This window comes from Saccharothrix sp. BKS2 (assembly GCF_047689505.1).
GTDB lineage: Bacteria > Actinomycetota > Actinomycetes > Mycobacteriales > Pseudonocardiaceae > Actinosynnema > Actinosynnema lopnurensis.
On sequence record NZ_JAUQOL010000021.1, the window covers coordinates 57,672 to 113,288 of the forward strand.

The following is a 55,617-nucleotide window of genomic DNA, read 5'->3' on the forward strand; positions in this document are numbered from 1 at the left end:
GGGCATGGGCATCGCCGCGCCCCAGATCGGCATCGACCGCGCCGCCGCCCTCGTCCGCCCACCCGGCACCGACCAGCCGATCACCCTGCTCAACCCCACGATCATCGAAAACGGCACCGAGACCGACGAGCAATACGAGGGCTGCCTGAGCTTCTTCGACGTCCGCTGCCTGATTCCCCGGCCAATGCAGATCCACGTCGAGCACACCGACATCACCGGCAAGAAGAAGATCACCGTCTTCGACCGCGGCATGGCCCGCCTCGTCGCCCACGAAGTCGACCATCTCCACGGCACCCTCTGCCACGATCACCTTCCCGAAGGTCGCTATCCCATCCCGATCGAGCAGTACCGAGGCACCGGCCAAACCTGGAACTACAGCGGACCCTCGTAATATCTACTCCGCACCTCGACCTACACCGAAGGCCACATACGACAGGAACCGTTAGCGCATTACGGCCAACGATAAAGCCGTAGGACAGACGAAAATGTTCGAAGAAGTGGCGGACAGCGACCACAGCCAGCTGTCCACCCGTCACGTCGCCCTCTTCCGCAAGTTCACTGGCCGCTCTGACTCAAGGCATCTCGCCGAACTCAAGCTTGCTACCAGTTGGCACCCATCCACGCACGCACTGCCAAAAGATTAGAATGCGACTGTAAGGCCAGCCGGTTATCCACACCTCGACCTAACTGCTTCATGAGCGTCCCGAACGCCCGCAACACGCCCGGACGCCATCGACCCTCAACACAGTATGCGAGCCGCGCCGCCCGCCATGTCCACGGCCGATCACCCGGCCCACTTATGCCGCCGTCACAATCACCATTGACCCTCGCGGTGAGCGGCACAGGTCGCAGTAGCGCCTTGATCGACGACCACCGTGACCTCAGGCACCATGCTACCTCCAATTGAAGGTCCTCACGAACAGCACCGCATTCGCACAAGCCAAGCCAGGTGACGCTTCATCGACGCCTCACTGGCACCCCTGAATGCACTTGATGGCGAGACCATCCGTAGTTGACCGAAAAACGTTATCGCCGCTTGAGTACCATCCGAGGAGCACAGTAATTATGGGCAAACCGACCAGGCGTTAATTACCGTGCACCGAATCCCTTCATCTGATTCCAGTCAAGTCCGGCATCGTTGACGTCATCTTCGGTGAGGAGGATGTAGTGCCACTTGCTGTTAACCTTACCGCTGTTGTTGACCGTGTTGGCCCAGGTCTTGGCAGCCTTTGCCTTAGCCCGGACATCTTCGGCGTGGGCTTCCTTGTTCATTTTGGTCTCGATCAGCCAGGACGTTCGCTGCCCGTCGACCTCCTCGATTGCAACGAGGTCAGGGTTGTACTCGCGCCCCTCCTGTGTCCACGTGATCGGCAGGTCATTGATGTGGAGACGTGCCCACACGATGACATCGGGGGCCTCGTCCAGCGCCTGCGCAGTCTTGTACTCAGGCGAAGTGTCGAACCAAGCGTACTCGTAGAGACACTTCTTCCAACCGTTGTAGGCAACAGACTTCGAGTGCGGCTCGGAGTGTCCCCCAAGGTGCTCCTTGGTGGTCTGACGTTCCTTCTGCAACTTCAGGAACTTCACCTCATCGGAGAACACAACGTCCTGGTTGGCTACTTTTTTAAGTTGGTCCGTAACGAGGCTGGTAAGCCTGCGCGCGGCACGCTCCCAGAATGCGGACAGATGCTTTTGCGCATCGGTTCCCATACCATCAATAAGAAGATCGGCGAGGCGTTGTGCTGCGCGCACCTCTCCTGCTTCCGGTCGGACACTGGGGGCGCGCATAATAGCTTTTACGAGGCCAGCGCGAGAAGTTTCGAGTGGGATGTCAAGGGCAAGAGATTCCACCCTCGCCTCGGCTTGTACGCCGCGGACGGTGCCGCCTTCGTCTGGCCGCAACAGCGTCCGGCGCAATTCGGTGTCAGCCTCGGTCGTGAGGGCATTACCGAGCGCGGTGAACGGAGCGTCGTCGTGGATCTGGTTGAGGGAGATCACCGCCTTGGAGGCGACCTTCTGCGTGTACGGAATCGTGATGTCGGCGCGGTCCAGAAGCGGGTAATGCTTCCGGACGCTGGACTCGGTCTCCTCTGCCGCGTCCTTGGCCCTCCCCAGCAGGTCCTGCAAGTCGACAATTCCACCAGCAGGCGAAAGCTCCGCAGGAATCGAGTCAGAGGTCATCGTACCGGTCTGCTGGGCGGCAGACGTCGTATTACCAGCGGTGACACCGCTTGGCCTCGCCCCTACGGGAATAATGTCGGCCGTTTCATCGACGATCTTTCGACGGGCAACCAGTTCGTCCTCTGCAGTGCGGCGGATTTCGGCAAGAACGGCATGGTCAATAAACTTCTCGTTGAGCGCTTGCCGCTTGGCCAGCAGGGCCTCATAGCGCTCGTGGGCGAGCACCTCGACAGTGTCGAGCATCTCGACTCCGGTGTACTCCCCGAACGGGAGCCGCATTCCTCGTCCTAGGGTCTGCTCGGTAAGCACCGATGACACGCTGGCACGCATGGAGGCAATGACGTAGACGTTCTTGACGTCCCAGCCTTCCTTCAACATGCCCACGCTGACGATGACGCGGATGGGTGACAGCGGGTCCTCCACATCCTCCAGCGCGGCCAGTGCCGCTTCCTTTTCGTCGCCCCTCAGGTTCGAGTGGACGACTAGCGTGCGGCCCATCCAGGCGCCGTTGTCGAACGCTTCACTGTCGAACAACTTCTGGTAACGATCCGCTTCGGTCGTGTCCTGAGCGATGACGAGCATGACCGGGTTGACACGCGGGATGCCTTCTTCGTCGCACCGTGCGTGGGCGAGACGCTCCTTATAGCGGAGCAGCGTGACCCCGTCGAGGAGTTTAGTGTGATCGTCGTTCCGGTCGTCCTTGCGCGCGACGAGAACGGGCGTCTTGACGAGTTGGTCCTTGATCGCGCGAGCCAGAGGGTAGCGGTAGACGACAAGATTTTCGTCCGCCTTCGCAGGTGTTGCCGTCAGGCCGACGACGAGCTTTGGCAGCAGATCCGTGATGGTCTTCGCGAACGACGGGCCGCGGTAGCAATGGTGCTCGTCGGCGAGGATGACCAGGTCATCAAGATTGCTGAGCCAGTCGAACAGGGATCCGCCGAGCCACTCCTGGTACTCGTGTGTGGCACGCCCTTCACCGGTCTTTGAGGTAAGGGCCTGGACTGTGAAGATGAACAGTTTTGTCCGGCTACCGTCCTCCATCACCTTGCGCGTTGCCGGGCTCTTGAAATTGTCAGCCGTGATCACGAACGGCTCAGACTCCATCGCGCCAGTCAGTGACTTGCGATGGCCTGGACTGAAATTCTTGATACTCTTGTCCCGGATCGTGCGGCCGGGGGCGAGGAGCAGGAAATTGCGGGCGGGGTTCCCCAGGCCGGCGAAGTACTCGATGAGTCCGGCCATGACATAGGTCTTACCGACCCCGGTGGCAGAATCAACGACGCACTCGAACGGAGCCTTATTCGCATCGACGTCAAAGTGCATCGAGGTCATGGCTGCGACGCTCTCGACCGCTGCACGGTTGGGCGCGCGCAACTCGAGTCGATGAGCGATTCCGGAGACGAGGTCGTCGTTGATGTGGATGCCGCTCATAAGTCGGCTCCCTCCGATTCCTGAGTACCGCGCTTGAACGGAGACGTCTTGGCCGCACGTCGTCGGTAGGTGTCGAGCACGGCCTCGGGGATCTTCGTCAGCCGTGATCCCTTCCGGGCCTTGCGAAGCGCCTCTTCGGCATCCGGGTCGATCTGAGTCGCCCAGACTTCGACGATCTGCTCCTCCGGGAGTTGGTCGAGGATCGCCGCCACAGTGGTCTGGCCGACGAGGCCGTCCAGGACTACGTAACGCACCTGACCGCGCTTGGCAGCGAAGATCCCATCAGGCTGGTAACGAACGCCGAGTTGGGCGCACATCGCTCGCGCAAGATCGCCTTGGGCAGCCCACTCAGCGAGTACGACGATGTCACCGATGCTCTCGAACATCGACGGACCGACTTCGAGGTGCGAAAAGCCTCCACCACCGTGCCATAGCGTCGTCGTCTGGCTCCTCGTCTTCGTGGCGCTCCGGAGCGCCTTTACCACGCTCTTGTCAACTTCGACACCCTTCAAAATCTTGGACAGAAGCCGGTTGAACTCCTGAGCCTCTTCGGGAGACACATCGTCCGGGAGGTCTGTGTCCGCGACGCGCTCCGTCGACGTCGTGACCCCACCCAAGTCATCGCCATTCACTACCCGCGCCAGTCGCGGCTTCGTGTAGGTGGACACAGTGGCTGGAAGCAGTTCAGCAGTCACCCAGCGGCGTCCCATCTTGTGAGCAACCGCTGCAGTTGTTCCAGAACCACCGTAACAGTCGAGCACGATGTCGCCGGGATTAGAGCCGATGTGGATGACCCGCTGGAGCAGTTCCTCTGGCTTCGGCGTGGCGAAGGCGTGGAGGTCTGGGAACAGGTCGCGCACCTGGTTCTTGCCTCGCAAAGATCCGCCAACGTCTGCCGCGAACCACAGTGTCTCCGGCACACGCCCTTCATCTGCCAGATGCTTCTTGCGCTGGATACGTTCCTTGTCAAGGTCCAGGAAAACCAGCTCTGGCCAGCGTCCCGCCTCGTGCCTGGCACGCGCCGCCCTCGCCGCGTCTTCTAGCGGCTCAGCGAGCATGATCGCCGGGACACCCGACATCACCAGATCCGAGGTAGTCCCGCAGACCGTGGCGCGACGAGCGGCGTCACCGATGTCGCGCAGTTCGTACTTGGCGTACTCGTTCATCTGGTCCAAGAACCACGACTGCGACATCCCCCAGCATCGTCCGGGAGTCGGGTACATCAGCCCACCCGTAACCGGATGTTGGATCGCGTAGACCATGCCTTGGTGCGTCTTCGCGCTTGGGGCAGTCGGGTCGCCGTCGCGCCACGGCACCGGGTCACCGTCTCGAGATCGATAACGGGATGTATTCGAGGAGGCGAGCCGCTTCAGCCGGTTGGGTGCCCAGCGATCGGTCCTGCGATATACCAGGATGCTGTCATGCGAGGCAGAGAAACCAGCGGAGTCGTTTCGCGGCGATGTAACTCGCTGCCACACGACCTCTGCGAGGAAATTCTCGGCACCAAGTTCCTCATCGAGCACTGAACGGCAACGGTGCACCTCCGCGTCGTCGAGGTGCACCCATACCGATCCATCGTCAGACAGGAGCGGTTTGATTTGCCTCAAGCGGTCACGAAGCATCGTGAGCCAGATCGAGTGCTCAATGTTGTCGTCGTAGTTGGTGAACGTCTGCCCCGTGTTGAATGGAGGGTCGATATACACCAACTTCACTTTGCCGAGGTAGCGCTCGGCATACTCAGGCACCTTCGTGAGGACGTCCAAAACATGCATGGCGTCGCCCGTGATGAGGAGGTTTTCGGTTGTGGGCTTGGGTAGCCCGCCCGGGCGACCGTTGGAGGCCAGCGCGTCGACACGCTCGACCTCATGCAGAAGACGAACCTCAGAGACGCGGTAGTCGGCTCGATCGACGAACGTGTAGTCGTACTTGCCGTCCCCCGTGGACAGGAGCGCTTTGTCCTTGTTCGTCCAGGTGAGTTCAAGCCCTCCGCTGTACCCCGCCGCCATGCAACATCCCGTCTGCTACGTCCTCTGCCTGCTGACACCAAACTTGTCCGGACAGCCGAGCGCCCGTCTGAAAGACAGCCCGATTGACCCGGGATCACCCGGAGTAATCTTGCACTGTCACCCGCCCTGGTGGCCATCAGCACCGACGAACGGTCGAACCGCTGCTCGGCGAGGGACTTGTGGATCCTGCGGATCGTCGCGACCTGAGCCTTGCTCGTGGGCCGCTCGTCCAGCACCAGCAGCGCCCGCAATGTCGCGCGCCTCGGCCGGATCACGCTCAGCCGCCAGCAGAATTGGCGCCGAGGTTTCCGGCTTCGGGACGTTGGACAGGCGTCGAGTCTGCGACAGGGGCGTAACCGTCCGTGAAGTGCGATTCCCGAACGACTGGCCTCGAACACGAGACAATCGACCGTCCACCACCATCACCTTCAGCCTCACCTCGGGCGACACCCCGTCGACGTACATCGCCGACTGCAACTCCACCCCGGATAGCGCCACACCGGCCGGCTTCACCTCGATGACTCCGGCGACCCGCTGGTCCACATCGAGCGAGTCGTCCGCCCGACCATGCCCCTTGGCGATGATCATCTCACGCATCGAGACGCCCCAACCAGCGAACAAGTTGATGTTCTTCCGGCCCTGAACCAACCACCCGGCCTCGGTCAACTGCTGGTCAACCAGCACGCGCGCCCGCTGTTCCGCTGCCAACCGAGCGTCGTCCGTCACCTCGCAGTCGCCCCCCTCCACCGGTGTTGACCGCCAGAAACATCTTCTACCAGCATGCGTTCGCCAGCACCAAACAGTCCAGCGGCCGAGTCGAGAGAAGACCGCCTCGGCCAACGTTGAGGAAGATCGCCCGTCGTCCACTGTGCGTTACTCGACCAGGCCACTGGCCAGCTGGTGTCCGGTGATCTCCGAGACCACACCGAATACCCGCCCCTACGGGCGACGGGTTCCTGGAGCAGACCCGTGACCCCATTTCGCAGGATTCCGGCCTCTGCTCCAGTTTTGCTCCAGTTAGCCGTACCACAGTCCACAGTGGACTGCAAAGCAAGATCGCCCGTCGGACCTGTTTTCACAGGTCCGACGAGCGATTCGTATGCCGTATTCGATTGTGGAGCTGAGGGGACTCGAACCCCTGACCCTCACACTGCCAGTGTGATGCGCTACCAGCTGCGCCACAGCCCCGTACTCCCCACGTTCCCGGCCGGTTCCCCCGCCGTTCGCGTGTGGCAATACCGTACAACACCGACCCCGTCCCGACGAAATCGGGGGTACCCCTCCGGCATCCGGCCTGCTAGACCGGGGTGCATGGGTCCCGTACCGCTCGTCGAACCAGAGGCCGAGGGGATGTCCCCCGCCGCGAGGCGCGCCCTCCAAGAGCGCCGGTTGCGCCGGATGCTCACCCGGCTGCTCGACGCCGACGGCGTGCAGGCGGCCCGGCTGCTCGATGCCGGGGTGGGGCACGCCGAGGAGATCGGGCTGGACGACCTGCCGGCGCTGCCGTTCGTGACCAAACAGGACCTGTGGGACCACTACCCGTTCGGGTTCCGGGTCGATGACCGCATCGTGTGCGTCCACGGGTCGTCCGGGACGGGTGGGCGGCCGACGCTCGTTCCTTATACGGCGCACGACGTCGGGGTGTGGGCCGGGGTGATGGCGCGGGCGCTCGGTGGGGCCGGGGTCACGCGGAGCAGCGTGATCCACAACGCCTACGGGTACGGGCTGTTCACCGGCGGTCTGGGGGTGCACCACGGCGGGATGCGGTTGGGGGCCACCGTGGTTCCCCTGTCGGGCGGCATGACGGAGCGGCAGGTTCGGCTCATCGCCGACCTGGGGCCCGATGTGCTGTGCTGCACGCCGTCCTACGCGATCCACCTCGGGGAGGCCCTGCGGGACTCCGGGACGACGTCGCCGTTCCGGGTGGGGGTCTTCGGGGCCGAGCCGTGGACCGGGGGGATGCGCCGGCAGATCGAGGAGCTGCTCGGCATCAGGGCGCTGGACGTCTACGGGTTGTCCGAGGTCATCGGGCCCGGGGTGGCGTGCGAGTCGCTGGACTCCGACGGGATGCTGAACGTCGCCGAGGACCACTTCTTCGTGGAGGCGGTCGACGGGGACGGGCGGCCGGTGCCGGACGGCACGCCGGGTGAGCTGGTGTTCACCACGTTGACCAAGACGGGGATGCCGCTGCTGCGCTACCGCACCGGCGACGTCGCCGCCCTCGCCCCGCCCGTGCCCGGCGGTCCGCGCACCCTCAGGCGCATGAGCAAGCTGCTGGGCCGGCGGGACGACATGCTGGTGGTGCGCGGCGTCAACGTGTTCCCCACCGAGGTCGAGGCGGTGGTCCTCGGGGACGCCCGGGTCGGGCCGCACTACCTGGTGGTCGAGGACCGCCGGGACGCCGGGCGGCCCGAGCTGCACGTGGTGGTCGAGAGCGCGCACGACGTGGCCGCCGACCTCACCGCCGCGCTCCGGGAACGCCTGGGGATCACGTGCCGCGTCGCCGTCGTCCCCGCGGGCGCGGTGCCGCGCGCGGAGACCGGCAAGGCCCGGCGGCTGGTCCGGTGGGACGGGGGACCGCCGCCGGTCGCCGGGCTCACTTCACCAGGTCGGTGAGCCAGTTCTCGTTGCCGAAGTCGATGACCTGGCCGTCCTTCATCACCGTCGGCGTGCCCTTGAACTGCCCGCCCGCGCGCAGCTCGTCGAGCCCGGCCTGGGCCTCGGCCTCGTGGGCGCCGCTCTCCACGCACTGCTTGAACCCGTCACCGGTGATGCCGAGGTCCGTGCCGAGCTTCACCAGTTCCTCCTTGGTGTAGCCGGGCCCGCCCTCCTCGGGCTGCTGGGCGAACAGCGTCTCGTGGTACTCCCAGAACTCGCCCTGGTCGGCCGCGCACAGCGCCGCGTTCGACGAGTCGCGCGAGTAGCCCTCGGGGTCGGAGTAGCGGATCAGGAACGGCAGCGCGTGGTAGCGGACGCGGAGGTTGCCCGCCTCGATCTCGCTCTTCATCCGCTCGCCGTAGATCTCCTTGAAGTTGCGGCACGCCGGGCAGAGGAAGTCCTCGTACAGGTCGATCGTGGCCTTGGCGCCGGGCTCGCCGACGACCACCACGGCGCCCTCGCGCGCGACCGGGGCGGAGATGTCCGCGATGCCGGCGGGCGGGGTCAGGGCCTGGTCGTCCTTGCTCCGGGCGGTCCAGACGACGCCGCCGATGACGACCAGCGCCAGCACGACCACGACGACCACGCCGAGGACGACCTTGTTGCGGTCGCCGCCGGAGCGCGCCGCCGTCACGGCCCGCGTCGCCTGCTGCGCCTGCTGCTTCTTCTTCCGAGCGTTGCGCTCCGCGCCACCCACCTGAATTCGCCCGTCCTTCCCCCGGTCGGCTGCGTCCGCAGGTTACCGAGGGATGCTGAGCGGAACCTGAGCGATCACGCCTCCGGCTGACGCGGGCGCCCGGCGAGGCGCTCGCCGGTGGGCACCTCGGGCCCCTCGTCGAGGCACCCGGACTCGCCGGCCACCGTCGCCGCGACGTGCGTCTGCGCCTTCTTCGGCAGGGTCTCGGGCGCGACGAACCAGAACCCCAGCGACAGGGCGAGCATCGCACCCGTCAGGGTGAACGCGGCCTGGTAGGAGAAGGCGTCGACGAGCACGCCGGCGAGCAGCGGGCCGACGATCGCGCCGAGGTCGGCGGCCATCTGGAACCCGGCCAGCACCGGTCCGCCCTTGGCCTTCTCGCCGATGACGTCGGCCACCACGGCGTTCTGCGGCGGGTTGAGCAGCCCGGCGCCCGCGCCCGCGACCAGCGAGGCGACCATGAACATCGGCACGGTGGAGCTCAGGCCCAGCGCGGTGGTGCCGAGCGCGGACACCACGAGCCCGGCGATGGCCACCGGTTTGCGCCCGACGCCGTCGGCCAGCCGGCCGGACACCATGAGCGTGGCGGCGTTGCCCGCGGCGAACACCGACAGGGAGATGCCGGCCACGGCGGGCGTGCTGCGCAGCGCCTCCACCACGAACAGCGGCACCAGCGACATCCGCACGCCGAACACCGCCCAGCCGTTGGTGAAGCCGGAGGCCAGCGTGGCCCGGTAGGCGGGCAGCCGCACGGCCGCGCGCACGGTCAGCGTCTCCTGCTTGACCGAGTTGTCCAGCGCGGCGAGCGTGGAGCGGCGCAGGAACCACCACACCACGAAGGCCGCGACCACCAGCGCGAACGAGTAGGCGACGAACGGGGCCTCGATCGAGATCTCGACCAGGGCCGCGCCGAGGATGGGTCCGCCGATGTTGCCGAGCAGGAAGCCGGTGGCCCACAGCCCGGACGCCCGGCCGCGCATGGGCGGCGGCGTGATCCGGATCAGCAGGCCGACCGCGGCGACGGTGAACATGGTGGAGCCGATGCCCGCGAGGGAGCGGAACGCCAGCAGCTGCCAGTACGAGCCGACGAAGCCGCAGGCGCCGGTGCCGAAGGCCACGATGAGGATGCCGGTGATGTAGACGCGGGGCTCGCCGAAGCGGTCGACCAACCGGCCGCTCAGCGGCGCGAAGACGAGCCTGACCAGGGCGAACGCGCTGATGACGGCGGACACGGCGAACGTGCCGACGTCGAAGCTCTTGGCGAAGGCGGGCAGGACCGGGGCCACGATGCCGAACCCGAGGGCGATGATGAAGCTCGCCGCCACGAGCACCCACACCTCGCTCGGCAGCCGGAGCTCCACCTCGTTGCCGTTGCCCCGCACAGCGCCCCCTCCGGTTGCCTCGGCCCGCCCGAGGACATCATCCTTTAGCCCTGCTAAGGATATGCGCTGCATCAACTAAATACTCAATCGAGGAGTTCGTCCACCCTGCGTGCATAGGCGGTCACCGGGTAGCCGACCTCGAACCCGCACGCCTCCGCGAACCGCTCCCCCGCGCCGCCCTCGGCCACGTGGGCGGCCACCAGCAGCGCGCCCGCGTCCCGCAGCGCCGCCACCGCGGTCGCGACCAGCGCGCCGCCGAGCCCGCGCCGCCGCCGGGCCGGCCGCACCACCACGTGCTCGACCAGGCCGACGCCGCGCTCGCCGAACCCGGAGGCGAACCCGCCGAGCCGGTCGCCGTCGTCGACCACCGCGAACGCGCACCGCGGGTCGTCCAGCCGCTGCCCGAGGTGGCGCAGCAGCCGCGGCCCGTCCACGCCCAGGTCGTCGGCCAGCAGCTCGGCGATGCCGGGCAGGTCCGCGTCCCGCGCGGGCCGCACCGAGGGCGACCGGACCGCCGGACCCCGGTGCACCACGGCCAGCGCCTCCTCCACCGCGTGCCACCCGGTGTCGTCGGCGATGCCCTCGATCTCGGCGACCGTGGTCGGGGACGCGTAGAGCACCGCCTCGGCCCGGCCCACGTCGGCGAAGGTCTGCTCCAACCGCATCAGCGTGCCCGCGACCTCGGCCGACGAGCCGTAGACCGCGCACGCGTGGTTGCCGCCGGGCAGCGGGTCGTCCCGGTTCACCACGACCTGGGCCGCGCCCACGCGGCCGACCCCGCCGTACCGGACCGCGCCGGAGGCGAGCCGGGCCGCCTCCACCAGCCCGGCCAGCTCGCGGGCCCGGTACGGGTCCAGCAGCTCCGGGTCGTCGGGGTCGCGCAGCGGGTCAACCACGCATCCCCCGCCCCTTCCACCGGGCGGTGCCGCGCAGCGCGTGCCACGCGGCCTCCAGCGACAGCGCGCCGAACACCACCGGGGCCACCGGCCCGAGCACCGCCGCGGCCCGCGGTTGCCGGGTGCGGCGCAGGAAGACCCACAGCGCCGCCGACTGCGCCAGGCACGCCACCAGTCCCGGTCGGGACCCGCGCAGCGCCGCGACCAGCGGCACCGCCCCGTACGCGATGTGCGCGACGCCGGCGGTGACCAGCCCGAGGAACGCGCCGGCCGGGCCCTTCGAGTACAGGTCGGTGCCCGCGACCATGCTCTTGCGCATCGACGCCCACGCGTCGCCGAACGCGTCCAGGCCCGAGGTGGTCAGCGAGTCCGACCCGTCCGCGTACCGGGTGCGGCCGCCGGTGTCGCGGACCAGGGTGGCGAAGCCCACGTCGTCCGCGCGGGACCCGGCGATCGCGGCCCAGCCGCCCGCCCGCTCGCAGGTCTCGCGCCGCACCAGGATGCAGTGACCGACGGCCAGGGCCATGCCGCGCCGCCCGTCGACCGTGGTCGTCTCGAACAGCAGCTGGTTGGTGGGCGGCAGCAGCAGCCACCAGCCGGGGCCGGGCCGGGTGCCGCGGCCGGAGGTGGACACCAGGTCGACGTCCCAGCGGCGGGCGCCCGCGAGCAGCCGGCCGACCAGGTCGGGGGCCGCCTCGGTGTCGGCGTCCACGTACAGCAGCCAGTCCGAGTCCACGCCGGCGCTGCCCACATGCAGCGCGTGCACCTTGCCCGCCCAGCCGGACGGCGGGCCGGAGCCGGTGACCAGCCGCACCCGCGGGTCCTCGGCCGCGTGCCGCCGCACGACCTCGGCGGTGCGGTCGGTCGAGGCGTCGTCGACCACCACGATCCGCAGGTCCGGGTGGTCCTGCGCGCGCAGCCCGGTGAGGCAGCGGTCGATGGTCCGCTCCTCGTCCCGGGCGGGCACGACGACCGTCACCGAACCGTCGTGGACCCCCTGCCCCGGCAGGCGCTCGACCTCCCGCCACACCTTCACCGTGATCGCCGTGCGCGCCACGACCAGCGCGGCGCCGAGGACGCCCCATTTCCCCATGGGTCCACAATGGCACAGCCGCCGGGGCGATACTCGTCGCCGTGGAACTGCCCGACCTGCCCATCCGCCCGCTGCTCGGCGACATCGCCGGCGCGCTGGCCGCGCACGGCTCGCTGGTGCTGGTCGCGCCGCCCGGCACGGGCAAGACGACGCTGGTGCCGCTCGCGCTGGAGGGCCGCGTCGTGGTCGCCGAACCCCGCCGGCTGGCCGCCCGCGCCGCCGCCGCGCGGATGGCGAGCCTGCTGGGCGAGCCGGTCGGGCGGACCGTGGGCTACTCGGTGCGCGGCGACCGCCGGACCTCCCGGGACACCCGCGTCGAGGTGGTGACCTCGGGCCTGCTGGTGCGGCGGCTCCAGCACGACCCGGAGCTGGCGGGCGTGGGCACCGTGCTGCTGGACGAGTGCCACGAGCGGCACCTGGACGCGGACCTGCTGCTGGCGCTGCTGCTCGACGCGCGGGCCGGGCTGCGACCGGACCTGAGGCTGCTGGCCACCTCCGCCACGGTCGCCGCCGACCGGCTCGCGCAGCTGCTGGGCGACGCGCCCGTGCTGCGGGTGGAGGCGCGCGCGTTCCCGGTGGAGGTGAGCCACGAGCCGCCCGCGCGCGGTGAGCGGGTCGAGGCGGCCGTGGCCCGCGCGACCCGCCGGGCCCTGTCCGAAGTGGACGGTGACGTGCTGGCGTTCCTGCCCGGCGTGGCGGAGATCCGGCGGTGCTCGGCGCTGCTGGGCGACGACGTGGACGTGCTCCCGCTGCACGGCAGGCTGGCCGCGTCCGCCCAGGACGCGGCGCTGCGCCCCGGCGGTCGCCGCCGCGTGGTGCTGGCCACCGCGATCGCCGAGTCGAGCCTGACCGTGCCGGGGGTGCGCGCGGTGGTGGACTCGGGGCTGGCGCGGGTGCCGCGGGTGGACCACCGGCGCGGGCTGGCGGGTCTGGCCACGGTGCGGGTCAGCGCGGCGGTGGCCGACCAGCGCGCGGGCCGGGCGGGGCGCGAGGCGCCGGGCCGGGTCTACCGCTGCTGGCCCGCGCACGAGCACGGCACCCTGCCGCGCTACCCGGAGCCCGAGATCCGCACCGCCGACCTGACCCGGTTGGCGCTGGAGCTGGCGTGCTGGGGCGTGCCGGACGGCGAGGGCCTGGGCTGGTGGGACGCGCCGCCGCCGGGCGCGCTGGACGCGGGCCGGTCGGTGCTGCGGGCGCTGGGCGCGCTGGCCGGCCGGGGCGCGACGGACCGGGGCAGGCGGATGGCCGACCTGGGCCTGCACCCGCGGCTGGCGCGGGCGCTGCTCGACGGCGCGGACGCCGTGGGCGCGCGCACGGCGGCGCGGGTGGTGGCCCTGCTGGACGACGACCGCGCGTCGGCCGGGATCGAGCTGGACGTGCGCGACGCCGACCCGCGCGAGGCGCGCAGGCTGGCCGCGCTGGTGCGGGAGGAGGACGGCGACCCGGGACGCGCCGACGGCGGCGACCCGGCGCTGGTGGTGGCCCTGGCGCACCCCGAGCGGTTGGCGCGGCGGCGCGCCCCCGGCTCCCCGGTCTACCTGATGGCGGGCGGCACCGCCGTGGAGCTGCCGCCGGGCAGCCGCCTGGCCGACGCCGAGTGGCTGGCCGTGGCGGTCGCCGACCGGGAGCCCGGCCGCGCGCACGGGCGGGTCCGGCTCGCCGCCCGCGCCGACGAGGAGCTGGCCCTGGCCGCCGCGCCCGCGCTGGTCGTCGAGGAGGACGACGTGCGGTGGGACGGCGACGTGGTGGCCAACCGGGTGCGCAGGCTGGGCGCGATCCCGCTGTCGAGCAGGCCGTTGCGCGACCCGGACGCGGTGCGGCGGGCGTTGCGCGAGGGCCTGCGCGCCGAGGGCGTCGGCCTGCTGCGCTGGGACGCGGACGGCGTGCGCACGCGCGAGCGGATGGAGTTCCTGCACCGGGTGCTGGGCGACCCGTGGCCGGGGGTGGACGACGAGGCGCTGCTGGAGGTCGTGGACCTCGGCGACGCGCGCCGGAAGGCGGACCTCCAGCGGATCAGCGGCGAGCAGGTGGTGCGGCGGCTGCTGCCGTGGCCCGCGGCGGCGCGCTTCGACGAGCTGGCGCCCGACCGGCTGGAGGTGCCGTCCGGCTCGCGGGTCCGGGTCGACTACTCGGGACCCGAGCCGGTGCTGCCGGTGAAGGTGCAGGAGGTGTTCGGCTGGACCGACACGCCGCGCCTGGCCGGCGGCCGGGTGCCGGTGGTGCTGCACCTGCTGTCCCCCGCCGGGCGGCCGGCCGCGGTGACCGGCGACCTGGCGTCGTTCTGGCGGACCGGGTACCCGCGGGTCCGGGCCGAGCTGCGCGGCCGGTACCCGAAGCACCGGTGGCCGGAGGACCCGATGACCGCCGCGCCCGCCCGCCGCTGACCACCCGTCGCCAACTACCCCTTGACGCCGGCCGTCAAGTACTTGACGATAGCCGTCAAGGAGGTGGGCCGTGCTCGCGGAGCAGATCGCCACGATCATTCGAATCCGGCTGCTCGACCCGCTGGAGATCCTCTTCGACGACGTCGGCGACCTGCCCGACCGCGTCGGGGCGCTGGCCGAGCGGACGGCCGAGACCCTGCTGGGCGACGACGAGGCGGCCGCCCGGCACGCCATCGCGCGGCTCGTCGGCGCGCTCTACCCCGGTGACGCGCCGTTCGCCCCGCCCGCCGACTGGTGGCGGACCCCGCTCGGGCAGGTCGTCGCCCGGCGGATGGGTCACCCGGCGGTGCGGGCGGTCTCCTACTCGGTGGCCGGCGCGATGCTCGGCGTCACCAAGCAGGGCGTCCACGACCTGGTGCGGCGCGGCAAGTTGGCCCGGGACCCGGAGGGCGGCGGCGTGACCGTCGACTCGGTGAGGGCGAGGTTGAACGGATGAGGCCCAACGGATGAGGGTGGCCCGATGAGGGTGTTGGCACTGCACGGCGCGGGCGGATCGCCCGCGGACTGGGCGCCGGTCGTCGAGGCGATGGCGGGCGGGCACGAGGTCGTGCCCCTGGAGCTGCGCGGCCCGTGGGACTGGGAGTCGGTGCTCGACCGGATCGAACCGCACGCCGGCGACAACCCGGCCGTGGTCGGCATGTCGATGGGCGGCATGGTCGCCGCGCTGTGGGGGCGGCGGCACCCCGGGTGCCCGGCGGTGGTCGACATCGACGGGCACGGCGTGCCGACGCAGGCCCGGCGGTACCTCGACCCGGCGCCGCTGGCGGAGATCGACGCGCTGCGCGAGGCGTTCCGCGCCCACGGGGAGCCGGAACTCCAGGAGGCGCTGGAGGAGCTGGACTGCTTCGAGGTGTTGCGCGAGGTCCGCTGCCCCGTGCTGCTGGCCGTGGCGACGCGGCCGATGGCCGGTCAGGCGCTGTTCGAGCCCTACCGGCGGGGGCTGGAGCGCGATCTCGCCACGCTGCCGGACAACGTCGAGGTGGTGCGCCTGGACGCCACGCACGCGGTCGCGTTCGAGCATCCGCGGCTGGTGGCCGACCTGATCGAGAGGTACCTCGACGATCGCCGGGCCGGCCTCCCCCTGCCGTGAGGAACCTCCGCCGTCGCGGCGCACCGGCCCCCATCACCGGCCGCGGGTGACCGACGGCGGCCGTGGTCGGCGGCACGAGCCCCGACCACGGCCCCCGGGGTCAGAGCACCGAGCGCACCACACCGCCCTCGGCCCGCACCGCCGCGCCGTTGGTGATGGCGGCCAGCGGGCTGGCCAGGTAGAGCACCAGGTTGGCGACCTCGTCGGGCGTGGCGAACCGCTGGATCAGCGAGGTCGGCCGGTTCTCCTGGAAGAACCGGGCTTCGAGCTGGTCGCGGCCCAGCCCGGTCTGCGCGGAGGCGCCGTCCAGCATCCCCGCGACCCCCTCGGTGAGGGTGGGGCCGGGGAGCACCGTGTTGACCGTGACCGCGGTGCCCTTGGTCAGCTCCGCCAGCCCGCGCGCCAGCGCCAGCGTCGCGGTCTTGGTCACCGAGTAGTGCAGCATCTGCACGGCCATGTCCACGGCGGCGTCGCTGCTGATGAAGACGATCCGGCCCCGGTTGCGGGAGATCATCCGGTCCAGGTGGTGCCGCGACAGCCGCACCCCGCTCAGGACGTTGGTCTGGAAGTACCGCAGCCACTCCTCGTCGGAGATCTCCGGGAACGGCCGCAGCTCGAACGAGGACACGTTGTTGACCAGCACGTCGACGTCGGGCGCGGCCGCGATGACGGCGTCGGAGCCCTCGGCCGTGCCGACGTCCGCGACGACCTCGACCACGTCGGCCCCCGGCACGGCGGCGGCCAGCCGCTTGCCTGCCTGGGCGAGCCGCTCGCCGTCACGGCCGTTGAGGACGACCTTGGCGCCCTCCCTGGCGAAGCCCTCGGCGATCGCGTACCCGATGCCCGCCGAGGATCCCGTGACCAACGCGGTCCTGCCCCGCAACTGAAGGTCCACTGCACCTCTCCCGGTGAATCCGCTGGAACCCCGGACCCTAGGGCGGTCGCGACCGGAGCCGGGGCGGGTGCGGGAAAAGACCCGGCAGGCGGGTTCGGGGCCGCGCAACGCCCGTCCTCACCCGGCCTGCTCCGGCCTCGTCCGGAGCCTCCGCGCCACGCGGAGCGCGTTGCGCAGCGTGTTCTGCTGGGCGGGGTGCACGGCGGCGAACACCGCCACCGCCTTGCGCCGGCCCAGCCACGTCGACTCGGGGGCGAGCAGGTTCGCCAGCACCAGCAGGCGGTCGGCGGACGCCGGTTTCAGCCACGCCTCGTCGGCCAGGGTCTCCAGGCAGGCCAGTGCCGGGTCGCGGGTCTCCGGGTCCATCAACGCCCGGCCCGCCAGCACCGCCAACCGGTCCGCGTGGGTCACGACCAGCTCCTCCGCCAGGTCGTGGGGGTAGTAGCCGGTGGCCCACATCGCGACCGCCAGGCCCACCTTGGCGACGCGGCGGTTCGTCGTCCACGCGGTCACCACGTCCAGCACCCGCGTGCGGTGCTCCTCGACCCTGAGCAGTTGGAGGACCGCCGCCACCACCGCGTTGCGCGGGGTCCACTTGTCGGACCGGGCGATGATCTCCAGGCGGCGCAGGCAGTCGTCCAACGGCCGGGTCGACGCCTGCCCGAGGCTGAACCACACCACCGTCGCCTGCTGGTAGGCGGTGCCCCGCGACCACGACTCGACGGTGTTCTCGGCGAGTTCGCCGTACCGCTCCTCCAGGCGCGCCACGACCGCCGCCGCGAGCTGCTGGTGGTCGGCGGCCTGCTTGCGGGCCAGGTCTTCGACCAGCCTCAGCGGGTCGTGGGCGGGGATCTCGGTGACGATCGTGACCACTGCCCGCAGCACCGGCTCGTGGAAGCGCCGGATCATCGCGCGGGCGCGCATCCACCCCCACAGCACCTCCTGCGCCAAGGGGTACTCGCGCCACAGCCTGCGCAGCACCGCGCCGGCCCACCCCTGGCGGGTGAAGTGGACCGTCTCCTCCCGCAGCCGCGGGTGCACCGGGTGGGCGCGGACCGTGGTGGCCGCGCCCACCGCGTCCAGCAACTGCCCCTTCGAGGTCGCGAAGCAGGGGTTGCGCCGGAACTCGTCCTCCCCGACCTGCGCCCGGCGCAGGGCGTCGTCCAGCAGCAGCGCCTGGGCCATCACCTCGTCGTAGGGCTGGTTCTCCAGCAGCGCGACCGCGAACGACAGCGCGAGCTGGAGGTCCGACTGCTTCGCCAGGTGGCGCTCCACGGCGTGCTCGACGTCCTCGCGCAGTTCGCGCAGCGCCTCCTCGCACCCGAGCTGCCCCCGGGCGACCCGGACCGCGAGCCTCGCCGCGCGGACCGCCTTCTCCGGGGCGGCGTCGCCCTCCAGCGCGAACTCGCCTTCGAGCGTGGTCACCGCGCGGTCGAGGTCCTCCCGGCACAGCCGGTCGAGCTCGGCCCTCGCCACGCCCGCGGCCGGCGGCGCGGTCAACCGCACGACGTGCTCCCGCGCGGCCCCCGGCACCTGGTCGGGTGTGTCGAGGACGATCACCAGGTGGCAGGCCGCGGCCCGCACCAGCCGGGACACCCGCTCGAACTCGGCGCGGTCGAACCGGTCCCCCGCAGCTCCGCGCACGTCCCAGACGTACCCGGTGCCGGTCTCCAGGCCGGCGAAAGTGCCCAGCGCGCGCACCGGGTTGGCCTCCACGACCTCGTCCGCGCCGATGTCGACCAGGAGCCGGCGCGCCGTGTAGGACCGACCGGTGCCCGGACCCGTCAGCACGACGACACCGTGCTCGCGGAGGACGCGCCGCGCCGAGGCGTAGCGGTCGGTCGGTTCGAAGTGGCGCCGGACGTCGTCGAGCTCCGCCTCCGTCGCCCGCAGCACGACCAGCTCCTGCTCCGCGGTGACGCCGAAGTGGACGCCCCCGGTGACGACGCCGGCCTGCACCCCCTGGAAGGCGCCGCCCGAGGCGTGGTTGTGGGTGGGGATCAGCCGCAGGTCGTCAGGGACCTCGTCCTCGTCGCTCACCGGCCCCATCCTGGCCGGCCCCGGCCCCGCCTTCTCCCGCGAACTGCGGACAGGAGGGCGGAACGCCGGCGGAAAAGCAGAGCGGCCCCTCCCCGGTGGGGAGGGGCCGCGGTGGTGGAGGTGCCGGGAATCGAACCCGGGTCCTCTGCCGGCTCATCAAGGCTTCTCCGTGCGCAGTCCGCTATGCCTCTACTCGACCCCGACGATCACGCGGACAAGTCGTCGTGACGGGCCCAGCCACTGTGGGTGTCCCAACCGTCCCCCGTGGCCGGGGACGGCGGTGAGCCTCCTGGCTGATGCCGGCGACCGGAGCGGAGGCACCTCCGGGCCGACAGCGTCGCTCCTAGCCTCAGGCGGCGAGGGCGAACGCGCGCTTGTCGTTAGACTCGGCGCTTATTGGTTTGCGATGACGCTTGCGGTGGTCTCTCGCCTGCACCGGCACGCTTCCCTTGAATCAACGTACAAAGTCGAAACCGTTCACCCCCTGGTCGTGGATCCTGCTCCACACATCATAACGCCCCGCCACCCCCCGTTCATCCCGAATAACGCCCACGAGGGGGTAGGGCTGTCCCCACCTGCTGTTCTCCGGCGCACCTGATGGCCCGACGTCACCCGGACCGGCGATGCTGGTCGGGTACATCGGCGGTGTGAGGTGGGGATCATGACGACGCGGACCGGCCCTGACGTGTTCCGGGCCAGCGGGTACCTCCTGCTCAACCTGGTGACCGGCCTCTTCTGGTTCTGCCTGCTGGTCCCGCTGGCCGCGGTGAGCATCGGCACGGCGTTCGTCTGGGTCGGCCTGCCGCTGGGCGTGCTGACCCTGCTCCTGGCGCGCGGGGCGGCCGCCGGCGAGCGGGCGCTGGTCCGCGCGGCGCTGGGCGTCGACATCCCCGACCCGCACCGCCGGCTGCCCGCCACCGGCCTCACCGACCGCGCCAAGACCGTCGTCAAGGACCCGGCGACCTGGCGCGACCTCGGCTACTGGCTGCTCATGCTGCCGCTGGGCGTGATCGAGTTCTCGCTCGTGCTGGCCCTGTGGGCGACGGTCGCGGCCACCGCGCTCCTGCCCTTCTACCAGCACTGGCTGAGCGCCACGTGGGAGGTGCTGCTGCCCTGGGGCGACGTCTGGGCGATCGACACCTTCGCCAAGGCCATCCCGGTGAGCGTGCTCGGCGTGCTGCTCGCCCTGGTCACCGCCCGGCTGGTCAAGGGCCTGGCCAGGGGGCACGCGGCGCTGGCGAAGGCGCTGCTCGGCCCCTCGCGCACGAGCCTGCTGTCCGCCGAGACCGAGCGGCTGTCGGCCAGCCGCGCGCGGGGCGTGGAGGCGGCCGAGGCCGAGCGCCGGCGCATCGAGCGCGACCTGCACGACGGCGCGCAGCAGCGCCTGGTGGCGGTGGCCATGGGCCTGGGCCGGGCGCGCGGCAAGCTCGACACCGACCCCGAGTCGGCCCGCGCGCTGATCGCCGAGGCGCACGCCGACGCCAAGCTGGCCATCTCGGAGCTGCGCGACCTGGCCCGCGGCATCTACCCGTCGGTGCTGGGCGACCGGGGCCTGGACGCGGCGCTGTCGTCGCTGGCCGCCCGGTGCCCCGTCCCGGTGACGGTGGTGGTGGACGTCGACCCGCGCCCGCCGACGGCGGTGGAGAGCACCGCCTACTTCACCGTCGCCGAGGCGCTGACCAACCTCGCCAAGCACTCCGGGGCGACCGCCGCGCACGTCGGCGTGACCCGCACGGAGGACTCCGTGGTCGTGGAGGTCGTCGACGACGGGCGCGGCGGCGCGCAGGCCCGCCCGGGGGGTGGGCTCGCGGGCCTGGCGGACCGGGCTGCGACGATCGACGGCGTGGTGGTCGTGCTGAGCCCCGTCGGTGGGCCGACCGTGATCAGGGCGGAGTTGCCGTGCGCGTGGTGATCGCCGAGGACTCGGTGCTGCTCAGGGTGGGTGTGCAGCGCCTGCTGGCCGACGAGGGCATCGAGACCGTCGCGGCCGTGGAGGACGGCGACGCGCTGCTGGCCGCGGTCGAGGAGCACCGGCCCGACCTGGCCCTGGTGGACGTGCGGATGCCGCCGACGTTCACCGACGAGGGCCTGCGGGCGGCGATCGAGGCGCGCAAGCGGGTGCCGGACCTGCCGGTGCTCGTGCTCTCGCAGTACGTGGAGGAGCGGTACGCCGTCGAGCTGCTGGCCGGCGGCTCGACCGGCATCGGCTACCTGCTCAAGGAGCGGGTGGCGGACGTGGCCGAGTTCGTGGCCGCGGTGCGCCGGGTCGCCGAGGGCGGCACCAGCATCGACCACGAGGTCATGATGCAGCTGATGGTGCGGGCCAGGCGCAACCCTGTCGACGCGCTCACCCAGCGCGAGCGCGAGGTGCTGGGCCTGATGGCGCAGGGCCTGTCCAACGGCGCCATCGCGGCGTCGCTGGTCGTGTCGGACGGCGCGGTCGAGAAGCACGTGGGCAACATCTTCGCCAAGCTCGGCCTGGAGCCGAGCACCTCCGAGCACCGCCGCGTCCGGGCCGTGCTCGCCTTCCTCAACCTGGCGTAGCCGGCGGACGTCCCCGCCCGCCGGCCGCCGTGGTCAGTACCGGCCCTTCAACGCCCGCCCGTGCGCCCGCTGGATCTCCCGCTGGGCGTCCCGCTTGGCCAGGTCCTGGCGCTTGTCGTAGGACTTCTTGCCGCGCGCGAGCGCCAGCTCGACCTTGACGTACCCGTCCTTGAAGTACATCTGGAGCGGGATCAGCGACAGCCCGCCCTCCTTGGTCTTGCCGATCAGCCGCTCGATCTCGTTGCGGTGCATCAGCAGCTTGCGCTTGCGGCGCACCTCGTGGTTGGTCCAGGTGCCCGCCACGTACTCGGGGATGTGCAGCGCGTGCAGCCAGATCTCGCCGTCGTCGACCTGGGCGAAGGCGTCCACGAGGGACGCCCGTCCCATGCGGAGGCTCTTCACCTCGGTGCCCACCAGCACGAGGCCCGCTTCGTAGGTGTCGAGGATGGTGTAGTCGTGCCGAGCCTTGCGGTTCGACGCGATCACCTTCTGACCGCGCTCCTTGACCATGACCGCAACCTTACGTGACCGCGCCGGCGATTAAAGGCGCACGTAGAGACGCAGCGTGACGTAGCCGGTGAGCGCCGAGATCAGGATCGCCACCCCCACCAGGACGGGTGCCAGGACCAGGATCTCGACCATGCTCACCTCCGGGATGATGTTGGACGAGAACAGCTCGCCCAGCACCCGGTTGAGCAGGAACACCTTGGTCACCACCAGCAGGCCGATCGCGGCTATCGCGCCGATCACGCCGGCGACCACCGCCTCGATGAGGAACGGCAGCTGCGTGTACCAGCGGGTCGCGCCCACCAGCCGCATGATGCCGACCTCCGTGCGCCGGGTGAACGCCGAGACCTGGATGGTGTTCGAGATCAGCAGCAGCGCCGCGGCGGCCTGGAGCAGCGCCAGCGCCAGCGCCGCGTCGCGCACGCCGTTGAGGAAGCCGAACAGCCGGTCGAGGTCCTGGCTCTGGTCGTCGACGTTCTTCACGCCGGCCTTGCCGTTGAACTCCTGCACGATCACGTCCGACCGCTCGGGGTCCTCCAGCTTGACCCTGAACATGGCCGGGATGGCCTCCGGGCGGGCCAGCTTCACCAGCTCCGGCTGGGCCTCGAAGATCTTCTGGAACCGCTCGTAGCCCTTCTCGCGGTTCTCGAAGACGACGGTGTCGACCCCCGACATGGTCTCCAGGTCCGTGCGCAGGCCCCGGCACGGCTCCTGGGTGCAGTCCTTGTCGTTCGCGCTGATGTCGTTGGTCAGCATGACGGCCACTTCGAGCTGGCCCAGGTAGTCGTCCTGCATCTTGCCGACCATGTTGACGACCAGCAGGCCGACGCCGAACAGGAAGAGCGAGATCGCGGTCGTCAGCACCATCGCGATCGTCATCGTGACGTTCCGGCGAAGGCCGGTCACGACCTCGCTGAACACGAAGCTGGTACGCATCGGGGGAGCGTTCCTCAGGGTCGGGGGTCAGAGGGGGTGTTCAGCGGCCCACGCCGTACACGCCCCGCGCGTCGTCGCGGATGATGCGGCCGTTGTCGAGCTCGACCACGCGGCGGCGCATGGAGTCGACGATCGAGTGGTCGTGGGTGGCCATCATGACCGTGGTGCCGGTGCGGTTGATCCGCTCCAGCAGCAGCATGATGTCCTGGCTGGTGTCGGGGTCCAGGTTCCCGGTGGGCTCGTCGGCGAGCAGCACCAGGGGCCGGTTGACGAACGCGCGGGCGATGGCGACCCGCTGCTGCTCGCCGCCGGAGAGCTCGTGCGGCATCCGGTCGGCCTTGCCGTCCAGGCCGACCAGCTGGAGCACCTCGGGCACCACCTTCACGATGGTGTTGCGCGGCTTGCCGATGACCTCCAGCGCGAACGCGACGTTCTCCGCGACGGTCTTGGCGGTCAGCAGCCGGAAGTCCTGGAAGACGCACCCGATCGACTGGCGCAGGCGGGGGACCCGGCGCCGGGACATCTTGGCGACGTCGAAGTTCGACACGTACACGCGGCCCTTGCTGGGCACCTCTTCGCGCAGCAGCAGGCGCAGGAACGTGGACTTGCCGGACCCGGACGGCCCGATGAGGAACACGAACTCACCCTTGGCGATCTCGACGGAGACGTTGTCGAGCGCGGGGCGCGAGGAGGTCTTGTAGACCTTGGACACGTGTTCGAGGCGAATCACGAGGCGCGAGTCTACTCACCACGGCCGTAAAGCCCCCGTCTCGCCCATTTGCAGCACAGCCGGACGGGGGCTTGACCGATCAGGACTGCTGCTGCTTGCGCCAGCGGATGCCGGCCTCCAGGAACTGGTCGATCTCGCCGTCGAGCACGGCGGAGGGGTTGCCCACCTCGTGCTCGGTGCGCAGGTCCTTCACCATCTGGTACGGGTGCAGCACGTAGGAGCGCATCTGGTTGCCCCAGCTGGACCCGGTGTCCTTGAGCGCGTCCATCTTCGCCTGCGCCTCCTGGCGCTGCCGCTCCAGCAGCTTCGCCTGGAGCACGGCCATGGCGGTGGCCTTGTTCTGGAGCTGCGACCGCTCGTTCTGGCAGGAGACGACGATGCCGGTCGGCAGGTGGGTGATGCGGACCGCCGAGTCGGTGGTGTTCACGCCCTGGCCGCCGGGGCCGGACGACCGGTAGACGTCGACCCGCAGCTCCTTCTCGTCGATGTCGACGTGGTCGGACTGCTCGACCACGGGCACCACCTCGACGCCCGCGAACGAGGTCTGCCGGCGGCCCTGGTTGTCGAACGGCGAAATGCGCACGAGGCGGTGGGTGCCCTGCTCGACGCTCAGCGTGCCGTAGGCGTAGGGGGCGGTGACCCGGAACGTGGCGGACTTGATGCCCGCCTCCTCCGCGTAGGAGGTGTCGAACACGTCCACGCCGTAGCCGTGGCGCTCGGCCCACCGCGAGTACATCCGCAGCAGCATCTCGGCGAAGTCCGCCGCGTCCACGCCGCCCGCCTCGGCGCGGATGGTGACCAGCGCGTTGCGCTCGTCGTACTCGCCGGACAGCAGGGTGCGGACCTCCAGCGACGAGATCTCGTCGCGGAGCTTCGCGCGCTCGGTGTCGGCCTCGGCGAGGCTGCCCGCGTCGCCCTCGTCCTCGGCCAGCTCGTAGAGCACGCCGACGTCGTCCAGGCGGTCGCGCAGCCCGGTGATCCGCCGCAGCTCGCCCTGCTTGTGCGAGAGCTGGCTGGTGACGCGCTGGGCCGCCTCCTGGTCGTCCCACAGGTCGGGGCGGGCCGCGGCCTCCTCCAGCCCGGCGACCTGCGCGCGCAGCGAATCGAGGTCCATCACCGCCTCGATGCTCGCGAGCGTGGCGGAGAGGTCCTTGATGTCTGCTTCGACGTCGGGGTTCACGGCAGAAGATTACGCCAGTACCGGTCGCGGAGCGCGACCGGTTGGCGCGCCTCAGCCGTGCGGGATGGCGTCGAGCAGCTTGAGCACGGCCTTGGCGTGGGCCAGGCCGAACTCGGCCACCGCCTTGGCGTAGGCGTCCTCGGCGGTCTTGACGGCGGTCCGGGCGGCGTCCTGCTCGGCGCCGTAGGTGGCGCGCGCCGAGTCGATCAGGCCCTGCCGCTGCTTGGGCGTCAGCGAGCCCGCGTGCACCAGCCGCAGGATCAGGGGGCTGCGAAGGTGGTCCGGGCCCGGCTCGGAGAGCAGCCAGTTCTTGAACGCCTTCTTGCCCGCCGCCGTGAGGACGTACTGCTGGCTGGAGCGCGGTCCCTGCTTGCCGAGGCGCAGCAGGCCGGCGTCCGCCAGCGCGGGCAACTCGCGGTAGACCTGGCTGCGGGTGACGCTGAAGAACGCTCCGAAGCGCTCCCCGGCCTCAGCCACCAGCTGGCCACCGGTCTTGGGTCCGTCGTGCAGCAGCCCGAGCAGGGCGGCCGCGGTCGCATTCAGGTCCGACACACCACCAACCGTGCCACGCCGTGCGGCCGGTGTCCACAATGGTCAGCCGTTCCGTCCACTGTGGCTGATCACGGGCTAGCGGAGTTGGGCCAAGCGGAGCAACGGGAAGCTCCGCTCCGTAACCGGCGCCCCGTCCCCCACCACGCGTTCAGCCCCTTGACCAAAAATATCCACCCGAGCCGGAATCCCTTGCCCCCCAGTGGAACCGCACTATTGCGTTCACCCTAACGGCTGCGCCGGTGACGCCGCGCAGCCACAACCCGCCACCTCCCGAGGTCCCCGATAGCACAACTCGGTGATGTCGGCCGCCTGATCTGGCAAACACGGCCGGTGGTGAGACCATTACCACGGGTGTTCGTATTCCTGGGAGGTCAGCTGTGGGCATCAAATGGACGACGGGGACCAAGGTCGTGCGCAACGCCCGTGCGTGGGCGAGCGGCACCATCCCGGAGCAGGCGGCCAAGGACGAGTGCATGGTGTGCGGGAAGCAGATCCGCCGGCACCGCACGGTCAGCGGCGAGGGCCGGGTCTGCTCGCTGACCTGCGCGCAGTACTGGGCCGAGAACATGACCTGACAAAGCAAAAGGCCCCCTCGAAAGAGGGGGCCTTCCACACAGTAGCGGGGACAGGATTTGAACCTGCGACCTCTGGGTTATGAGCCCAGCGAGCTACCGAGCTGCTCCACCCCGCGTTGACAAGTACAACTATACACACCCGAAAACCCCCATTTTCAGGGGGGTCCCAAACCGCCATTCCCGCAGCTCAACCCACATCCAGCCCCCCAAGCCCGCACCCACCACCCACCCCACAGTCCGGGGGCGCAGGGGGGCGAAGCCCACCCTGCCCGGGGTCCGGAGGTTGGACCCCCGGTGTAAATGCGGAAAAGTCCCGTCTGCGCACTCCGCAGACGGGACTCATCCAACTTTGTAGCGGGGACAGGATTTGAACCTGCGACCTCTGGGTTATGAGCCCAGCGAGCTACCGAGCTGCTCCACCCCGCGTTGGTAATCATTACTCTACGCGGGAGTTGCCGCAGAAGGCAAATCGGGTGGCCCCGATGTGTCCGGGACCACCCGATCCAGTTGCTCGTTCAGCGGTTACCGCAGGTCAAGCGCTCAGCCGGTCGGTGTGGGCGACGGCTGCACCGCCGACGACGGCGCCTGCGTCGCGGCGGCGCTGGCCGACTCGAACCGCCTGGTGGCGTCGTCCAGGGCCTTGTAGGCGTTGCCCAGCGCGGCGAAGTCGCCGCTGGACTGCGCCGCCCTGATCTGCCCCAGCGCCGCCTGGATGTCCCGGACCGCCTGCTGGACGGTCGGGGACTGCCCGTCGCCGGTGTTCGGCGGCGCGGTCGGCGTCGTCGACGGCGTGTTCGACGGCGGCTGGTTGCCGTTGTTCTGGTCGGGGACCTGGGTGGAGGCGCCGGTGAGCACCTTCTCCAGGGCCTCGCTCAGCGTCGGGGCGTAGCCGACCTTGTCGCCGAAGCTGACCAGCACCTTGTAAAGCTGCGGGAACTGGGTGTTCTGGCTGGCCCGCTCGATGTAGATCGGTTCGACGTAGAGCAGGCCGCCGCCCACCGGGAGGGTGAGCAGGTTGCCGTACACGACGTTGGTCTGCCGCTGGGTGAGCAGGTTCAGCTCGCTGCTGACCTCACCGGAGGTCAGGAACTGCGTCTGGATCTGCTGCGGGCCCTTGGCCTCGTTGTTCAACGTGAGCACGCTGAACTTGCCGTAGTTGTCCGGGTCGGACCTGACCGTCACGTACGAGGCCATGAACTCGCGGTTCTCGCGCACCAGGGCGCTGGTCAGCTGGAAGCTGACCTTGCTCTGGTCGCCGGTCGGGTCGCCCGCCAGCACGTAGAACGGCGGCTGCTGGTCGCGCTGCTGGCTGCTCTGCTGCTGCTGGGCCTCGACCGTGGTGGCGTTGTCGATGGTCGGGTCGGACGGCACGGCCCAGAAGGAGACACCCGAGTAGAAGTCGCGCGGGTTGTCCACGTGGTACCGGGCCAGGATCTCCCGCTGGACCTTGAACAGGTCCTCCGGGTAGCGCAGGTGCTCGCGCAGCGACGGCGACATGTCGCCGGCCGGCTTCACCGTGCCCGGGAACACGCCCTGCCACGCCTTGAGCACCGGGTCGCGCTCGTCCATCGCGTACAGGCTCACCGTGCCGTCGTAGGCGTCCACAGTGGCCTTGACCGAGTTCCGGATGTAGCTGATCTCCCGGTTCGGCTGCTGCGCGACGCCCGGCAGCGAGTCCCTGGTGGCGTCGCTCAGGGCGGTGCGGCGCGCGTAGGGGTAGTTGTCGAGCGTGGTGTAGCCGTCGACGATCCAGGTGATGCGGCCGTCGACCACGGCCGGGTACGGGTCGCCGTCCACGGTCAGCCACGGCGCCACGTCCTCGACGCGGTCGCGCGGGTTGCGGTTGAAGATGATCCGCGACTCGTCGCCGATGGCCGAGTTGAACAGGATGTTCCGCTCGCCGTAGGCCGCGGCGAAGACCAGCTTGTTGAACAGCCCGCCGATGCGGACGCCGCCCTCGCCGTCGTAGGTGTAGGACGAGCCGTCGGTGTCGTACTCGCCGGGCGCGCCCTCGCCCCGGCCGCCGACGATGGCGTAGTCGCCGGGCTGGCCCATCTCGCCGAAGTAGGTCCGCGGCTGCTCCACGCCGAACGGACCGGGCTTGACCTGCCCGTCCTGGCCGACCTCGGCCGCCTCGAAGATCGGGTAGCCGCCGTTGCCGCCCTCGTCGACCGCCGAGTTGACCCTGCTGGCCTCGGCGAACACCATGCCGTTGCCGTGCGTGTAGATCAGGTGCTGGTTGATCCAGTCGCGCTGGGCCTGCGGGATGCCCGCGGTGTTCAGCTCGCGGACCGCCACGATGTAGTCCTGGAGCTGGTCGTCCACTTTGTACCGGTCGACGTCGAGCTTCGCCGGGAACGTGTAGAACGGCCGCAGCTGCTGGAACTGGGTGAACGTCTTGGAGATGACCGCCGGGTCGAGCAGCCGGACGTTGCCGACCGTCGCCTGGTCGTTGCGCAGCTCGTCCAGCGAGACGTTCTGCTTGCCGGCGTACGACTCGGTCTCGACCTTGTCGTCGGTCAACCCGTACGCCTGCCTGGTCGCCTCGATGTTGCGGCCGATCGACTCCGCTTCCTTCTCGATGGCGTTCGGCCGGACCGAGAACTGCTCCAGCACGGCCGGCCAGGCCGCGCCGACCAGGACGCTGGACAGCACCAGCAGCACGGTCGCGATCGCGGGGAGCTGGAGGTTGCGCAGCACCGCGCCCGCGAAGAAGGCCACCGCGCAGAACACGGCGATGAACAGCAGGATCAGCTTGGCGGGCAGCACCGCGTTGAGGTCGGTGTAGCTCGCGCCCTGGAACCGGGTGTTCCGGTCGGAGAACAGCAGCTGGTAGCGGTCGAGGAAGTACGCGGCCGCCTTGAGCAGCACGAACACGCCCGCGACGATGGCCAGGTGGGTGCGCGCGGGGCCGGACAGCTGCCCGCCGCGACCGGCCAGCCGGATGCCGCCGAACAGGTAGTGGGAGACCACCGCGCCGACGAACGACACGGCGGTGGCGATGAACAGCCACGACAGCAGCCAGGTGAAGAACGGCAGCTCGAAGGCGTAGAAGCCGATGTCGTGCCCGAACTCGGGGTCGGTCACCCCGAACTCGGTGCTGTTGAGGAACAGCTGGACCTGCTGCCAGTCACCCTGCGCCGAGGCGCCGGCGATCAGGCCGACCAGCGCGGGCAGGCCGATGGTGAACAGCCGCATCCGGCGGGTGACGACCGCGCGGTAGCGGGCCACCGGGTCGTCCGGCCCGGAGATCGGCACGAAGACCGGGCGGGCCCGGTAGGCGAGGATGAGGTTGAGCGCGACGAGGCCACCCACCAGCAGACCGACGGCGAGGAACAACCCGAACCGGGTCGCGAGCACCGTGCCGTAGACGCTGCGGAAGCCGACCTCGCCGAACCAGAGCCAGTTGACGTAGGTGCCGAGCAGCCTGGAACCGGTGATGAGACCGACCAGGACCACCGCACCGACGATGAGCAGAATCCGGCTGCGACGGGACAGCCTGGGCAGTCCGACCGGGGGCCGTGTGGCCACGGGGCACGCTCCTGGATCGCGGTAGTGGCGTTCGTACGATCTGTCCAACTCTACGGAGGGTCCCCGGGGTTCCCCGTTCGGTCCGCCGTTTCGGGTGGATGCGACCATGGCGGGCGTGTCAGCCGATGAGAAGCCCGTCGTGGTGCTGCCCGCGGTCGCCCGCGAGGTCGAGGAGTTCGTGTCCACCGGCGGGTGGAACCAGCCGACCCAGCTGTTCGCGCTGGTGCCGACCGCGGAGCTGCTGGCCCAGCAGCCCGAGCTGGCGGGCCAGCTCGATCCCGGGACGTCACCGCTGACCCCGATCGCGCAGGACTCGCTGCCCGACGCCGAGCTGGACCGGGCGCTGGCCGGCATCGTGTGGCCCGACGTCGTGCGCGGGTGCGCGCTGGCCCAGGAGATCGTGGTGCTGCCGCCCGAGGCCGAGGCGTGGCTGGCGGAGGAGGGCCTGGACGACGAGGCGGCGCGCCGGTTCGCCGCCGAGCACCCCGAGCGGCGCGAGGCGCGGCTGGTGGCGGCGGTGCTGCGGGACGGCTCGGCGGCGTGCGTGCTGCGGCTGCGCGGCACCGCGGAGGTGCCCGAGGAGGTCGTGGCGCACCCCGAGCTGGCGCCCAACCTGACGCACGCGCTGCTGGAGACGCTCAAGCCCTGATCGGGCCCGGTTCCCCGACCTCGCGCGCCCGGCCGGTCACCGCGGTGACCGGCCGGGCGGCCTCTAGCAGGCGGGGGCGTCCCCACCCCGGTTCAGGCTCTCCAGGGAGCTCACGGCGTCGTCGAGGGTCTCGACCCTGACCAGCCTGAGGCCCTCGGGCGCCTGCTGCCTGGCCTCGGCGCAGTTGCCGGCGGGCACCAGGAAGACGGTGGCGCCGCCCTCGCGCGCGGCGACCATCTTGAAGGCGATGCCGCCGATGCGGCCGACCTCGCCCTTCTCGTTGATCTCGCCGGTGCCCGCGACGGACTGGCCGCCGTTGAGCTCGCCGGGGGTGAGCTTGTCGACGATGGCCAGCGCGAACAGCAGGCCGGCCGACGGGCCGCCGACGTCGCTCAGGCTGATCTTGATGTCGAACGGCACGTCGGCGCGGTCGAGCGGCAGCACGCCCAGGAAGCCGGTGTCGCGGCCCTCGGCCGTGCCCAGGGTCACCGCGGCGGTCTTGCGCTCCCCCTCGTGCTCGAAGGTCAGCTCCACCCGGTCGCCGGGCTTGGTGCCCTCCAGCGCGGGCCGCACGTCCTCGGCGGTGGCCACCGGCCGGCCGTTGACCGCCAGCAGCCGGTCGTTGGGCTCCAGCACCTGGTCGGCGGCGCTGTTCTCGGTGATCTCGGCGGCGACGACCTTCACCGGGTGGTCCAGGTAGCGCAGGGCGGCGACCTCGGCGCTGCTCTGCGAGTCCTCGAACGCCTTGACGTTCTGGTTGCGCACGTCCTCCTGCGACTCGCCGGGCCGGAAGAACTCCTCGCGCGGCGCGAGCGCGTGCCGGCCGCTGACCCACAGGCCGAGCGCGCCGAACAGCGAGACGTCGTCCATGAGCGAGACCGTGGTCATGGTCAGCCGACCGCCGGTCGGGAACGTCCCCTGACCCTCGATCGACACCACGTCACCGCCGTTGACCTGGCCCAGCGTGTCGTAGGTCGGGCCGGGGCCCAGGGCCACGTAGGGCACCCTGGCGAACCCGCCGAGCAGGCCGAGGGCCAGCACGAGCAGGAGGCTGACCACGAGGGTCCACGTCCGCCTGGTCAGGCCGCGGCGCGGCGCGGCGGGGAGGGGGGCCGGTGCCTGGTCCACGGCGGTGCCTTCGCTCACGCCCCCAGCCTACGACCACCGCGTCACGCCCCTGGCGAACCGGTCCCGCGCGCGACCCCCGTCCCGCGTACCGTGGTGGCATGAGTGACCTGCCCTTCGGGTTCAGCTCCCAGGACCCCGACGACCGCGGCCGCAAGCCGGAGGACCAGGGGGGCGCGAACCCCTTCGACTTCAACCAGCTCGGCGCGATGTTGAGCCAGCTCGGCGCGATGTTCAGCAACGCGGGCACGTCGGCCGGGCCGGTCAACTACGACCTCGCCAAGCAGATCGCCCTCCAGCAGCTGGCCGCGCAGGGCGGCTCGTCCACCGGGTTCGGGCCGGACCAGAACAGCGCCGTGGCCGACGCGGTGCACCTGGCGGAGATGTGGCTCGACCCGGTGACCACGCTGCCCGCCGGCGCGCGCAAGGCCGAGGGCTGGACCGCGCGGGAGTGGGTGGAGCGGACGCTGCCGACCTGGCAGCGGCTGTGCGACCCGGTGGCGCGGCGGGTGTCGGGCGCCTGGGTGGACGCGATGCCCGCCGAGGCCAAGGAGGCCGCAGGTCCTCTGCTGTCGATGCTCGGGCAGATGGGCGGCATGGCGTTCGGCTCGCAGCTCGGCGGCGCGCTGGCGCAGCTGGGCGCGGAGGTGCTGACCTCGTCCGAGGTGGGGCTGCCGCTGGGTCCGGAGGGCACGGCCGCGCTGCTGCCCGCCAACATCGAGAAGTTCACCGAGGGCCTGGAGCGGCCGGCGAGCGAGGTGCTGGTGTTCCTGGCCGCCCGCGAGGCGGCGCACCAGCGGCTGTTCAGCCACGTGCCGTGGCTGCGGCAGCGGCTGCTGGACACCGTGGAGGAGTTCGCGCGCGGCATCACGGTCGACACCTCGGCGCTGGAGCAGCTGGCCGGCCAGGTCGACCCGAGCAACCCGGCGAGCATCGAGGAAGCGATGAAGTCGGGGATGCTCGAACCCCAGACCACGCCCGAGCAGAAGGCCGCGCTGACCCGCCTGGAAACCCTGTTGGCCCTGGTCGAGGGCTGGGTGGACGTGGTGGTGAACGAGGCCGTGGGCGAGCGGCTGCCGGGTGCGGAGGCGCTGCGCGAGACCCTGCGCCGCCGGCGCGCGTCGGGCGGCCCGGCCGAGCAGACCTTCGCCACCCTGGTGGGCCTGGAGCTGCGCCCCCGCCGCCACCGCTCGGCCGCGGCCCTGTGGAAGCTGCTGGGCGACCAGTACGGCGCCGAGCAGCGCGAGAGCGTGTGGGAGCACCCGGACCTGGTGCCCACCTCCGAGGACCTGGACGACCCGCTGGAGTTCGCCGAGCGGTTCGGCCGGACCCGCAAGGCCCTGGAGGACCCGATCGCCGAGCTCCAGCGCACCCTGGACGAGAAGGACCCCGACGACTGACCGCGAGTCGTACGCCCAGACCTCGCGAGTCGTACGTCCAGACCCCCCGAACTACACGTTCAGACCGCGCGAGTCGAACACTCGCGACCACCGTGTCGAACGCTCAGGACGGGTGAGTTCCACGTTCAGGACCCCCTGTGGGTCCCGATGTTCTCCGCGCGGACTGCCCGCGCACGGCGAAGGGCCCCGGGTGCGCCACCCGGGGCCCTTCGCCGTGCGCTCGTGTTCAGTCCTCCTCGGTGATCCCCAGACCGGCCGCGGCCGAGAGCCCCTCCAGGTACCCGACGGCCCGCTCGGCCTTCGGGTACCTGTGCACGAGCTGCCAGAAGTCCTTGCCGTGGCCGGGCACCCTCAGGTGCGCCAGCTCGTGCACCAGCACGTAGTCGAGCACCCACGCGGGCACGTCGCGCAGGCGTTCGCTGATCCGGATCGTGCCCTCGCTGGGCGTGCAGGACGCCCACCTGGTGCGCATCGGCGGCACCCACCGCACGCTGCTCGGCCGCACGCCGTCCAGGTAGCGGTCGGACAGCTCCTCGCACCGCTGGAGCAGCGCCGCGTCGGAGGTGCGCGTGGGCGACCGCCGACGGGTCTCGCTGCGCTGGAGGCGGCTGAGCATCTCCGCCACCCAGTGCTTCTCCTCGCTCTTCGTCATGCGGGCCGGCAGCAGGACGACGACGGTGTCCCCCTCGCGGTACGCGCTCACCATGCGACGGCGCCGAGCGCTGCGCCGCACCTCCACCTGCGGTTCGGGCATGGCGTTCACGGTAAGGCCAGGGGCCGACAATCCGCGGCGGCCAAGCGGCGGCCTGTGGATACCCGGACCGGCAGGTTCCCCCGAAAGGCGGCTGGACACGTTCGACGCGGCGTGCAGCGGGTCGGCGTTCCCGGAGGTAGCGTGCTGCGCAGCCCCGAGTGTGGCCCCCGCACTCTTGCGAACAAGGGAGGAAGCCGTGGCCGAGACCTACAACGGCTACTGCGTCAAGTGCCGTGAGAAGCGCGACTTCACGGGCGAGGTGCACGAGAGCAACAACCGCAGGATGGCCAAGGGCAAGTGCCCGGTCTGCGGGACCACGGTGACCCGGATCCTCGGCAAGGCGAAGGTCTGACCAACCGCGGGCGGCCGGGCCCCGCCGGTCCCGGCCGCCCGTCAAGCCCCGGCGTGCCGCCTGTGGACAACCCTCGGGCCTGTGGACAGGCGTTTTGCGGTTCCCGGGTTCGGCGGCACGCTGCCGGTGTGGAGCTACCCAACCGGCCCAGGGTCCTGCCCGGCCTGCCGCTGCTGCGCCGCCGGGACGACGTGGTGCAGGTCGGCACCGACCCCCGGCACGCGGTGCTCGTCGAGGACGTGCCCGCCCCCATGGCGTCCCTCCTGCTCGGCCTCACCGGCCAGCACACCCTCCGCGAGCTGCGCGAACGGCTCGCCCACCACGGCGACCAGGCGGCCGAGCTGCTCGGCGTGCTGCGCGGTCTGGCCCGCGCCGGGCTGGTCGAGGAGTCCGTGCCCGTCCCCCACGCCCGGCTGACCGCCGAGGCGACGTGCTGGGCGCTGCGCACCCGCCGACCCGCGCCGCACCTGCCCGCCGCCCGCGCCGCGCGGTCGGTCGTCGTGCACGGCGAGGGGCGGCTGGCGGTCGCCGTCGCCTCCCTCCTGGCGGCAGCCGGCGTGGGCCACGTCCGGGTGAACGCGCGCGGTCGCGTCGGCCCCGAGGACACCGGTTCGGGTTACCTGGAGGAGGACGTCGGCAGGCCGCGCGCGGAGGCGGCGGCGGACGCGGTGCTGCGGGCGTGCCCGGGGGTGCGGTCGGCGCCGCGCGACCCGGACCTGGTGGTGCTGGCGGACGCGCTGGTGCCCGCCCCGGAGCTGCTGCACGAGCTGGTCCGGTCGCGCACCTCCCACCTGGCCGTGCGGGTCCGCGAGGGCCTCGGCGTGGTGGGCCCGCTGGTCGTGCCCGGCCGCAGCAGCTGCCTGCGGTGCGCCGACCTGCACAGCTCGGACCTGGACCGGGCGTGGCCGCTGATCGCCGCGCAGCTGGTGGACCGACCGCAGCACGCCGACCTGGCCGCGGTCACCGCCACCGCCGGGATCGCGGTCGGGCAGGCGCTGCTCGCGCTCGACCGCGATCGCGAGCCCCGCACCAGGCCCCCGACCTGGGACGCCACCCTGGAGGTGGACGCGTTCGCCGGGGTCGTCGAGCACCGGATAGCACCGGTGCACCCGCGCTGCGAGTGCCGTTCCGCCGCACGACCGGCGGTGGGCGGGGCTGTGTAGTTTTTGTCGGAGAAGGACCATCCGCCGCGACGGCGCGACCTGACGGGGGGAGAATCACCGGGTGAGCGATATCCCGCGCAAGGCCGTGCAGCGCACCGCCAAGCTGGCCAGCCTGCCGCTCGGGGTGGCCGGTCGGGTGGTGGGCGGCTGGGGCAAGCGCCTGGCCGGCCGCAGCTCGGACGAGGTCAGCGCCGAGGTGTCGGCGAAGACCGCGGAGCAGCTGTTCGCGGTGCTCGGGCAGCTCAAGGGCGGTGCGATGAAGTTCGGCCAGGCCCTGAGCGTGTTCGAGGCCGCGGTGCCCGACGAGCTGGCCGAGCCTTACCGCGAAGCGCTGACCAAGCTCCAGACCGCCGCGCCGCCGATGCCGTCGCGCACCGTGCACCGGGTGCTGGCCGAGCAGCTGGGCTCCGGGTGGGCCAAGCGGTTCCGGTCCTTCGACGACGTCCCGGCCGCGTCGGCCAGCATCGGGCAGGTGCACCGCGCGGTGTGGCACGACGGCCGCGACGTGGCGGTGAAGGTGCAGTACCCGGGCGCGGACGAGGCGCTGGAGACCGACCTCAAGCAGCTGCTGCGGTTCAGCCGGGTGATCCAGGCGATGATGCCGGGCGCCGAGGTGAAGCCGCTGCTGGAGGAGCTGCGCGACCGGTACCTGGAGGAGCTGGACTACCGGACCGAGGCGGACAACCAGCGGGAGTTCGCCAGGGGGTTCGCGGACGACGAGCACGTGCTCGTGCCGCGGGTGGTGGCCAGCTCGCCGAAGGTGATGGTCACCGAGTGGACCGACGGGACACCGCTGTCCAAGATCATCCGTGACGGGTCGCGGGAGCAGCGCGACCTGGCCGGGCAGCTGCTGTCGGAGTTCCACTTCTCCGCGCCGAGCCGGTCCGGGCTGCTGCACGCCGACCCGCACCCCGGCAACTTCATGCTGGGTGGGGACGGTCGGCTGCGGGTGCTGGACTTCGGTGCCGTGGCCCGCCTGCCCGACGGGCTGCCCAGGCCGCTGGGCCTGATGACCAGGTTGGCGCTGGAGGGGCGGTCGGCGGACTTGGAGGAGCTGCTGCGGACGGAGGGGTTCATCCGGCCGGGGACCGAGCTGCACGCGGAGGACGTGCTCAACTACCTGGCGCCGTTCGTGGAGCCGCTGCGCACCGAGACCTTCCACTTCACCCGCCGCTGGCTCCAGCAGCAGGCGGAGCGCGTCGGCGACCTGCGCAGCCCGGACATGCAGACCGGGCGGTCCCTGAACCTCCCGCCCCAGTACCTACTTGTCCACAGGGTCACGCTCGGCGCGACCGGCATCCTCTGCCAGCTCGACGCGAAAGTGCAGGCCAGGGCCATCGTCTCCCGCTGGCAGCCCGGCTTCGCGGACTGAGTTGTCCACAGCCCACCGAGTTGTCCACAGATCCCGCACCTCCCCTGGCCCCTCCCCCGCCACCCGCCGAAGATCAAGCCATGACCACCGACGTGATCAAGACCGCGGACCTCGAAGCCACCGGCGTGCCCCGGCACGTCATCGACCTGAAGTGCCGGCCCGGCGGGCCGTGGCAGCGCGTCCTGCCGGGCGTGCTGCTGCTCAGCGCCGCGCCGCCCTCCCGTGACCAGCGCCTGCGTGCCGCCCTGGCCTACGCCGGCCCCGGCGCCGTGGTGACGGGCGTCGAGGCGCTGCGCGCCCAGGGCCTGCCCGGCCTGCCCGACGCGCCGGTCATCCACCTGCTGCAACCCGCCGCCCGCCGCCGCGCGTGCACGACCGAGCTCCTGCTGGAACGCACCACGCGCCCACCCGGGACGGTGGTCCGCGCCGGCCTGCGCCTGGCCGAACCGACCAGGGCCGTGCTGGACGCCGCGCGCCGCGAGCCGCACGCGCTGCGCCGGCACCACCTGCTGGCCACCACCGTGCGCTCGGGGCTGTGCACGATCGCGGGACTGGAGGTGGAACTGGCGGCGGGCAGCAAGCGGGGCAGCGCGGCACCGAGAGCGGCCCTGCGCACCCTGAAAGCCCTGCTCCGCTGACCTGCGCCCGTTGTGGTCGGCTGGCTCTGCCGGGGTTGACCTGGTCTGCCTGGTCTGCGGGGTTGGCCTGGTCCGCGGGGTTGACCCGCGTTGCCAGAGTCAGCCTGCTCTGCCGAGGTCGGCTTGACCTGCCTGGGTCGACCCGCGCTGCCGAGGTCGGCCTGGTCTACCGGCGTGGTCTGCCCTGCCGGGGTGGTCTGCCCTGCCGGGGTGGTCTGCCCTGCCGGGGTGGTCTGCCCTGCCGGAGCTGGCCTGCTCTGCCGAGGTTGACCGGGCTGTCCCGCCGGGCGGGACGGTCACCGTCCCCGAACCCGACCCATCCCACCCCGAGCCCGAGCCCGATCGACCACTTACCTCACCGCTGGAGGTCCTGCCGAGGCGTTCTACAACCAGTAGTCCGTGGGCAGCTTGCCCTCGATGTCCCTCACGTGGGTGCGCGCGCACCCGTGGCACAGCCACTGGTCGACCCCGCGTTCCCGCTGGCGGACCCAGGCCAGCAGCTCGGCGGCGTCGGAGACCGACTCCCGGGTCCGCCCGCAGCGGGCGCAGGAGTCGGGCTCGTCACCACCGGTCACGGCTTGCGCCCCAGGTGGACGGTGCCGGCGGTGAGCAGGAAGACGTCGTCGCGCAGGCCCAGGTAGGCGGGGTCCTGCGGGTCGAGGAGCCGGCGCACGGTCTCCCGGTCGGAGGGGTGCAGCAGGTGGCCGGCGACGTCCCGGTGCCAGGTGAGCTGGTTCACCGCCCAGTCCCGCACGGCCTGCCGGGGCGGTGCCGGGTGGTCGACCAGGTAGCTGAACGCGGTGATGTCGAGCATGGCGAGGTCGGCCAGCACGGTGTTCCAGCCACCGGGCAGGCGGACCGCGCCCTCGATGTTCTCGCGCATCAGTGCGAACCAGTGCGCGCGGGCACCGGACAGCCGGTCCGACAAACCGGGCTCGCCCACACCCAGGTCCCAGGGGAGGAACTTGCCGTCCAGACCACCTTCGGCCAACGCCAACCAACCGCCGGGCGAGACCGCCTCGACCAGCCCGGCCACCGCCGCACGCTGATCGGGGAGGTGGTGCACGACGTTCGAAGCCCACACCAACTGCGCCGGACCCGCGAGGTCGACCGGGCGCTCGGTGGACAGGTCCGCCAGCACGGGCCGCACCCGCACCGAAGCCGTGGTCGTGTCGCTCTCGTAGGCCGCCGCTGAACGGGCGGCGGTCGTGGCGGCGTCCAGCATCTCGGGCGTCCCGTCGACGAGCACCAGCGTCCCGCCACCTCGGGCGGACAGCGCTTCGACGAGCGCCACCGCCATCCCACCCGTGCCGCACCCGACGTCGAGCACGGTCGGGCGGTCGGGCAGGGGGCGGACGAGCCTGCGCGCGACTACGCGGCGCGCTTCGGCGTCGAGTTCGTCGACCTGCCGGAAGAAGGCCAGGCGGGACGACCAGTCGATTCCGTCCTGGGTCCGTGCGCGGTGGTGGTGGTTGTGGTGAGGGTGAGCGGGCACACGTCGCACCGTACTCACGGCCGCTCGGGCTTTCTTGCCAGAAGCACGTCACTCGCCACGGTGGGTGCCGACCACGATCCGACTGAGCTGGGGTGATGCCGAGAGTGAGACCGATGCTGGACACGCCTTGTCCCGACTACGGCCTGGAGTGAATCCGGCCGTGCCGGACATGGGCTGTCCCAGCGCGGGCGTGGCAGCCCACGGCCGGGCAGGGCACAGCACGGCCGGGCAACGGGGGCAGGGCACGGGGGCGGGGCAGGGCGCGGGAAGGCACTCGGCGCGCGGGCACCTGACGCGCAGGCACCTGCCTGATGCCGGCACCCGCTACCTGCCCGGTGCCGCCACCTGCCCGGTGCCGGCACCAGGCGCGGTTCCGCAGTGGTCGTGGACGCGACGCGGCCCGCCCGCCCCGTCGGAACGGGGTGGGCGGGCCGGTCTCGCATCAGATCGCGCGGGCCTTCAGCGTGGCCTTGCGCTGGGCCCATCCGGCCAGCCACCGCCATCTGCGGGCGACGACGAGGCGGTGGGCCAGCCGATGCTGTTGGGCGAATATCTCCGCTTCATGCATTCGGGATCTGGCGAGGTTTTCTTCGAGAAGCATGGGGTTACCCCTGGGGTTCAGTTCGATGATCATCGCTTCGTCGCTGGTGGATCGGTAGCTGGTCACGCGGCGGCCTCCTGGCTCTTAGCCCCCCGGACGACGGTTGCGGCGGGAGCCGCGGGAACAACAGGTGCCGCGTCCTTGCGGGGACGTCCACGGGGACGCTTCCGCGCGATCACGGCACCGCGCTCGAAGATCTCGCCACCCCAGACCCCCCAGGGCTCGTGGCGAGCGAGCGCACCGGCCAGGCACTCGGCGATGACGGGACAGGTGGCGCAGAACTTCTTGGCCTCCTCCAGCTCCGCCGGAGCGTCGGCGAACCAGAGGTCGGGGTTGTTGGTGCGGCAAGGAAGGTCCAGACCGGCCTCGGGCGCGGTGTCGATCAGCGAGGCGACACCGGCTCCGTTGAAGTCGGACTGGTTGGACAGCGCCCCGCTTATGGGGACGGTCGCGGTCAACATCAGGTGGGCTCCTGTCAGGTCTTGCACGGGGTTTTTCGTCCTCAAACCGGGTTGGACAAACACAAAGGCCGCGGATCCGGTTACGGGTCCGCGGCCTTGGTGAGCTTCGTGGCCTGACAGCTGGTGTGTCAGGTACTTCGCTCTCGCGCGGACGGCGCAACGTTCTGAGTCGGGACAACGGTCGGGGCGAACAGCGCCGCCACCTGGATCAGCTGAACTCGCTTCGAACCCCACACGAGGCTTCGGCGATCGCGGGCAGACTTCTCCCCCGCGACATGAGCGGCGCCGGACAGCGGGACAGCACCGATCGTCGGGTAACCGGGCGTCTTCTCGCACATCACCAGGATGTTCACAACCGGCCACCTCCTCGGGTGTCTCGTCTCGACTGCAGCTCTTGAATCCCCAGCGGGCGCTCCGCGCCCGGCCTCAGCAGGTTATGACCCTGCGCACGACGGGGGCAACCTATTTTCCGAAGAACCTGTCGATCGGGTGAAGTTTCCTCGTTTGCCCTGTACAGAGCGCTGCGGGGGCGGACACCGCTCTCGCCCGCCGGCGGGCACGCCGGTCCCGCGCGACCCACCCCGGTCAACCGGTTCGCCACGCCCACCACCCGGTCCAGTCGACAGCGCGAGCGCCGCGTCCCGGGCTCACGTGGGCCCTGGAACACGCGCTCCACACGGACCTTGGCCCGTGGGCGGCCCCGCCGCAACGCATTAACCGTCCGGCCGCGCGCCCGACCGGCAGGTCCACGACACATTCGCTTCAACGGCGCGGGCCCCGACAGCAGAATCCGGCCGGGCCGACCAGCAGGCCGCCGCTCGGGCCACCGTCCGGCGACCCCCGCCCAGCAGAGCAGCCCGCCGCACCGCAGAACGCCACCCGGCGCGGGCCGACCAGCAGACCGCCACCCAGTGACCGCCGCACCGCAGACCGCCGCTCAGTGACCGCCGCGCACGAGGGAGAGGACGTCCTCCCCGTACCGGTCGAGCTTGGCCGCGCCGATACCGGCGATCGAGACCAGGCCCGCGACGTCCTCCGGGCGCTGCTCGGCGATCGCCACGAGCGTCGCGTCGGTGAAGACCACGTACGCGGGCACCTTCAGCTCCCGCGCCCGGTCGGCCCGCCACGCGCGCAGCCGGGTCAGCAGCTCCTCGTCCAGGTCCGACGGGCACGAGGCGCACCGCCCGAGCTTGATCGCCCGCGAGTCCACCAGCGCCGACCCGCACACCCGGCACTGCGGCTTGGGCTTGCGCTGGAGCGGCTCGCGCTTGGCCGCCGCGGTCAGGCGGGACGCGGGGTGGTCCTCCGGGATCAGCCCGTAGAGGAACCGGCTCCGGCGCCGGTAGCGCCGACCGCCCGAGGCGCGCGCCAGCGCCCACGACAGCCACAGGTGCACGCGAGCGCGCGTCACCCCCACGTACAGCAGCCGGCGCTCCTCCTCGATCGCCGCCTCGTCACCGTCCGCGTGCTGGATCGGCACGGTGCCGTCGACCAGGCCCACCAGGAACACCGCGTCCCACTCCAGGCCCTTGGCCGCGTGCAGGGACGCGAGCGTGACGCCCTCCACGGTCGGCGGGTGCTGGGCCTCGGCGCGCAGGTCCAGCTCGGCGCAGAACCTGGGCAGGTCCGTGCCGTCGACCTCGCCGACCATCTCCTCGGCCAGCTCGACGAGCGCGAGCAGCGACTCCCACTTCTCCCGCGCCGCGCCGCCGGCGGGCGGCTCGTCGGTGAGGCCGATGCCGGACAGCACCTCGCGCACGACCTTCGGCAGCTCACCGGACGGCTCGTGCGCCGCGGCCGCGCGCAGGGCCACCATCGCCTGCCGCACCTCGGCGCGCTGGAAGAACCGCTCGCCACCGCGCACCTGGTACGGCACGCCGACCTCGGCCAGCGCCTGTTCGTAGAGCTCGGACTGCGCGTTGACCCGGTACAGGACGGCGATCCCGCTGGCCGCCACGCCCTCCTGGTCCAGCAGCTCCTTCACCCGCCGGGCGACGGCGGCCGCCTCCAGCGACTCGTCGTCGAACTCGGTGAACGTCGGCCGGGGGCCCTCGGGGCGCTGCCCGATCAGCTTCAGCCGGGAGCCGGCGGGACGGTCGCGCGCCCAGCTGATGACCTGGTTGGCCAGGCCCACGACCTGCGGCGTCGACCGGTAGTCGCGTTCCAGCCGCACCACGGTGGCGTGCGCGAAGCGGCGCGGGAAGTCGAGCAGCGGGCGCGGCGAGGCGCCGGCGAAGGAGTAGATGGTCTGGTTCGCGTCGCCGACCACGGTCAGGTCGTCGCGGGCGCCCAGCCACGCGTCGAGCACGCGCTGCTGGAGCGGCGTGACGTCCTGGTACTCGTCGACCACGAAGCAGCGGTAGCGGTCGCGGAACTCCTCGGCGACCTCGCCGTGCTCCTCCAGCGCCGCCGCGGTGTGCAGCAGCAGGTCGTCGAAGTCGAGCAGCTGCGCCTTGTTCTTGAGCTCCTCGTACGCGCGGTAGACGCGGACGACCTGCTCGGCGGGCGCCGGGGTGTCGCGGTTGGCGCGGCCGGCCGCGGCCGGGTAGTCGTCGGGCGCGATCAGCGACGCCTTGGCCCACTCGACCTCGCCGGCGAGGTCGCGCAGCGAGTCCGTCTCGGTGGACAGGCCGACCCGGTTGGCGGCCTGGGCGACCAGGCGCAGCTTGTTCCGGTCGATCAGCTGCCACGGCTCGCCGCCGACCACGCGCGGCCAGAAGTAGCGGAGCTGGCGCAGCGAGGCGGCGTGGAACGTGCGGGCCTGCGCGCCGGCCACGCCGAGCGCGCGCAACCGGGTGCGCATCTCGCCGGCCGCGCGCGCGGTGAACGTGACCGCCAGCACCTGACCGGCGGCGACGTGCCCGCGCTGGACCAGGTGGGCGATGCGGTGCGTGATGGTGCGGGTCTTGCCGGTGCCCGCGCCCGCGAGGACGCAGACCGGGCCGCGGGGGGCTTCCACGGCGGCGCGCTGTTCCGGGTCGAGTCCCTCCAGCAGCCGGTCCATGCGCTGCATCCTCGCAGAGCACACGGCGTACTCCTGTGATGGGGCGACGCGGCGCGCCGTATCCTGGTCGGCATGGCTGGTAAGCAGGACAAGGCGGCCGCCAAGGCGGCGGCCAAGGAAGCGTCGAAGGCGCGGCGCGCGGCATCGAAGGAGCGCCGCGGCCAGATCTTCGAGGCGTTCAAGATGCAGCGCCGCGAGGACAAGGCGCTCGTGCCGCTGATGCTGTTGTGCCTGCTGGGCGCCACCGCCGCGGCGTTCCTGATCGGCCTCATCTGGGACATGCAGTGGCTGCTGCTGCCCATGGGCATCGCGGTGGGCGCGCTGCTCGCGGTCATCGTGTTCGGCCGGCGGGTGCAGCGCACCGTGTACGCGAAGGCCGACGGCCAGCCGGGCGCGGCGGCGTGGGCGCTGGACAACCTGCGCGGCCGCTGGCGGGTGACGCAGGCCGTCGCGGGCACGACCAGCGGCGACATGGTCCACCGGGTCATCGGCCGGCCGGGCGTCGTGCTGGTCGCCGAGGGCGCGGCGCACCGGGTCAAGGGCCTGCTCGCGCAGGAGAAGAAGCGGATCGCGCGGGTCGTCGGCGACACGCCGATCTACGACGTCATCGTCGGCTCGGACGGGGACCAGGTGCCGCTGCGCAGGCTCCAGGGCCACCTGATGAAGCTGCCGCGCAACATCTCGGCCGCCCAGGTCGACACCCTGGAGAACCGCCTGGCCGCGCTCGCCGGCCGGAACGCCCGCGGCGCCGCCCTGCCCAAGGGCCCGCTACCCCAGGGCGCCAAGATGCGCAACGTCCAGCGCGCCATGCGCCGCCGCTGACCAGCACTGATCCGCCCGATCGGGCGGGATGGGCCATCCACCTCGGCACCGCGAACCGCACCCGGCGGCGCGGTGCCGAGGTGTTCCGGCGGCTTCAGCGAACCCGGATGACGACGGTGCCCGCGGCCTTGTCGTGCAGGCCCCTGCCGTCGGCGTCCCAGACCACGGCAGGGATGACGGGGAAGATCAACGCGGTCCGCAGGGCCGCCCGGGGCAGGCCGACGGTCCCGGCGCCGTCCAGGCGGGCCACCCGGAGGCCGAACAGCGCGTGACCAGGGGTGAAGCCGAAGAAGCCGACCGCGACGATGGTGATGGCGAACCAGGCCAGCAGGCTCCAGTTGCGCGGCAGCTCGGGCAGGGTGAACAGGCCCGCGACCCCGCCGGAGAGCAGGAAGTCGACGAGGATGGCCACCGCGCGGCGCCCCGTGGAGGCGATCGAGCCGGGCCCGGACGGCGGCAGCCCGAGGCGCTCGCCCTTCCACCCCTGGGGGGAGTTCCCCGGCTCCAGGGCCGAGTTGGGGCCAGACAACCACGAACCGGTCCACTTGCTCACCCCACCAGAGTAAGGCCGTGCTCAGCGGGTGAGGAGCGGCGGTCGGGTTGCCCGACCTGGGCGGCCCGTTAACACTGGCGAAACACCAGGGTGACTGCTGGGCAACACCGCAGTCTTAGTTTCGCCACGACGGCAGGCCGCACCACGCAGCGGCGTCCAACCGCGCCCCACGCAGTAGAGGAGTCGACGAGGGTGTTCAAGAATCCCGACGAGGTCCTGAAGTTCATCTCCGACGAGGGCGTGAAGTTCATCGACGTCCGCTTCAGCGACCTGCCCGGCGTGATGCAGCACTTCACGCTGCCGGCCTCGGCGTTCGACGAGGACGCCATCAACGAGGGTCTCGCGTTCGACGGCTCCTCCGTGCGCGGCTTCCAGTCCATCCACGAGTCGGACATGCTGCTGCTGCCCGACCTCTTCACCGCGCGCCTCGACCCGTTCCGGATCGAGAAGACGCTGATCGTCAACTTCTTCGTGCACGACCCGTTCACCCGTGAGGCGTACAGCCGCGACCCGCGCAACATCGCGCGCAAGGCCGAGCAGTACATCACCGAGTCGGGTATCGCGGACACCGCGTACTTCGGCGCCGAGGCGGAGTTCTACATCTTCGACTCGATCCGCTTCGACACCACCGCGAACGCCTCCTTCCACGAGATCGACGCGATCTCCGGCTGGTGGAACACCGGCCGCGACGAGGACGGCGGCAACCGCGGCTACAAGGTCAAGTACAAGGGCGGCTACTTCCCGGTCACGCCGACCGACCACTACGCCGACCTGCGCGACAAGATGGTCCTCAACATGGAGGCCCAGGGCTTCACCGTCGAGCGCGCGCACCACGAGGTGGGCACCGGCGGCCAGTCCGAGATCAACTACAAGTTCAACACGCTGCTGCACGCCGCGGACGACCTGATGCTGTTCAAGTACATCATCAAGAACACCGCGTGGCAGGCCGGCAAGACCGTCACGTTCATGCCGAAGCCGCTGTTCGGCGACAACGGCTCGGGCATGCACACCCACCAGTCGCTGTGGAAGGACGGCCAGCCGCTGTTCCACGACGAGTCCGGCTACGCGGGCCTGTCGGACATGGCGCGCCACTACATCGGCGGCATCCTGCACCACGCCCCGTCGCTGCTGGCGTTCACCAACCCGACGGTGAACTCCTACCACCGCCTGGTGCCGGGCTACGAGGCCCCGGTCAGCCTGGTGTACTCGCAGCGCAACCGCTCGGCGTGCGTGCGCATCCCGATCACCGGCAACAACCCGAAGGCCAAGCGCATCGAGTTCCGCTGCCCCGACTCGTCGGGCAACCCGTACCTGGCGTTCTCGGCCATGGTGATGGCCGGCCTGGACGGCGTGAAGAACAAGATCGAGCCGCCGGCCCCGATCGACAAGGACCTCTACGAGCTGCCGCCGGAGGAGGCCCGCGACGTCAAGCAGGTGCCGGCGTCGCTGGACGCGGTGCTGGACAACCTCGAGGCGGACCACGAGTTCCTGCTGGAGGGCGGCGTGTTCACGCCGGACGTCATCGACACCTGGATCACGTTCAAGCGTGAGCAGGAGATCGACCCGCTGCGGCTGCGCCCGAACCCCTACGAGTTCGCGCTCTACTACGACGTGTGATCGATCGAGCGTCGTGACGAGAGGCCCGGTGTCCCCGAGGGGACACCGGGCCTCCGGTTTCCTCAGTCCCTCCGAACGGCCACCAGTTCACCCGTGACGCGGTCGCGGTACTGGATGCGGAGGTACTTGATCTGGTTCGCGGGGACCACCACGCGGGCCCAGCGCTCGCCGATGGCCTCCTCCACGTGCTCGTCGCCGCCGTCCAGGGGTTTGCCCAGGTAGGTCAGCGACGTGCCCTCCAGGACGAGCTCCCGTTCGTCCGGTGGGCCCGACGCGGTGTGCGAGCGCAGGAAGCCGAAGAAGGACGTGCCGTCCGTCAGGTGGACGTGCACCCAGGGGACGGTGCCCGGCGGGCGGTCGTGGCGGAAGACCTGGTGCCACGCGGTCTGCTGGCGCACCGAGGTGATCTCGCGGCCGCGGTGGGCCAGGAGGCGGTCCGCCAGGGCGGCCAGGACGCAGGCCACCGCGAGTTCGGCCACCACCGAGGTGACGACCAGGGTCAGGTGTGAGCGCGCGTACGCCGCACCCCCGGTGACCAGGCGGTCCAGGGGTACCACCACGTCGGTCCTGAAGGCCGCTCGGACCAGGGCGCCGGTGCCGAGGAGCAGCGCGCACGACAGCAGCGTGAACGTCAGGCTGCCCAGGGCCACGCGCGCGGCCTCGCGGAACGGCGACTCCTTGTAGCCCGCGCGCCTGCGCTCGCGCAGCAGCTCGAACACGATGCCGGGCGCGACCAGGACCAGGAACGACGCCACCGCGCCCAGGGTCTGCGGCACCACTAGCGCGTGTCGCCCCGGATCGGGGGCGGCTCGGTCGGTTCGGAGTCCAGGTAGGTGAGCGGCGCACCGCTCCCGAAGGTCGGCTCCCCGGGAGGTCCGTAGGAACCACCTGTCGGGAACACCGTCAGTTCATCGGGTGGTGCGCAGCGCTCGTCGTCCTCCGCGCGGTCGATCTTTTCGACCGGTTCCGGCTCAGCGTCCTCGGTGCTTCCCACGGCGGCCTCCCTCCGGGGCTCCTACCGGGAAGTCGCGGGGCGCGCACGCTGTGTTACGCCGGGAACGGGATGCCGGGCACCGTGATCTCCCCGCCGGTCGGGGCGAGTTGACCCACGATGCCCCCGAACGTCAGCGCGAACGTCGTGCCCGCCCCGACGGGCCGGCGGTCCAGTTCGACGATGCCGCTCAGGGTGGAGTTCCGCGCGACCGCCGCCGACCACCTGCCGGCCCCCGGCGACGCCCGGTACTCGCGCTGCGCGTCGTCGACGGCCGTGATCGAGGAAATCGGCAGGTCCATCTTCGAGGTGCTGGCGTTGATCGCGGTGACGTGGATCCTCACCCGGCCGGACCGGTCCTCGACCTCCGTGACCTCCACGGTGAGCAGGCCGCGGGTCTGCTTCCAGGAGCCGGTGACCGACTTGGCGGGTCCGCTGGGCGGTGCGGTCTCGGAGGTGGCGGGGGCGAGCGCGCCGTTCAGGGCGGGGGTGTCGTCGGAGGGGGAAGCGGTGGTGGTCCGCTCGGTGGAGGTCGTTCCGTTCAGGGTGACGCTCAGCGCGCCCACGCCGACCGTGCCGGCGGTGACCGCCTGGACCACGCCCAGCAGCACGAGCACGCCGAGCACGACGGCGCTGATCCTGAGGGCCGCGCCGCCCCTGCGGCGACGGGACCCGCGGTGAGAACCGCGGTGGAGCTGGTCGGCCATGACGTCCTTCGTCCGGGCACACAGGTACGAACGTGAACATCCCCCATACGAGCGACGTCAGTTTCGGTGGTCCGAAGGCACGTAGTCAATGGACAAGGGCCCCTCATCGACGCTGCGTAGTCGCCGGACGACCTGATGTCTACAGCGGGGCTGTTCATGCTCCGTTCGTGGCAGCCGGTTAGGGTCGCGCCGTGTCTGAAGACGTCGCAATCGCCGCGCAGGTCCTGTCCACCAGCATCTTCGACTCCGCCGCCGAGGCGATCGAAGCGATCGCCGCCGCCGACGTGCTCGGTCTCGGCGTCCGGGTCGCCAACCGGCTCGTCGCGGAGGACGAGTCCGACGAGCTCGTCGAGGAGTGGGTCGTGGAGATCCTCACCTCGGTGCCGACCGCCGACGAGGAGTGAGGCGGAGGGCCCCGCCCCGGGGCCCTCCCACCCCCGTCACACCGTCAGCACGACCTTGCCGCGCACGTGCCTGCCCTCCAGCAGGCGGTGCGCCTCGGCGGCCCGCTCCAGCGGGAAGGTCCGCTGCACCTCGACCACCAGCTCACCGGCGCCCGCGTGCCCGGCCAGCCACCGCAGGTCCTCCGGCACGGGCTTGGCGTAGGCGTAGCGCCCGCCCAGCTCCAGCACGTTCGTGTCGACGATCGACACGATCCGGCTGTTGTCGCGCACCAGCGCCGGCGAGTCGTTCAACGCCGCGCCGCCCACGCAGTCGAACACCACGTCCACCTCGCCGTCGCCGCCGACCAGCTCGGCCACGTTGTCGACCAGCGCGTCCCCGTACGCCACGGGCTCGGCGCCCAGCGACCGCAGGAACCCGTGGTTGCGCGGCGACGCCGTACCGATCACCCGCGACGCGCCCAGCAGCCGCGCCACCTGCACCGCGAGGTGCCCGACCCCACCGGCGGCGGCGTGCACCAGCACCACGTCACCGGGCCCGACGCCGACCTTGCGCAGCGACTGCAACGCGGTCAGCCCGGTCAGCGCCAGCCCGCCGGCCTGCTCGAACGACAGCGACGCCGGCTTGTGCGCCAGCCCCCGCTCCGTCGCCGCGATCAGCTCCGCGTACGCGCCGTGCTGCACGTGGTCCTTGCGCTGGTAGCCGAACACCTCGTCGCCGGCCGCGAACCCGTCCACCGCGGGCCCGACCGCCCGCACCACCCCGGCCACGTCCCAGCCCGGGACCAGCGGGAAGTGGTGCGGTGCCACCCCGGCCAGGTGACCGGCGCGCACCAGCAGGTCCACCGGGTTCACCCCGGCCGCCCGCACCTCGACCAGCACCTGGTCCGGGCCGATCACCGGGTCGGGCAGCTCCACCGGCCGGAGGACCTCGGGGTCCCCGAACTCGTCCTGCGCGATCGCTCTCACGCCACCAGTCTTCAGGAACCGTAGAAAACGCGCTCGACAACGGCGCGGGCCCGCCGGGTGGTGCGCCGGTAGGCGTCGAGGAACTCGCCGGGGTCGTCGTGCCCCATCACGCCGGCCACCGCGGCCAGGTCGCGCCCGGTGGTGGGCAGCTGGTCACCGGCCTTGCCCCGCACCAGCACGACCGCGTTGCGCGCCCGCGTGGCCGTCGTCCAGGACTCCAGCAGCGCCGCCGCGTCGTCCTCCGCCACCAGCCCCGCCCCGGTGGCCGCGCGCAGCGCCCGCACGGTCGACGGCGTGCGCAGGCCCGGCACCTCGTGCGCGTGCTGGAGCTGGAGCAGCTGCACCGCCCACTCCACGTCCGCCAGCCCGCCGCGCCCCAGCTTGGTGTGCGTGGACGGGTCCGCGCCGCGCGGCAGCCGCTCGGCCTCCACCCGCGCCTTGATGCGCCGGATCTCCCGCACCGCGGCGGCGTCCAGGCCCTCCGCCGGGTACCGGACGGGGTCGATCAGCTCGACGAACCGCGCGCCCAGCTCCGCGTCGCCCCCGATGCACCGGGCCCGCAGCAGCGCCTGCGCCTCCCACAGCTCGGACCACTGCGCGTAGTACGCCCGGTAGGACTCGAACGTGCGCACCAGCGGTCCCTGCCTGCCCTCCGGCCGCAGGTCGGCGTCCACCTGGAGCGGCGGGTCCTGGCTGGGCGCGCTGAGCGCCCGCCGCACCCGCTCCACCACCGACGACGCGTAGCGCACCGCGTCACCGTCGGCCACCCCGTCGGCCGCCTCGCACACGAACATCACGTCGGCGTCCGACCCGTACCCCAGCTCCCGCCCGCCGAGCCGCCCCATGCCGATCACCGCGATCGACGCCGCCGGCTCGCCCGTCGAGCGCACCACCGCGTCCAGCGCGGCCTGGAGCACCGCCACCCACACCTCGGACAGCGACACGCACACCGTGCGCAGCGGCACGAGCCCGAGCAGGTCCGCGCACGCCACGCGCAGCAGCTCCTGGCGGCGCAGCGACCGGGCGGCGGTGACCGCGCGGTCCACGTCGCTGTACCGGGACACGGTGCTGCGCAGCGGGTTGCCGATGCTCATCGGGTCCACGCCCACCAGCGCCTCGGTGTCGGCCAGCAGCCGCAGCACCTCAGGGGCCCGCACCAGCAGGTCCGGCACCAGCCGCGAGGTGCCCAGCAGCGACGCCAGCCGGTCCACCACCGTGCCCTCGTCGCGCAGCAGCCGCAGGTACCAGGGCGTCTCGGCCAGCGCCTCGGACACCCGCCGGTACGCCAGCAGCCCGCCGTCCGGGTCGGGGGTCGCCGCGAACAGGTCGAGCAGCACCGGCAGCAGCGCGGTCTGGATGCGCGCCCGCCGCGACACGCCCCTGGTCAACGCCTCGATGTGGCGCAGCGCCCCGTCCGGCGCCGCGTACCCCAGCGCGGCCAGCCGCGCCGCCGCCTGCGACGTGGTCAGCCGCAGCGCCTCCGTCGGCACGTTCGCCACGGCCTGGAGCAGCGGCCGGTAGAACAGCTTCTCGTGCAGCCTGCGCACCTGGTTGGCGCGCTTGCGGAACTCCGCCAGCAGCACCTGGCTCTCCGACTGCCCGCCCTCGGCCGACAACCCGGCGGCGCGCGCCAGCCACCGCAGCGCGCTCGTGTCCTCGTCCGCCGGGAACAGGTGGGTGCGCAGCAGCCGCTGGAGCTGCAACCGGTGCTCCAGGGTGCGCAGGAACCGGTAGGCGCGGCCGAAGTCGGCGGCGTCCGCGCGGCCCACGTACCCGCCACGCCCCAGCGCCGCCAGCGCCTGCGTGGTCGAGGTGATCCGCAGCTCCTCGTCACCGCGCCCGTGCACCAGCTGGAGCAGCTGCACGGCGAACTCGACGTCCCGCAGCCCGCCCCGCCCCAGCTTCAGCTCCCGGTCGGTCAGGCCCACCGGCACGTGGTCCTCGACGCGGCGGCGCATGGCCTGCACGTCGGGCACGAAGTCCTCCCGCTCGGCGGCCGTCCACACCAGCGGGCGCACCACCTCCAGGTAGCGGCGCCCCAGCTCCTCGTCGCCCGCCACCGGCCGGGCCTTGAGCAGCGCCTGGAACTCCCAGGTCCGCGCCCACCGCTGGTAGTACGACGTGTGCCCCTCCAGGGTGCGCACCAGGGCGCCCGCCTTGCCCTCGGGCCGCAGCGCCGCGTCCACCTCGAAGCACGCCTGGCCCGCGACCTGCATCATCGTGCTGGCCAGCCGGGTCGCCACGGAGAGGTCGCCCTCCCCGACGAACACCACGTCCACGTCGCTGACGTAGTTCAGCTCCCGCGCGCCGCACTTGCCCATCGCGATCACCGCCAGCGAGCACCCGTCCGAGCGCGGCACCTGCCTGCCCGCGACGTCCAGCGCCGCCCGCAGCGCGGCCACGGCCAGCTCCGACAGCAGCCCGGCCACGTCGTCGTAGTTGACGTAGCGCTGCTCCGGCTCGACCACGTGCGCCAGGTCCTCGGCGGCGACCCGGCACAGCAGCGCCCGGTACGCCGACCGCAGCGCGCGCACGGCCTCCCCGCCGGTCAGCCCCTCCACCGCGCCGACCAGGGCGGGCGCGAACGCCGCCGCGTCCACCGGCTCCGGGTCGGCCAGGTCGGCCCAGCGCTCCGGGTTGGCGACCAGGAAGTCCGCCAGCGCGGTCGACGAGCCCAGCACGGCCAGCAGCCGCCCGCGCAGCGCTTCGTTGTCCCGCAGCGCCGCGTCCAGGTCGGACCACCGGTCGCCGAGCGCCGCGCGCAGCCGTTCCGCGCCGCGCAGCGCCAGGTCGGGGTCGGGGCTGCGGGACAGCGCGACCAGGACCGGCTCGTACCCGTCGGCGGGACCTCGGCCCTCCCACCACCCGGCGGCGCGCAGGTGCTCGCCGCTGCGCTCCTCGGTCAGGCCGAACCGCGCGGGGGACGTCGGGGTGCGGGCGGGATCGGTCATCGCGACCACCGTAGCCCGCCCGGGGCGCCGGGGACGGGTCAGCCGGCCACGATCAAGTAGATGCCGAACAACACCACGGTCACGCACGCCAGCAGGCAGACCGCCGCGGCGGCCGTGGGCACGACGGCCGCGCCGCCGCGCTCCCGCGCCACCTCGCGCGCCGACAGGGCGCGCAACGCCACCGAGAACAGCACGACCAGCCCCAGCACCACGGCGAGGCTCACCCCGAAGACGGCGCCCAGGGCCGCCCAGTCGACCTTCACACCGCCACCTTGTGCGCCTCGGCCGGGGCCGCGATCTCGTCCACCACGTGCTCGGGCCGCACCGGCTCGCGCCGCGACAGCAGCCAGATCCCCAGCGCCACGCCCGTGCCGACCACCGCCACCACGACCACGCCCGCCGTGCCGAGCGAGGCGACCTTGCCCGCCACCGCGCCGACGATGCCCGCCGCGGGCAGCGTGAGCAACCAGGCCACCGCCATCCGCCCGGCCACGTTCCACCGCACCCCGTCGAGCCGGCGGCCCAGGCCGGAGCCCATGATGCCGCCGGACGCCACGTGCGTGGTCGACAGCGCGAAGCCCAGGTGCGACGACGCCATGATCACGGTCGCCGCGCTGGTCTGCGCGGCGAAGCCCTGCGGCGCCTCGATCGTGGTCAGCCCCTTGCCCAGGGTCTGGGTGATGCGCCACCCGCCGAGGTAGGTGCCCAGCGCGATGGCGACCGCCGCGCTCAGGATCACCCACAGGGGCGGCTCCGCGCCCGGCGCGAGCGTGCCCGCGGTGATCAGGGTGAGCGTGATGATGCCCATGGTCTTCTGCGCGTCGTTCGTGCCGTGCGCGAGGGACATCAGCGCGGCGGAGGCGATCTGACCCGCCTTGAAGCCCCTGTCGTTCACCGACTTCCGGGCCCGCTTGGTCAGCCGGTAGGTCAGGTAGGTGGCGAGCATGGCCACCAGGCCCGCGACCAGCGGCGCGGCGATGGCGGGCGCGATGACCTTGTCCACGACCTTGTCGAAGTGCACGGCGCCGGTGCCCGACGCGACCCAGGTGGCGCCGATCAGGCCGCCGAACAGGGCGTGCGACGAGGACGACGGCAGGCCGACGTACCAGGTCACGAGGTTCCACATGATCGCGCCGACCAGGCCGCCGAACACCACCGCCGGGGTGATCAGGGTGTCGTCGACGATCCCGCCCGAGATGGTCTTGGCGACCTCGACCGACAGCAGCGCGCCGACGAGGTTGAGCACCGCGGAGAACGCGACCGCCGTGCGGGGCCGGAGGGCGCCGGTGGCGATGGACGTCGCCATCGAGTTCGCGGTGTCGTGGAAGCCGTTGGTGAAGTCGAAGACCAACGCCGTGACCACCACGATGATGACGAGGAGCGAGGCATCCACGCTGATTCCTCCGGCTGAACCGACACAGTCGTAGGAGAACGCTACCTGTCCAACCGATGAATCCTCGTCTCAACAGAGGTTCGTCACACCAACGGCAGCTTCCGTTGGATCGTCAGTTCTCCGGCGGCCAGACGCGCAAATCTTTCGCAGAACGGCTGCCACACCTCCCGGATGTCCTCGTGGGCGGCCTCCAGGCGGTCGGGGTCCAGCCAGCTCGGCCGCGCGCCGGCCGCCGTGGCGGGGTACCCTGCCGCCCACTTCAGCACCATCTCGGGCGTCGTCTCGATGTGGAACTGCACCCCGTAGGCCCGGTCCCCGACGCGGAACGCCTGGTTCGCGCACCTGGGCGAGGACGCCAGCAGCACCGCCGTCGGCGGCAGGAACGACACCTCGTCGGTGTGGAACTGGAGCACGTCCGGCGTCCACGGCAGCTCCGCGAACAGCGGGTCGTCGCCCGCCGCGTCCCGCTTGGCCACCAGCATCACGCCCACCTCGGGCCCCTGCGCGGCAGGCCGCACCTGGCCGCCGGTGGCCGCGGCGAGCAGCTGCGCGCCCAGGCACACCGCCAGCAGCGGCACCCGCCGCGACACCGCCTCCGACAGCAGCCGGCGCACGTCCGCCAGCCACGGGTGCTCGGCGTCGTCCAGCGCGCCCACGGCGCCGCCCAGGCACACCACGCCGTCGTAGCCGTCCAGGTTCCCGGGCAGCGGCCCGGCGCAGGGCTCGACCACGTCCAGCACCGCCCCGGCGGCGGTCAGCCACTCGCCGAGGCGGGCGGGCGGGTCGTCGCGGTCGGGTTGCAGCACCAGCAGACGCGTCACCCGCCCGAGGGTAGATCAGCAGGCGCAGGACGCCCCGTGCAGGTCGGTGCCCTCCACCTCGGTGCCCTCCACCGGGTAGCCCGCCGCCCGCCAGGTGGTGATGCCGCCGGCGAGCCGCTTCACCCGGAACCCGAGCGCGCTCAGCCGCAACGCGCCCTTCGTGGCCGCGTTGCACACCGAGCTCTCGCAGTAGCAGACGTAGACCAGGTCGCGGTCCCAGCCGGCGGTCGTGGTCGCGTCGACCTCCCAGTGCGGCAGGTTGACCGCGCCCGGGATGCGGGCCCGCTCGAACGCCTCGCGGCCGCGCGTCTCCACCAGCCGGAAACCGGCGGTGTCCCCCGCTCCGAGGTCGCGCGCCACGTCGTCCGGGTCGGCCTCGAAGGCCAGCTCGGCGGCGAAGAACGCGACGGCCTCGGCGGGGTCGGCGGCGGGGAAGCGGAGCGTGTTCGTCATGGGTAGATCGTCGCCGACCGGCGCGGCCGACCACAGGGGGAACTCCAGGCGTTTCCGGTGCCCTGCCTACGATTTCGCGGTGGAATTGGACGACGTGGACTGGAAACTGCTGGACCTGCTCCAGCACGACGGGCGGATGACGTTCACCGAGCTGGCCAAGCGGGTCTCGCTGTCCGCGCCCGCCACCACCGAGCGCGTGCGCAGGCTGGAGCAGGCGGGGATCGTCACCGGGTACGCCGCGGTGGTCGACCCGCAGCGGCTCGGCCTGCCGATCGAAGCCATCGTGCGGGTGAAGGTGCGCAGCCTGGACACCCCGCGGTTCCGGGAGCGGGTGGTCACCCTGGCCCTGGTCCGCGACGCCGACCACGTGACCGGGGACGACTGCTGGCTGCTGCGCGTGGTGTGCCGGTCGATGGTCGAGCTGGAGCGGTTCGTCGAGCAGGCCCAGCGCTACGGCGACACGACCACGTCCCTGGTCTTCTCCTCCCACGTCCGCAACAGGCCGCTGACCCGGGCGGTCGCGGAGGGCACCGCCGTCGACTGACGGGCGCCGGGGCACGAGGAACCCGCGAGCCCGCGAGCTGCCGGGCGGACCCGGTCAGCCCCCGGCGGGAGTGAACGCGAACTCCGCCGAGTCGACCACGGACCGGAACCCGATCCGCTGGTAGATCGAGTTGGACGTGGGGTTCGACAGGTCCGTGTAGAGCACGACGTGCTCGGCCCCGTTCTCCCCCGCCCACGCCGCGCACGCCGCCGTCACCGCCGCGCCGTAACCACGCCCCCGGAGCTCCGGCGGCGTGAACACCGGACCGAGCCGGGACATTGCCGACGCGGGCGTGCTCGCCGACGCCCAGGACACCGGCCTGCCGTCCCCGTCGCACCAGAGCACGTGACCGAAGCCGGCGGCCGTGCTGGCGCGCAGGAACCGCACCGACTGCTCCTCGACGCCCCGGTCCCGGACCTGCTCGGTGGCCTCCACCCGGAAGTCCGAGTACCAGCCGGTCAGCAGCTCGATGTCGTCCTCGGTCGCCATCCGGGCCTGGCCCGGCACGTCGGCGGGGAGCTCCAGCTCCCCGAGCTGGTACAGGCGCAGGGCCATGACCTCGCGCGCGCCGCAGCCCGTGCGGGCCGCCCAGGCGACGACGAACGCCTCCACCGCGTCCCGGGGACCGTTGACGCCGGGCAGCTCCACGTCACCGGCCAACGCGTCCGCCAGCGTCTCCACCCACTCGACCGGGACACCCGTGAGCGTCAACGGCCAGGGCGGCGTGCGCAGGGCCGCGGCCACCAGGAGATCTCCCTCGCACACCGTCACCAGCAGCGGCGGCTGGTCGTCCGGGTCCGGGTGGCGGAGCCGGCGGTCGACCGCCGCGATCGGGATGCTGTGGAGCACCGGGTCCGCGGTGAAGAAGTCCCCCGTGAGGGTCCAGAACTCCGCAAGGTCGTCGTGCTTGGTCACCTCGGCCACGAGCGGCACGATAACGCAAAAAGCCCTCAGGGGCACCCGTATCACGGGTGCCCCTGAGGGAAAGAATGTTCGGCGGCGTCCTACTCTCC

General features: G+C 71.6%; 51 protein-coding genes, 3 tRNA genes and 1 other RNA gene (1 of these 55 cut by a window edge). 18 read left to right on the plus strand and 37 right to left on the minus strand.

What is annotated here, in order from left to right; translation table 11 throughout:
* On the plus strand, positions 1-391 hold the 3' portion of the coding sequence (locus Q5530_RS33820) for a peptide deformylase (RefSeq protein ID WP_415366880.1). The gene continues 1,127 nt to the left of window position 1, outside the view; 391 of the gene's 1,518 nt are visible here — the last part of the coding sequence; its start codon lies beyond the left edge, outside the window; the stop codon is at positions 389-391.
* A 698-nt stretch (positions 392-1,089) separates the two neighbouring features.
* Here the strand turns inward: Q5530_RS33820 and Q5530_RS33825 are convergent.
* From Q5530_RS33825 to Q5530_RS33840, 4 genes are all read right to left on the minus strand, one after another.
* Entirely contained in the window at positions 1,090-3,612 is a 2,523-nt protein-coding gene (locus tag Q5530_RS33825; protein ID WP_415366881.1) for a DEAD/DEAH box helicase family protein, read from the minus strand.
* A complete protein-coding gene (locus tag Q5530_RS33830; protein ID WP_415366882.1) occupies positions 3,609-5,618 on the minus strand; it encodes a site-specific DNA-methyltransferase in 2,010 nt (669 codons plus the stop codon). The genes Q5530_RS33825 and Q5530_RS33830 overlap by 4 nt, the downstream gene beginning before the upstream one ends.
* 117 nt (positions 5,619-5,735) lie before the next feature.
* The gene (locus tag Q5530_RS33835) at positions 5,736-6,344 is read right to left on the minus strand and encodes a hypothetical protein (RefSeq protein WP_415366883.1); all 609 of its coding nucleotides are present in this window, start codon (positions 6,342-6,344) and stop codon (positions 5,736-5,738) included.
* A gap of 389 nt (positions 6,345-6,733) precedes the next feature.
* Positions 6,734-6,806, minus strand: a tRNA-Ala gene (locus tag Q5530_RS33840).
* A 123-nt stretch (positions 6,807-6,929) separates the two neighbouring features.
* Between Q5530_RS33840 and Q5530_RS33845 the strand changes: the two genes are divergently transcribed.
* Entirely contained in the window at positions 6,930-8,234 is a 1,305-nt protein-coding gene (locus Q5530_RS33845; protein WP_415366884.1) for a phenylacetate--CoA ligase family protein, read from the plus strand.
* Here Q5530_RS33845 and Q5530_RS33850 read toward each other — a convergent pair.
* From Q5530_RS33850 to Q5530_RS33865, 4 genes are all read right to left on the minus strand, one after another.
* Positions 8,215-8,973: a DsbA family protein gene (locus Q5530_RS33850; RefSeq protein WP_415366885.1), complete on the minus strand. Its 759-nt coding sequence runs from the start codon at positions 8,971-8,973 to the stop codon at positions 8,215-8,217. The genes Q5530_RS33845 and Q5530_RS33850 overlap by 20 nt on opposite strands.
* Before the next feature lie 74 nt (positions 8,974-9,047).
* Positions 9,048-10,355, minus strand: a complete 1,308-nt coding sequence (locus Q5530_RS33855) for an MFS transporter (protein WP_415366886.1) — start codon at positions 10,353-10,355, stop codon at positions 9,048-9,050.
* A gap of 83 nt (positions 10,356-10,438) precedes the next feature.
* Positions 10,439-11,251: a GNAT family N-acetyltransferase gene (locus Q5530_RS33860; protein WP_415366887.1), complete on the minus strand. Its 813-nt coding sequence runs from the start codon at positions 11,249-11,251 to the stop codon at positions 10,439-10,441.
* Positions 11,244-12,344, minus strand: a complete 1,101-nt coding sequence (locus Q5530_RS33865; protein WP_415366888.1) for a glycosyltransferase — start codon at positions 12,342-12,344, stop codon at positions 11,244-11,246. Before Q5530_RS33865 ends, Q5530_RS33860 begins: the two co-directional genes overlap by 8 nt.
* A gap of 41 nt (positions 12,345-12,385) precedes the next feature.
* On the opposite strand from Q5530_RS33865, the gene hrpB reads away from it, so the two are divergent.
* From hrpB to Q5530_RS33880, 3 genes are all read left to right on the plus strand, one after another.
* A complete protein-coding gene (hrpB, locus tag Q5530_RS33870) occupies positions 12,386-14,728 on the plus strand; it encodes an ATP-dependent helicase HrpB (protein ID WP_415366889.1) in 2,343 nt (780 codons plus the stop codon).
* 70 nt (positions 14,729-14,798) lie between these two features.
* Positions 14,799-15,224: a hypothetical protein gene (locus Q5530_RS33875; RefSeq protein WP_415366890.1), complete on the plus strand. Its 426-nt coding sequence runs from the start codon at positions 14,799-14,801 to the stop codon at positions 15,222-15,224.
* 24 nt (positions 15,225-15,248) lie between these two features.
* A complete protein-coding gene (locus Q5530_RS33880) occupies positions 15,249-15,878 on the plus strand; it encodes an alpha/beta fold hydrolase (RefSeq protein WP_415366891.1) in 630 nt (209 codons plus the stop codon).
* Between the two features lie 100 nt (positions 15,879-15,978).
* On the opposite strand, the gene Q5530_RS33885 is transcribed toward Q5530_RS33880, so the two are convergent.
* From Q5530_RS33885 to ssrA, 3 genes are all read right to left on the minus strand, one after another.
* A complete protein-coding gene (locus Q5530_RS33885; protein ID WP_415366893.1) occupies positions 15,979-16,743 on the minus strand; it encodes an SDR family NAD(P)-dependent oxidoreductase in 765 nt (254 codons plus the stop codon).
* A gap of 147 nt (positions 16,744-16,890) precedes the next feature.
* Positions 16,891-18,813, minus strand: coding sequence for a hypothetical protein (locus tag Q5530_RS33890; protein ID WP_415366895.1), 1,923 nt, complete (start codon positions 18,811-18,813; stop codon positions 16,891-16,893).
* A 112-nt stretch (positions 18,814-18,925) separates the two neighbouring features.
* Positions 18,926-19,298, minus strand: a transfer-messenger RNA (tmRNA) gene (gene ssrA, locus Q5530_RS33895).
* 176 nt (positions 19,299-19,474) lie between these two features.
* Here ssrA and Q5530_RS33900 point away from each other — a divergent pair.
* The gene (locus tag Q5530_RS33900; RefSeq protein WP_415366896.1) at positions 19,475-20,725 is read left to right on the plus strand and encodes a sensor histidine kinase; all 1,251 of its coding nucleotides are present in this window, start codon (positions 19,475-19,477) and stop codon (positions 20,723-20,725) included.
* Positions 20,713-21,357, plus strand: coding sequence for a response regulator (locus tag Q5530_RS33905; RefSeq protein WP_415366897.1), 645 nt, complete (start codon positions 20,713-20,715; stop codon positions 21,355-21,357). Before Q5530_RS33900 ends, Q5530_RS33905 begins: the two co-directional genes overlap by 13 nt.
* Before the next feature lie 33 nt (positions 21,358-21,390).
* Here Q5530_RS33905 and smpB read toward each other — a convergent pair whose 3' ends face one another.
* The 5 genes from smpB to Q5530_RS33930 form a co-directional block, all read right to left on the minus strand.
* Positions 21,391-21,867, minus strand: a complete 477-nt coding sequence (gene smpB / locus Q5530_RS33910; RefSeq protein WP_380641278.1) for an SsrA-binding protein SmpB — start codon at positions 21,865-21,867, stop codon at positions 21,391-21,393.
* A gap of 30 nt (positions 21,868-21,897) precedes the next feature.
* A complete protein-coding gene (ftsX, locus tag Q5530_RS33915) occupies positions 21,898-22,800 on the minus strand; it encodes a permease-like cell division protein FtsX (RefSeq protein ID WP_380641280.1) in 903 nt (300 codons plus the stop codon).
* Positions 22,801-22,840: 40 nt separating this feature from the next.
* The gene (gene ftsE, locus Q5530_RS33920) at positions 22,841-23,530 is read right to left on the minus strand and encodes a cell division ATP-binding protein FtsE (RefSeq protein ID WP_380641282.1); all 690 of its coding nucleotides are present in this window, start codon (positions 23,528-23,530) and stop codon (positions 22,841-22,843) included.
* Positions 23,531-23,609: 79 nt separating this feature from the next.
* Positions 23,610-24,710, minus strand: a complete 1,101-nt coding sequence (gene prfB / locus Q5530_RS33925) for a peptide chain release factor 2 (RefSeq protein WP_380641284.1) — start codon at positions 24,708-24,710, stop codon at positions 23,610-23,612.
* A gap of 51 nt (positions 24,711-24,761) precedes the next feature.
* Positions 24,762-25,262: a PadR family transcriptional regulator gene (locus tag Q5530_RS33930; protein WP_380641286.1), complete on the minus strand. Its 501-nt coding sequence runs from the start codon at positions 25,260-25,262 to the stop codon at positions 24,762-24,764.
* 377 nt (positions 25,263-25,639) lie between these two features.
* Between Q5530_RS33930 and Q5530_RS33935 the strand changes: the two genes are divergently transcribed.
* On the plus strand, positions 25,640-25,837 hold the full coding sequence (locus tag Q5530_RS33935; protein ID WP_380641288.1) for a hypothetical protein: 198 nt from the start codon (positions 25,640-25,642) through the stop codon (positions 25,835-25,837).
* 42 nt (positions 25,838-25,879) lie between these two features.
* Here the strand turns inward: Q5530_RS33935 and Q5530_RS33940 are convergent.
* The 3 genes from Q5530_RS33940 to Q5530_RS33950 all read right to left on the minus strand — a co-directional run bounded on the left by Q5530_RS33940 (position 25,880) and on the right by Q5530_RS33950 (position 29,368).
* A tRNA-Met gene (locus tag Q5530_RS33940) sits at positions 25,880-25,953 on the minus strand.
* A 236-nt stretch (positions 25,954-26,189) separates the two neighbouring features.
* Positions 26,190-26,263: transfer RNA gene (locus Q5530_RS33945), tRNA-Met, on the minus strand.
* A gap of 114 nt (positions 26,264-26,377) precedes the next feature.
* Positions 26,378-29,368, minus strand: a complete 2,991-nt coding sequence (locus Q5530_RS33950; RefSeq protein WP_415366898.1) for a UPF0182 family protein — start codon at positions 29,366-29,368, stop codon at positions 26,378-26,380.
* Between the two features lie 106 nt (positions 29,369-29,474).
* Between Q5530_RS33950 and Q5530_RS33955 the strand changes: the two genes are divergently transcribed.
* Positions 29,475-30,017, plus strand: coding sequence for a PPA1309 family protein (locus Q5530_RS33955; protein ID WP_380641292.1), 543 nt, complete (start codon positions 29,475-29,477; stop codon positions 30,015-30,017).
* A 63-nt stretch (positions 30,018-30,080) separates the two neighbouring features.
* Here Q5530_RS33955 and Q5530_RS33960 read toward each other — a convergent pair whose 3' ends face one another.
* Positions 30,081-31,163: a PDZ domain-containing protein gene (locus Q5530_RS33960; protein WP_415366899.1), complete on the minus strand. Its 1,083-nt coding sequence runs from the start codon at positions 31,161-31,163 to the stop codon at positions 30,081-30,083.
* A gap of 80 nt (positions 31,164-31,243) precedes the next feature.
* Here Q5530_RS33960 and Q5530_RS33965 point away from each other — a divergent pair, with 80 nt between their 5' ends.
* Positions 31,244-32,542, plus strand: coding sequence for a zinc-dependent metalloprotease (locus tag Q5530_RS33965; RefSeq protein ID WP_415366901.1), 1,299 nt, complete (start codon positions 31,244-31,246; stop codon positions 32,540-32,542).
* A gap of 226 nt (positions 32,543-32,768) precedes the next feature.
* Here Q5530_RS33965 and Q5530_RS33970 read toward each other — a convergent pair whose 3' ends face one another.
* Complete coding sequence (locus tag Q5530_RS33970; protein WP_380641297.1) at positions 32,769-33,296, minus strand: M48 family metallopeptidase; 528 nt, start codon at positions 33,294-33,296, stop codon at positions 32,769-32,771.
* A gap of 196 nt (positions 33,297-33,492) precedes the next feature.
* On the opposite strand from Q5530_RS33970, the gene Q5530_RS33975 reads away from it, so the two are divergent.
* The 4 genes from Q5530_RS33975 (at position 33,493) to Q5530_RS33990 (ending at position 36,821) form a co-directional block, all read left to right on the plus strand.
* Positions 33,493-33,648: a DUF5679 domain-containing protein gene (locus Q5530_RS33975; protein ID WP_015098458.1), complete on the plus strand. Its 156-nt coding sequence runs from the start codon at positions 33,493-33,495 to the stop codon at positions 33,646-33,648.
* A gap of 128 nt (positions 33,649-33,776) precedes the next feature.
* Positions 33,777-34,811: a ThiF family adenylyltransferase gene (locus tag Q5530_RS33980; protein WP_415366902.1), complete on the plus strand. Its 1,035-nt coding sequence runs from the start codon at positions 33,777-33,779 to the stop codon at positions 34,809-34,811.
* Positions 34,812-34,872: 61 nt separating this feature from the next.
* On the plus strand, positions 34,873-36,183 hold the full coding sequence (locus Q5530_RS33985) for an ABC1 kinase family protein (RefSeq protein WP_415366903.1): 1,311 nt from the start codon (positions 34,873-34,875) through the stop codon (positions 36,181-36,183).
* An 80-nt stretch (positions 36,184-36,263) separates the two neighbouring features.
* Positions 36,264-36,821, plus strand: a complete 558-nt coding sequence (locus Q5530_RS33990; protein ID WP_415366904.1) for a hypothetical protein — start codon at positions 36,264-36,266, stop codon at positions 36,819-36,821.
* 383 nt (positions 36,822-37,204) lie between these two features.
* Here the strand turns inward: Q5530_RS33990 and Q5530_RS33995 are convergent, their stop codons facing one another.
* The 6 genes from Q5530_RS33995 to Q5530_RS34020 all read right to left on the minus strand — a co-directional run bounded on the left by Q5530_RS33995 (position 37,205) and on the right by Q5530_RS34020 (position 42,391).
* Positions 37,205-37,396 carry a hypothetical protein gene (locus Q5530_RS33995; protein WP_415366905.1) on the minus strand — a complete coding sequence of 64 codons (192 nt, stop codon included), beginning with the start codon at positions 37,394-37,396 and terminating at the stop codon, positions 37,205-37,207.
* Positions 37,393-38,316 (minus strand): class I SAM-dependent methyltransferase, encoded by a 924-nt coding sequence (locus Q5530_RS34000; RefSeq protein ID WP_415366906.1) that lies wholly within the window; start codon positions 38,314-38,316, stop codon positions 37,393-37,395. The genes Q5530_RS33995 and Q5530_RS34000 overlap by 4 nt, the downstream gene beginning before the upstream one ends.
* A gap of 442 nt (positions 38,317-38,758) precedes the next feature.
* Positions 38,759-38,983, minus strand: a complete 225-nt coding sequence (locus Q5530_RS34005; RefSeq protein WP_380641308.1) for a hypothetical protein — start codon at positions 38,981-38,983, stop codon at positions 38,759-38,761.
* Positions 38,980-39,378 carry a WhiB family transcriptional regulator gene (locus tag Q5530_RS34010; RefSeq protein WP_415366909.1) on the minus strand — a complete coding sequence of 133 codons (399 nt, stop codon included), beginning with the start codon at positions 39,376-39,378 and terminating at the stop codon, positions 38,980-38,982. Before Q5530_RS34010 ends, Q5530_RS34005 begins: the two co-directional genes overlap by 4 nt.
* Positions 39,379-39,506: 128 nt before the next feature.
* The gene (locus Q5530_RS34015; protein WP_415366910.1) at positions 39,507-39,731 is read right to left on the minus strand and encodes a hypothetical protein; all 225 of its coding nucleotides are present in this window, start codon (positions 39,729-39,731) and stop codon (positions 39,507-39,509) included.
* Positions 39,732-40,315: 584 nt separating this feature from the next.
* Positions 40,316-42,391 (minus strand): ATP-dependent DNA helicase UvrD2, encoded by a 2,076-nt coding sequence (locus Q5530_RS34020; RefSeq protein WP_415366911.1) that lies wholly within the window; start codon positions 42,389-42,391, stop codon positions 40,316-40,318.
* A gap of 63 nt (positions 42,392-42,454) precedes the next feature.
* Between Q5530_RS34020 and Q5530_RS34025 the strand changes: the two genes are divergently transcribed.
* On the plus strand, positions 42,455-43,204 hold the full coding sequence (locus tag Q5530_RS34025; protein ID WP_380641314.1) for a DUF4191 domain-containing protein: 750 nt from the start codon (positions 42,455-42,457) through the stop codon (positions 43,202-43,204).
* 94 nt (positions 43,205-43,298) lie between these two features.
* On the opposite strand, the gene Q5530_RS34030 is transcribed toward Q5530_RS34025, so the two are convergent.
* A complete protein-coding gene (locus tag Q5530_RS34030; protein ID WP_380641316.1) occupies positions 43,299-43,757 on the minus strand; it encodes an RDD family protein in 459 nt (152 codons plus the stop codon).
* A 192-nt stretch (positions 43,758-43,949) separates the two neighbouring features.
* Here Q5530_RS34030 and glnA point away from each other — a divergent pair, with 192 nt between their 5' ends.
* Positions 43,950-45,374: a type I glutamate--ammonia ligase gene (glnA, locus tag Q5530_RS34035; RefSeq protein ID WP_380641318.1), complete on the plus strand. Its 1,425-nt coding sequence runs from the start codon at positions 43,950-43,952 to the stop codon at positions 45,372-45,374.
* Between the two features lie 62 nt (positions 45,375-45,436).
* On the opposite strand, the gene Q5530_RS34040 is transcribed toward glnA, so the two are convergent.
* On the minus strand, positions 45,437-46,150 hold the full coding sequence (locus tag Q5530_RS34040; protein WP_415366913.1) for a DUF6338 family protein: 714 nt from the start codon (positions 46,148-46,150) through the stop codon (positions 45,437-45,439).
* A gap of 271 nt (positions 46,151-46,421) precedes the next feature.
* Positions 46,422-47,072, minus strand: coding sequence for a hypothetical protein (locus tag Q5530_RS34045; protein WP_415366914.1), 651 nt, complete (start codon positions 47,070-47,072; stop codon positions 46,422-46,424).
* A 191-nt stretch (positions 47,073-47,263) separates the two neighbouring features.
* Here Q5530_RS34045 and Q5530_RS34050 point away from each other — a divergent pair, with 191 nt between their 5' ends.
* A complete protein-coding gene (locus tag Q5530_RS34050) occupies positions 47,264-47,476 on the plus strand; it encodes a hypothetical protein (protein WP_380641323.1) in 213 nt (70 codons plus the stop codon).
* Between the two features lie 36 nt (positions 47,477-47,512).
* Here the strand turns inward: Q5530_RS34050 and Q5530_RS34055 are convergent, their stop codons facing one another.
* The 6 genes from Q5530_RS34055 to Q5530_RS34080 form a co-directional block, all read right to left on the minus strand.
* Positions 47,513-48,442, minus strand: coding sequence for an NADP-dependent oxidoreductase (locus Q5530_RS34055; protein ID WP_415366916.1), 930 nt, complete (start codon positions 48,440-48,442; stop codon positions 47,513-47,515).
* An 11-nt stretch (positions 48,443-48,453) separates the two neighbouring features.
* Positions 48,454-51,393 carry a bifunctional [glutamine synthetase] adenylyltransferase/[glutamine synthetase]-adenylyl-L-tyrosine phosphorylase gene (locus Q5530_RS34060; protein WP_415366918.1) on the minus strand — a complete coding sequence of 980 codons (2,940 nt, stop codon included), beginning with the start codon at positions 51,391-51,393 and terminating at the stop codon, positions 48,454-48,456.
* Between the two features lie 38 nt (positions 51,394-51,431).
* Complete coding sequence (locus Q5530_RS34065; protein WP_415366919.1) at positions 51,432-51,656, minus strand: hypothetical protein; 225 nt, start codon at positions 51,654-51,656, stop codon at positions 51,432-51,434.
* Positions 51,653-52,786: an inorganic phosphate transporter gene (locus Q5530_RS34070; RefSeq protein WP_415366920.1), complete on the minus strand. Its 1,134-nt coding sequence runs from the start codon at positions 52,784-52,786 to the stop codon at positions 51,653-51,655. Before Q5530_RS34070 ends, Q5530_RS34065 begins: the two co-directional genes overlap by 4 nt.
* Before the next feature lie 83 nt (positions 52,787-52,869).
* Positions 52,870-53,607 carry a type 1 glutamine amidotransferase gene (locus tag Q5530_RS34075; RefSeq protein ID WP_415366921.1) on the minus strand — a complete coding sequence of 246 codons (738 nt, stop codon included), beginning with the start codon at positions 53,605-53,607 and terminating at the stop codon, positions 52,870-52,872.
* A gap of 15 nt (positions 53,608-53,622) precedes the next feature.
* A complete protein-coding gene (locus tag Q5530_RS34080) occupies positions 53,623-54,060 on the minus strand; it encodes a rhodanese-like domain-containing protein (RefSeq protein WP_380641335.1) in 438 nt (145 codons plus the stop codon).
* A 79-nt stretch (positions 54,061-54,139) separates the two neighbouring features.
* On the opposite strand from Q5530_RS34080, the gene Q5530_RS34085 reads away from it, so the two are divergent.
* On the plus strand, positions 54,140-54,604 hold the full coding sequence (locus Q5530_RS34085) for an Lrp/AsnC family transcriptional regulator (RefSeq protein ID WP_415366922.1): 465 nt from the start codon (positions 54,140-54,142) through the stop codon (positions 54,602-54,604).
* Between the two features lie 54 nt (positions 54,605-54,658).
* Here Q5530_RS34085 and Q5530_RS34090 read toward each other — a convergent pair whose 3' ends face one another.
* A complete protein-coding gene (locus Q5530_RS34090) occupies positions 54,659-55,528 on the minus strand; it encodes a GNAT family N-acetyltransferase (RefSeq protein ID WP_415366923.1) in 870 nt (289 codons plus the stop codon).
* Between the last annotated feature and the right edge of the window lie 89 nt (positions 55,529-55,617).

Coding starts and splice junctions, on each gene's coding strand:
- Q5530_RS33825 (WP_415366881.1), bottom strand. CDS start 3,612: ATGAGCGGCATCCACATCAACGACGACCTCGTCTCCGGAATCGCTCAT.
- Q5530_RS33830 (WP_415366882.1), bottom strand. CDS start 5,618: ATGGCGGCGGGGTACAGCGGAGGGCTTGAACTCACCTGGACGAACAAG.
- Q5530_RS33845 (WP_415366884.1), top strand. CDS start 6,930: ATGGGTCCCGTACCGCTCGTCGAACCAGAGGCCGAGGGGATGTCCCCC.
- Q5530_RS33865 (WP_415366888.1), bottom strand. CDS start 12,344: ATGGGGAAATGGGGCGTCCTCGGCGCCGCGCTGGTCGTGGCGCGCACG.
- Q5530_RS33880 (WP_415366891.1), top strand. CDS start 15,249: ATGAGGGTGTTGGCACTGCACGGCGCGGGCGGATCGCCCGCGGACTGG.
- Q5530_RS33900 (WP_415366896.1), top strand. CDS start 19,475: ATGACGACGCGGACCGGCCCTGACGTGTTCCGGGCCAGCGGGTACCTC.
- smpB (WP_380641278.1), bottom strand. CDS start 21,867: ATGGTCAAGGAGCGCGGTCAGAAGGTGATCGCGTCGAACCGCAAGGCT.
- ftsX (WP_380641280.1), bottom strand. CDS start 22,800: ATGCGTACCAGCTTCGTGTTCAGCGAGGTCGTGACCGGCCTTCGCCGG.
- Q5530_RS33955 (WP_380641292.1), top strand. CDS start 29,475: ATGGCGGGCGTGTCAGCCGATGAGAAGCCCGTCGTGGTGCTGCCCGCG.
- Q5530_RS33965 (WP_415366901.1), top strand. CDS start 31,244: ATGAGTGACCTGCCCTTCGGGTTCAGCTCCCAGGACCCCGACGACCGC.
- Q5530_RS33970 (WP_380641297.1), bottom strand. CDS start 33,296: ATGCCCGAACCGCAGGTGGAGGTGCGGCGCAGCGCTCGGCGCCGTCGC.
- Q5530_RS33990 (WP_415366904.1), top strand. CDS start 36,264: ATGACCACCGACGTGATCAAGACCGCGGACCTCGAAGCCACCGGCGTG.
- Q5530_RS34010 (WP_415366909.1), bottom strand. CDS start 39,378: ATGTTGACCGCGACCGTCCCCATAAGCGGGGCGCTGTCCAACCAGTCC.
- Q5530_RS34020 (WP_415366911.1), bottom strand. CDS start 42,391: ATGCAGCGCATGGACCGGCTGCTGGAGGGACTCGACCCGGAACAGCGC.
- Q5530_RS34025 (WP_380641314.1), top strand. CDS start 42,455: ATGGCTGGTAAGCAGGACAAGGCGGCCGCCAAGGCGGCGGCCAAGGAA.
- Q5530_RS34045 (WP_415366914.1), bottom strand. CDS start 47,072: ATGGCCGACCAGCTCCACCGCGGTTCTCACCGCGGGTCCCGTCGCCGC.
- Q5530_RS34060 (WP_415366918.1), bottom strand. CDS start 51,393: ATGACCGATCCCGCCCGCACCCCGACGTCCCCCGCGCGGTTCGGCCTG.
- Q5530_RS34080 (WP_380641335.1), bottom strand. CDS start 54,060: ATGACGAACACGCTCCGCTTCCCCGCCGCCGACCCCGCCGAGGCCGTC.